This is a genomic window from Kocuria arenosa, assembly GCF_042879215.1.
Classification (GTDB): domain Bacteria; phylum Actinomycetota; class Actinomycetes; order Actinomycetales; family Micrococcaceae; genus Kocuria; species Kocuria arenosa.
The window spans coordinates 1-54531 of the sequence record NZ_JBHZTA010000007.1 but is presented as its reverse complement, the minus strand read 5'-3'; the positions used below and the strand labels follow the sequence as shown (position 1 = coordinate 54531).

Below are 54531 nucleotides of genomic sequence, written 5' to 3'. Positions count from 1 at the left end.
CGTGCCGCAGAACTACTACGAGGACCTCGACGCCCGCTTCGACCTCGACGCCGGGTTCGTGGCCTCCCTGCAGGAGCTGCACCTGCTCTACGACCGGGACGCCGAGGGCGAGTTCCTGCACTTCTACACGGAGACCCTGGGCACGGTGTTCTTCGAGGTGGTCGAGCGCCGCCACGGGTACTCCGGCTTCGGCGCGCCCAACGCCCCGGTCCGGCTCGCGGCGCAGTACCGGCGCTCGCAGGCGGGCCACCGGGCGCGCACGGAGGCCTGAGCGGCGCGGCTCCGGGGCAGTCCGGGTCAGCGGAAGACGCGCGGGCCCGCGTGCGGGGCGAGGAGCTCCTGCTGCTCCGCGGAGATGCGCAGCACCGTCCCGGTGGCGGGCACGAAGAACGCGAGCTGGGTCTCGGCCCGCACGCACGCCCGGCGCGAGACCACGTCGGTGATCTCGAAGCCCAGCGTCAGCGCCCCGCCGCGGGCAGAGACGACCCACACCCGGACCTCCACCGGCGTGTTGCGGTACTCGAGGGGGCGGAGGTACCTGATCCGGTTCTCGGTGATCAGCGCCTGCGTGCCCTCCGGCAGCGCGGAGAAGAACGGGATCAGCGGGGGCTCCACCTGGTCGCCGGTGCCCACGGGCACGCCCAGGGCCGCGATCCGCGACTCCTCGAGCAGCCGCACGACCTCCACGTTGTTCACGTGCCCGTACGGGTCCATGTCGCCCCAGCGCATGGGCACCCGGCACAGCACGCCGGACTGGTCCTCCACCGTCATGCGGTCCGTCCTCCTCGGTCGTCGAACTGCCGTGCGCACGGCACGCCCGCGCGCACCGCACCGGCGTCCTACATCGTAGGCCCGCGCCACCCCGCCCGATCGGTCCCGTCGCGTCACACGGTGACCGTGCCCCGTGGCGGGTGGGACAATGTCGGCTGACCCGGACTCCGTCCCCACGACCGCCGAGGAGCGGCCCCGATGCCCCGCAGCGCCCGCACCACCCGCCGCTCCGCGTGGCCGGCCTGGGTGCTCGTCGCGGTGCTCGCCCTGGGCCTGGTCTGGCTGCTCGCCGGCTGGGCGGTGTTCCAGCACCCCCGGACCGACGACCCGGCGCGCTCGGACGCCCTCCTCGTCCTGGGCCCGCCGGACCGGACCCGGATGGCCGAGGCGCTGCGGCTCATGGACGCCGGGGTGGCGCCCGTGCTGGTCGTGGCCAACCCCGGCACCAACGACCTCGGCGACGCCTCGGGCGAGGTGTACTACGCGCGTGCCGCGCAGACCTGCGCCGAGGACGGCGAGCAGGACTACGAGGTGATCTGCTTCCGCCCCGACCCCTCGACCACCCAGGGCGAGGCCATGGAGCTGCGCGCGCTCAGCGAGCAGCGGGGGTGGGAGCACGTCAGCGTGCTCACCTACCGTCAGCACGTCGCCCGGGCCCGCCTGCTGCTGGGTCGCTGCTACGCCGGGGAGCTGGACGTGCTCTCCTTCGACTACCCGGCCGTGCCGCGGGGCCACCTGCGGGAGTTCGCCTACCAGTCCGGCGGCTTCGTGAAGGCCTGGCTCACCCCCGGCTGCGAGCAGCAGCTGCCGGGGCAGCCGAAGTCCGTGGACTGAGCGGACGGGACCGCCTCAGCCGCCCCGGTCGGCGAGGTCGCGGATCCACTCGGCGGACCGGCGGCCGCCCTCGGAGGAGACCGTGTGGGCGTCGTCGCGCCCGGAGAGGACGTCCCCCGCGGAGGGCCGGGGCGCCCCCGGCCGGTGGGGGCCGCCGGAGGCGGCGATGCCGGCGACCCACGCGTCGGTCTCCACGCCGCGGTGCGCGTCCGCGGCCGTGCGGGCCCGTGCGGCGGCGACGGTGATGGGGTCCACGGGGTCGGTCATGGGCCCAGTCTTCCCCCGCCGCGGCCCGAGGGGAAGACTGGGGCCATGACCGACCTGCAGTGCCCGGCCACCGCCGTCCTCCTCGACGACGCCGCCTCTCCCCCGCCGTGGACCGCGCGCCTGCGCGTGGCCGAGCGGTTCACGGCCCGCGGCGCCGAGGAGCTGGTCTGTCTCGTCGAGGACTCCGCCGACCTGTTCCGCGGGGAGACCTTCGTGGTCGCCGCCGCCGCGGGTGACATCGAGGCGGCGCTGCGGCGGCGGGGCGTGGGCGGCCGGGCGCCCGTCGTCGTCGAGGTGGACTCCGCGGGGTGGCGGTCCGTGCCGGCCCCCTGACGTACCGCTGCCCGACGGGGGCCGGTCAGGCAGGGCGCTCGAGCTCGTCGGCCACCCAGCCGTGCACGATGCCCGCGAAGGTGTGCGGGTCGGTGAGCACACCCATGTGCGCGGTGTCCGTGACGATCCGCGTGACGTGGCGCTCCTCCGGGTCGAGGGCGTCGATCGCGGGGTCGTCGTCCCCCTGGACGAGCAGCACCGGCAGCTCGGTGTGCTCGAGCAGCAGCGGCGTGCGGTCGGGCCGGTCCCGCATGGCCTCCAGGGCGCGGACCACGGCGGCCTCCGGCCAGTCCCGGGCCTGCCGGAGCGCGGCCTCGACGTCCTCCTCGCGGGCGTCCTCCCGGAACGTCCGGGGCATCTGCCGGTCCGCGTAGGCGGCGACGCCGTGCTCCCGCACGGCGTCGATCCCCCGGTCCCGGCCGGCGCGGGCCGACGCGTCGTCGGCCTCGGTGGTGCTGTAGGCCAGGACGGCGTGGCTGATCCGGTCGGCGTGGCGCTCCAGGGCCGCCGCCAGCACGTAGCCGCCCAGCGAGTGCCCCACCCACACGCAGCGCTCGATCCCCTCGGCGTCGAGCACCTCGCACACCCGGTCCGCGTACGCCTCCAGGTCGGCGGCGCCATCCGGGAGGTCGCCGCCGCCGACGCCCGGCAGGTCCACCGTGAGCACGTCGTGGAAGGCCTCGAGCAGCGGCCGCGCCCGGTCCCACAGCCGCTGGGTGCACAGCAGCCCGGGGAGCAGCAGCAGGGTGGGCGCCCCCGCACCGGAGCGGGTGGATCGGAGCACGGCGCTGTCCTTCCGTCGGCGGAGTCCTGGCCGCCAGCCTACGGACCCGGGGGATCCGGTGTCACCGGGCGCCCGTCGTGCAGTCCCCGGCGCTGTGCTGTCCGGCCGGGACTCTAGTGTTTCCGCTGGTGAGGTCGTCCGGACCCCACCGCACCGGAGATCCGAGGAGGACATCACTTCCATGATGGGACCGAGCCATGCGGCCTGCGGGGCGGCCGCATGGGTGGCGCTGACCGCCGACTACCACCTGCACCTGCAGGACCTCAGCGTGCCGATCGGGTGGGGGCTGCTGGACGTCGGCGACTCCGGGGTCCTCACCGGTGCCCTGGTCACGGCCGGCGCGGCGCTGCTGCCGGACCTGGACCACCCGGGCGGGACCGTGGCCCGTTCCCTGCGGCCGCTGTCCACCTGGCTGGCCCGCGGGATCTGCCGGCTCTCGGGCGGGCACCGGCGCGGCACCCACTCGGTGCTGGGGGTGGTGGCGTTCACCGGGCTGGCGGCGGCCGCGCAGAAGATCGGCATCCCTGCCGGGGACCTCGGCCGGGTGTGGCCGCTGGCGGCGGTCATGTCCGTGCTGCTCATCGCGTTCGCCGTGCAGGTGCTCGCCTTCGTGCCGGAGCGGGTGGCGAAGCTCAACTGGGTCGTGGGGATCGGGCTGGGCGTCGTCGTGGGCCTGTATCCACCCGCGCACGAGTGGTGGTTCGCCGCCGCGGTGGGCACGGGCGTGGTGGTCCATCTGGCCGGGGACCTGGTGACCACACGCGGGATCCACCTGCTCTACCCGCTGCGGGTGCCCCTGCCCCTGCCCCGCGCCCTGTACAAGAACCGGTCCTTCCTGACCGTGCCGCTGATCGGCAACGCCGGGTCGGTCGCGGAGCTCGCGCTGCTCGCCCCGATCACCCTCTTCGCGCTGACGGGGCTGTGGGGCGCCTTCGCCCTGGCGACCGGGCTGGTGGTCGCCTGAACCGTCAGTCCTCCAGGCCCTGTGCCACGAGCTTCCTGCTCTGCTCGGCGCGCTCCTTCTTGATCAGCTCGAGCGTCCGGATCAGTCGCGGCAGGGTGATGATGACCAGCCCTCCGGCCATGTTCAGCGGAATGACCCACAGGAACCACACGAACCAGTCCGAGTAGGAGATCGCCGCGCCCAGGTGCATGGCGCCGAAGATGACGATGGAGTTGAGGGCGCCGTGGAGCATGCCCAGTCCCACGACCAGCAGACCGCTGATCAGCGAGATCAGCGCGGTGACGACGTCGTTGGAGGTGCCCTGGCTCATCCGGGTGCTCAGCGTGATCGTGCTGCCGGCGAGGATCGCCAGCGCGGCCGTCTCCAGCGTGAGACCGCTCTCCATGTACTTCACCGAGGTCTCGAGCAGGAGTTGCTCGAACTGCGGGAAGGCCGCTCCCACCACCCACATGAACAGCCAGCCGCCGGCGAGGTTGGCCACGAGGGTCACCGTCCACAGCCGGCACAGCTGCAGCCACGTGCCGTGCTTGGCGACCACCGCGTTGATGGGGATCAGGAAGTCCTCGGTGAACAGCTCCGAGTGCGCCAGCCGCAGGGCGAACAGCCCGATGCCGAAGGCCATGCCCGCGAGCAGGTCGGAGCCGGTGGCGTCCTTGACGGCGAGCATCGCCATGATGCCCAGTCCGACGTCGATGCCGCCGAACAGCCCGGTGATGACGAGGGCCCGCCACGTGCGGTTGAGCCGGTCCGCCCCCTCCGCGACGGTGTTCTCGAACTCCTCGACGAGCTCGTCCTCGACCGGCTCGTCGCTGCGCCCCAGCTCCTTGCGCTTGTCCTCGGTCTGCTGGTGATCGGGCTGCATGTGCACTCCCCTGGTCGGCGCCGGCCACCCTCCGTGCGGAGGATGGGACCAGCGTACTGACCGCGCGCCGTCCTCACGATTGGCCATCGGGGGCGATCGTGGGTAGGATTGCCGTCGTTGCTCACAGCGGTCAGCCGCTGTGGGAGACGAGCGCGAGTGGCGGAATAGGCAGACGCGCACGGTTCAGGTCCGTGTGCCCGAAAGGGCGTGGGGGTTCAACTCCCCCCTCGCGCACCACGCAGGCGAAGCGGGACATCCGACGGATGTCCCGCTTCGCCTTTTTCGTGCCCCGAGCCGCCGGTGCCCCGAGGAGGGCACCGGCGGCCGGGTTCAGCCGCCGACCGGGAGGGTCCCCGCCCAGTCGGTGCTGTAGCCGGTGACCGGCGCGTGCGGGATCTCCTCCCAGCGCTCCGGGTCCTGCTGCTGGACCTCTCCGGTGGCCAGGCCCAGCAGGAGCTCCTTCACGGCGAGCACGTTCTGCTGCACGCTCCTGCCGCGGGCCTTCTGGCCGAGGCTGCCGTCGGAGGAGTTGCCCGAGGTCTCGAAGAACACGACCGGGTGGGAGTGGCGCTCCGGGTTGAGCCCGTCGTGGTCGAGGCCGAGCATCATCGCCGACACGACGCCGCCCCTGATGTCGATCTCGTAGCTGCCGCCCACCTGGTAGCGGTCGATGTTGATGGAGCCGTACTTCGACAGCTCGTCGTAGACGTGCACGTTCATCTGGCGCGTCAGCCGGTCGTAGGCCCCGTCGTGGATCCCGGGCAGGGTGGGGCCGCCGGGAGCGAGCGAGATGCCGAGGGAGAGGGTGACGTCCTCGCCGGTCCCGTACTGCTGCTTCAGGCCCTGGTGGTGGATGTCGACGCCCCACGCCGGGTCCACGGTGGTCCAGTACTCGTGGAACGCCCGGGACTCGTCCGCGGCGAAGCCCTCCGCCGTCCAGTCGCGGTTGAGGTCGATCCGCTGCGGCGTCCCGCCCTCCGGGGCGTCCGTCACCCGGTCCCACAGCACGGTGTGCCGGATGTTGGCCTCGGCGCCGTCCGGGTTGTACATCGGGATGACGTGGAAGGTGAACTTGTCCCGGAGCAGCCCGTACTCGGCCGAGCCGTTGGTGCCGAGGTCCTTGAGCAGGGTCAGCAGGGCGTCGGTGCCGTAGGGCTCGTTGCCGTGGATCCGGCCCTGGAGCCACACGTGCTCCGGTCCGGAGCCGACGGTCGCGACCCACAGGTCCCGGCCCTGCTCGGAGGTGCTCACCTCCATGCCGGCCTCGTCGAGGGTGAAGGCGTTCACGCCGTGGCGGCTGGTCCGCTCCAGCTTCTGCAGCTCCTGCACCACGTCGTCGTAGGTCAGCAGGCTGGAGGTGCTGGTCCTTCCCTCGGTCGAGGGGAAGTCGGCGTCGGCGGCCGCGGGGGCCGCGGCGCCGAGGGGAAGGGCGACGGCGAGCGCGACCGCCGCCGCCGTCCGGCGGCGCGGTCGGTCCGAGGGGCGTGCGGTCGCGGGGGCGTGGTGCTGAGGGATCACGTGGGTCCTCCGGGGGTGAGGGCTGCTGCCGGCACGGCCCTGCGGAGGGGCGGCACCGGAACGGGGGTGATCGTGATGCTCATCACGATCGCACATGTCCGTCACCGGCCGGGCGGCAACAGTGGAAGTACTGCTCGGTAGCACGGCGTCGGCGGACGGATCGTCCACGGGCCTCGCGCCGGGCGGCCGGGCGGCGCCCCGGTCCCGCCGCCGCCCGGCTCCGGCTCGGGTGCCGGGCCCGGGGAGACGCCGCAGCCCGCCGGGGCACGGTGATCCGGACCACATCCGCCGCACGGTGACGCCCGACGTCGTCGTCCCGCGCCCCGGAGCCATAGACTGGGCCACTGTGAAAGCACTGCTCCTGGAGAACGTCCACCCCGAGGCCGAACGCATCCTGACCGAGAAGGGCATCGAGGTCGAGACCCGCAAGGGCGCCCTCGACACCGGAGAGCTCGTCGAGGCCCTCGCGGGCGTCGAGCTGCTCGGCATCCGGTCGAAGACCCACGTGACCCGGGAGGTGTTCGAGGCCCACCCGCAGCTGCTGTCCGTGGGCGCCTTCTGCATCGGCACGAACCAGATCGACCTCACGGCCGCCACCGAGCACGCCGTGACGTGCTTCAACGCCCCCTACTCCAACACCCGCTCCGTGGTGGAGCTCGCGGTCGCCGAGATCATCTCGATGGCCCGGCACCTCACCGACAAGAACAAGGGCATGCACGAGGGCGTGTGGGACAAGTCCGCCACGGGCGCCCACGAGGTCCGCGGCCGCACCCTCGGCATCGTGGGCTACGGCAACATCGGGTCCCAGCTGTCCGTGCTCGCCGAGACCCTCGGCATGCGGGTCTACTACTACGACGTCGTGGACCGCCTCCCCCTCGGCAACGCAAAGCGCTGCGACACGCTGGAGGAGCTGCTGGAGCGGGTCGAGACCGTCTCGCTGCACGTGGACGGTCGCACCAGCAACAACAACCTGTTCGGGCGCGAGCAGTTCGAACGGATGCGCCCCCGGTCCCTGTTCCTGAACCTGTGCCGCGGCATGGTGGTCGACTACAACGCGCTGCGGGACGCCCTGGTCAGCGGGCACATCGCCGGCGCCTCGGTGGACGTCTTCCCCAACGAGCCCAAGGTGTCCGGGGACCCGTTCACCTCGGTGCTGCAGGGCCTGCCCAACGTGATCCTCACCCCGCACATCGGCGGTTCCACGCAGGAGGCGCAGGTGGACATCGGGCGGTTCGTGGCCGCGAAGCTCTCGTCCTTCGTGACCTCGGGCTCCACGACCCTGTCGGTGAACATGCCGCAGGTCCAGCTGGACACCGCCGTCAACGGGACCCGCATCCTGCACCTGCACCGCAACGTCCCCGGGGTCCTGGCGACCGTCAACAGCGTCCTCGGCGACCACGGCATCAACATCGACCGCCAGCAGCTGTCGACCCGCGGGGACACCGGCTACCTCGTCACGGACGCCGGCAACGGCGTGACGCGGGAGGTCATCGAGCAGATCCTGGGGCTGCCCGAGACCATCCGCCTCAGCACCATCAACTGACGCCCGCCCCGCCCGCCTCCAGCACCTGACGGAGGCAGGTGGCACAATGACCGCATGAGCGGCGTCGAGGCGGAACCGGTCGTCCCCGGCAAGACCACCTACGGGGCCGTCCTGCTGGCCCTCGACCCCTCTGTCGAGGAGATGCACTCCGTGCTCGTGGAGATGGACGAGCGGCACGTGCCCGACGCCGGTGCGCAGGGCCTCTTCGCGCGCCTGCGGGCCGAAGGCGTCCTCACAGCGGTCGTCACCGCCCGTCAGGAGCTGCCCTCGGAGTTCCTGGCCGACGTCGTCGTTGCCGCGGACCCGCCGGACGGCGACCCGGAGGGTCCCCTCTCCGGACGCCCCCACCGGCATCCTCCGTCCGCCTCCCTCCGGCTCGCCTCCCACCAGCTGGGCGTCGATCCGGAGCATGTCGTCGTCGTCACCGACAGCCACCGCCTGGTGCGGACGGCCGTGACCGAGGGATTCGGCCTCGTCGTCGGCCTCGGTGACGCGGATCGCCGCGGACCGCTGCTCGCCGCGGGCGCCCACTTCGTCGTCGACGACCTCGAGGCCCTCGACCTGCCGCTGGCCCCCGTGTCCGGGACCGCCGCGTGGGGCGGCGGATCGGGCGGGGACAGCCCCTGGAACCTGACCTACACGTCCTTCGACGCCCGGCAGGAGGGGCTGCGCGAGTCCCTCTGCACACTCGGGAACGGGTACATGGCGACCCGCGGTGCCGCCAGCGAGGCACGGGCCGGAGGTCCGCACTACCCGGGGACCTACCTGGCGGGTGTCTACAACCGCCTGCGCACGGACGTCGACGGGCTCACCGTCGAGGACGAGCACCTGGTCAACGCCCCCGACTGGACGATGCTGCAGTACCGCGTCGGCAACGGCTACTGGTACCTGCCGACCGAGGAGAACGTCCTCGACTACGCGCAGGACCTCGACGTGCGCACCGGCGTGCTGACCCGCAGCCTCCGTTTCCGGGACGACGTCGGCCGGACCACCCGGGTGACCACGCGGCGCTTCGTCTCCCAGGACCAGCGTCATCTCACGGGCCAGGAGACGGTGTTCGAGGCCGAGGACTGGTCCGGGACGCTCACCGTCCGGAGCATGGTGGACGCGGACGTCGCGAACCGCAACGTCCGCGAGTACTCGTCGCTGGCCGACCGCCACCTGGGCACGGTCACGGTGGAGGACCTGGGACCCGGGTCGGTCCTGGTGGACACCGTGACGAGCCAGTCCCAGATCCACATCGCGGTGGCGATGCGCACCCGGGTGCTGGAGGAGAACCGCGCGCGGCGCTCCGGATCGATGGTCCCCGTCACGCCGGCCCCCCGGGTGACGGGCCACGAGATGCGCATCGGGATGGCGGCCGGCGAGGCCGTGCGGGTCGAGAAGATCGTCGCCCTCACCACCTCCCGGGACCGGGCGATCTCGACGCCAGCGCTCGCGGCGGCCGGCGCCCTGGCCCAGGCCGGGACCTTCGAGGAGCTGCTGAGCCGGCACGTGGCGGCGTGGCAGGCCCTGTGGTCCGCGTTCGCCGTCGCGACGGGCACGGGAGGACAGGAGGGGCTCGCCGTGAACCTCAACACCTTCCACGTCCTCCAGTCGGTGGCCGCCGCGGGACCGGACCTCGACGCGGGCGTGCCCGCCCGCGGACTGCACGGCGAGGGCTACCGGGGCCACATCTTCTGGGACGAGATGTTCGTCTACCCCATGCTCACGCTGCGGCGGCCCGAATGGACGCGGTCGATGCTCGCCTACCGCTACCGGCGCCTCGAGGAGGCCCGGGCCGCCGCGCGAGGGGCCGGCCACGCCGGGGCGATGTTCCCGTGGCAGAGCGGCAGCGACGGCCGTGAGGAGACGCCCACGGTGCTGTTCAACCCCCGGACCGGGCGGTGGATCCCCGACAACTCCCGGTTGCAGCACCACGTCGGCCTGGCGATCGCCCACTCGGTGTGGCAGTACTTCCAGTCCACGGCGGACACCCGTTTCCTCGTGGAGGAGGGGGCGGAACTCATGGTGGAGGTCGCCCGGTTCTTCGCGGGCCTGGCCGTCCACGACCCACGGGACGACCGCTACGACATCACGGGGGTCATGGGACCGGACGAGTTCCACGACGGTTATCCCGGCGCCCCGGGGTCCGGCCTGCGCAACAACGCCTACACCAACGTCATGACCGCGTGGCTGCTCACCCGCACCCTGGAGATGATCGACCGCCTCGGCCAGGACTACGGGGGTCCCCTGTGGCAGCGACTGGACCTGCGCGACGACGAGCTGGTGAGCTGGAAGCGGATCCGCACCCGGTTGCGGGTCCCGTTCCTCGCCGGCGGCGTGCTCGCACAGTTCGAGGGCTACGGGGACCTCCCGGAGTTCTCCTGGGAGGAGTACCAGGAGCGCTACGGCCGCATCGGCCGCCTGGACCTCATCCTCGACGCCGAGGGTCTGTCCACCAACGACTACCGGCTCTCCAAGCAGGCCGACGTCCTGATGCTGCTCTACCTGTTCTCCGACCAGGAGCTGCGCGAGCTGCTGGAGCAGATGGGCTACGCCTTCCCTCCGGAGGCGGTGCAGGCCACCGTGGCCTTCTACCGCACCCGTTCCGCCCACGGGTCCACGCTGTCCAACGTGGTCCACTCGTGGGTCGAGTCGCGCCTCGACCGCCGCGGCTCCTGGTCGTTCCTCACCCGCGCCCTGAGCAGCGACCTCGTCGACGCCCAGGGGGACACCACCCGCGAGGGCATCCACCTCGGGGCCATGGCCGGCTCCGTGGACATCCTCACCCGCTGCTACACGGGCCTGGAGATCCGGGAGGACATGCTGTGGTTCCGCCCGGCGATCCCGCCGCAGGTGCCCGAGGTGACCTTCTCGATCCACTACCGGGACCAGCCGATCCAGGTCGAGCTCACCCCGGCGGCGCTGCGTCTCTACCTCGGCCCCGGCCCCGCCCTTCCCGTGCGCGTGTGGGTGGACGGCGAGGTCCACGAACTCCGCGCCGGGGAGATCCGGCACTTCCCCGTGGCGGTGCCCGATGCCTGAACCGTGCACCGCCGGCCACGGGGCCGCGGTCCCCGTGGAGGACCCCACGAGTTCACCGGATGATCACCGGGGGTTCCCCCTCGGTGGCACCGTGGTCGGGCCGCCCGGTCCACCATGGGACGACGACGCCCCCACCCTCCCCCACCCTGGAGCAGTGATGTCACCAGACACCGTCCTTCTCGACCGTTCTGCGACCGCCGGCGTGGCCGACCCCGCGGTGCCGCTCATCGGACCCGCCACGGGCCGCGCCCTGCACGTGATGAGCTACAACATCCGCTTCCACCACAGCGGCACGCACGCCGGGAACCCGGACCACTGGCCCGACCGCGCGCCCCGGCTGGCGCGGCTGCTGCAGCTCGAGCAGCCCACGCTCCTCGGGGTGCAGGAGGCCCTCTACCACCAGCTGCCGGTGGTGGAGCAGGCGCTGCCCGCCGGCTACCGGATGGTCGGCTACGGACGCGCCGGGGGCAGCAAGGGCGAGTACTCCGCGATCTTCTACGACGCCCGGCGCCTGGATCTGCTGGAGTGGGACCAGCTCTGGCTCTCCGGCACCCCGGAGCTCATCGGCTCCACCACGTGGGGCAACGACATCCCGCGCATCGTCACCTGGGGCCGTTTCCTGGACCGCGGCACCGGCACCGAGCTCGTGCTCGTCAACACCCACTTCGACCACGACTCCGAGGACGCCCGGGACCGCAGCGCGGAGGCCCTGGTCGACCTCGTGCACAGCTTCCACCCGCACACCCCCACGGTGGTCACCGGGGACTTCAACGCGGAGGCCGGCGGCTCCGGGGCCTACGCGACGCTCGTGGGCTCCGGGCTGCTCGCCGACACCTGGACGGCCGCCGAGGAACGTCTCACCCCCGAGTGGGGCACGTTCCCGGACTACGGGGAGGCCGTCGAGGGCGAGGAGCGCATCGACTGGGTGCTGGCCGGCCCCGACGTCCAGGTGCGCCGCGCCGCGATCAACACCGCCCGCTTCGCCGGGGGCCACCCCAGCGACCACGCCCCGGTGCAGGCGCTCGTCACCCTGGAACAGGACTGAGCGCTACGGTCCTGCAGGGTCCTGCAGGCCTGCGGGGCCCTGCGGCCCTGCGGGGCCGAGGGTGAGCGGGCGCCACGGGCGGGCGCCGTCGGCCTCCGCGCCCATCGACCCCACGGTCCGCGCGGTGCGCGCCAGGGACGCGGCGTCCTCCTCCGGGGAGCGGCAGACGTCCTCGGCCGGCAGCGCGCACCACCGGATCGGGTCCAGGGTGAGGATGTGCGGGGTCCACACCGGGTCGCCCGCGACCCACTGCCCGTCCTCGCGCGCGAAGGACATGCTGACCGTCAGGCCCTCGTTGTTGACCGGCACCCGGGTGGCGTGCTCCGAGAGGCTGTTGCCCAGCCCGTGCACGATCCAGGTGTCCCCGTGCTTCTCGATCGGCAGCACCGAGTGCGTGTGGTGGCCGTAGACGAAGTCGAACTCCCCGCTGTCGGCGAGCGCGTGCGTGACCTCGAGCTGCTGCCGGTCGGGCGCCGAGGAGTACTCCTCCCCGGCGTGCACCGCGGCCAGCACGATCTCCGCCCCCGCCTCCCGGGCCCGGCGCGCCTTGTCGATCATCTCGGGCACGTCCAGCAGGTCGACGCGCCACGGGGCGTCCGGGACGTTGCCGTTGAGCCCGTAGGTGCCGGCCACCAGCCCCACGCGCACGCCGTCCGCGTCGAGGACCAGCGGCTCCCGCGCGTCCTGCGCGGTGCGGTACGTGCCGGTGGTGGCGATCCCGGCGTCCGCCAGGGCGTCGAGGGTCCGCTCGAGGCCCTCCGGGCCGGCGTCGACGGCGTGGTTCGTGGCCGTGGTGCACGCGTCGTAGCCGATGTCCGCCAGCGCCGGGACGATCTGCGGCGGCACCTCGAACGAGGGGTACCCGGAGAAGGGGCCCTCGGGCGCGGCGAGCGGGGTCTCCATGTCGCAGACGGCGAGGCCGGCGCTCTCCGTGAACGGGCGCAGCCCCTCCACGAGCGGGCCGAAGTCCAGCTCCCCGTCACCGTCCGCCTCGGCCTGCGCCCACAGCCCCGGGTGGAGCAGGACGTCGCCGGTGACCACCACCTCCAGCCGGTCCGGAGCCGGGTCCGACGCCGACGGGTCCGACGACGACGCCCCGGCCCCGTCCGGGGCGGTCCCCGGCGGATCGGACGGCGCCGGGGAGCAGCCGGCGAGGACCGTCGCTCCCGCCAGGAGGACCGCGGCCAGGCCCGCTGCGGGGCCGCGGCGCACCGGCGGGGAGACACGACGAGAGGTCATGGACCGAGGGTAGGCCACCACGGCAGGGACGGCCCACCCGCGGCCGGTCAGGACAGGACCGTCGACCAGAGCCCCTCGTCCTCGGGACGGTGCGGGACCTCCGTGCTGGGCACCACCTCGGCCGGCGCCGGGTGGGACCTGCCCTTCAGCCCGAGCATCTCCTCCAGGTCGTCCAGCGGGGTGGGCGAGTTGTCGGCGCGCAGGTCGACGTCGAGCAGCACGGGGTACTGGAAGCCGGCGAGCGTGTCGGACACGAGCACCGCGGCGCTCTGCTGCCCCCGGCTGTCCCCGCCCGCGTCCTGGCCCGCCCGCAGGCAGGCCAGGAGTGCACCGGCCATCCCGGTGCTGGTCGGACCGGGCCCCGCGAGCGCCTCGTCCATCGCGGCGCGCATCGCCTCGACGACCTCCGGGCCGGCCAGGTAGTTGCCGATCACCACGAAGTCGGCCCCGGACACGCCCCCCGCCCAGGGCGTGCACAGGCTGCCGGTGAGGTGCGCGCCGGGCCCCGCCACGGGCAGCACCGCCACCTGGCGCAGCGCCAGGTCGGGGTCGGCGTCGGTCAGGGCGGCGATCGCCTCCTCGGCCGTGCCCCCGTGGTGCAGGGTGCGGAGCATCTCGAAGCGCAGCCGCCGGTTGGTCCACGCCTGCGAGGCCACCACCCCGGCGGTGGGCACGAGGGCCGGCACGGCGTTGCCCACGGCGAGCGAGCAGCTCGCCGTGGCGGCGCCGAGCAGGCGGGAGTCCGCACTCCGGGCGATCACGGTGTAGGTCACGGGCACCTCCTGGCCGTCACGTCCGTGACGACCCGTTCGTTGTCGATGGCTGTCCCGCGCGAACCGGGGTGGACGTCCCCGCCCCGGCAGGACGGCCGAGCGGCGCACCTGCCGGGGTCCTCCCGGGCGGACGGCTCATTACTACCACCGGGAGGCGGCGGATGGCACGCGGAGCACGGATCGTCGCCGTGGGGAGCGCCGTGCGCCGAGCCCCCTGCACCGGCTGGGCGGGCGAGGGCGTGGACCCGTGGGCGCGCGAGACGTCGACACCGACAACCACCTCGAGATGCAGCCCGTCCCCGCCGAGTCCTGGGAGGTCAGCGAGGACCACCTCTCCCGGACCGTCCGCCTGCGGCTGGGTGTCACGCTTCACGACGGCTCCGGGTCCACGGCCGAGGACGTCGAGGCGGTCGACGAGTGCACGCGGACGGCGCCCCGTCCTGTGCAGGCGATCCGCTCGAGGGGCGTCAGCGGGGTGGGGCCCATGACGGACGAGCTGACCGGTCAGCTCGTGACGGCGAGGTGGAGCACGAGGGCGGGCAGCGTGGCCCCCAGGAGGAGCTTGTTGCCCGGGAAGGGGATCCCGCGCACCGACCGGCGCAGGACCCGGGTGCGAAGCCGATCACCGCGTTGAGGACCACTGCGGCGGGGATGGCCACGGTGTCCACCCCGTGCCGCTGCACGGCCGTGACGACGGCGCACACGAGCAGGAACACGACCAGGGACCGGCGAACTGGTGCAGGAGGACCTTCCGGCCCGGAGCGGGCTCCGAGAAGGTCAGCCCGTTGGTGCCCCACACCTCCCGCCGGGCCTCCGCCGCCGTCTCCGGGAGACCCTCCCGGCCCGTCGCCAGCTCCTCGAGGGCCACCGGGACGGGCAGGTGGTGCCAGGGGCGGGGTGCGGGCGGTCCTGCGGTCCGGTCGACCGAGATCACAGCGGGTCACCCCTCGGATCAGCGGGAGGTACCGGATGCCCGTCGTGTCGAGGCGCGCCGTCCTCCCGGAGGGGTGCCCCGGCGGCCGCCGCGATCCTGCGCTGCAGCGCGTCCCAGTTCTCGGCGACCCGGATCCGGGAGTCCAGGACGTGGATCAGCGCGGTGTCCTCCTCCATGGACACCATGAGCGTTCCGGGCATCAGGCTCACCATGGCCAGGGCGATCTGCCGCTGGTGCCCCGGTTCCAGGAGAAGGGGGTGGCGCTGCACCTCGGGGACCACGTCCACGCGCCGGGCCAGGATGCGGCGGCTGACGTCGATGCCGCCCAGCACGGAGTGGACGAGGAACCAGAGCACCAGCCGGACCGTGTGCCCGGCCCGGGAGACGTAGCGACCTCCCGGTGCCGCCGGCGGGGAGAGCCGCAGGCTGAGCACGAGCGCCGCCCCGCCGGCCACCACCCCGTAGTACCAGCCGGGCGGATCGCCCTCGGTGAGCACCCACCACAGCAGGCCGAGCAGCGCCCCGCGGAACACCAGCGCCCCGGCCCACCTCACGGGACCACCGCCAGGGCCACGGCCGTGCCGGTCACCAGCAGGAGCAGCGCCACTCCGCTGCCGGACCACGAGTGCACCGCGCGCACCGCCGACCCGACGGCGGCGACCCTCCGGGGCCCCGGCCGGATCCGGCGGGCGGCAGCCCGCACCACGGCCCCGGTCCGGGCGGCGGCCTGCTCGGCGCGGGCGGCCGACCGGCCGATCCGCCGCAGCACGCGCTCCTCCGGGACGAGCAGGTCCCCGGGGGGCACTGCGCGTCCGTCGGGGTGCGCCGCCCACCCGGGGACGGCGTCCCGGGCCGACAGCCGCCACCACGCACCCCCGATCGCCAGGCCGAGCAGGATCGGCCACGAGGCGTCCCAGAGGGTGACGGGCTCGATCCCCGGGAAGGCCGCGACCGGCACCCACTGCCGGGTGAGGGTCCACGGCACCGTGATCCCGGTCAGCACGACGAGCAGCCACGCCCACAGCTCGGCGTCCGGCCGGTGCTGCGGCCCGCGCTCGGCCCGCGCCAGGAGCAGCCCGAAGCGCAGCAGCAGCAGGGTGGAGCCCGTGGCCACGAGCGGCAGGAGCTGCGTGAGGTCCAGGCCCGCGACGGTGACGCCCTCGACGGCGTTCTTGGCGGCGTACTTGCCCACCGCCCCCGAGCTGAACGGCGCCCCGGCGACGGCCAGGCCGGCCCCGCACAGCCCCAGCGCGGCCAGCGGGGCGGTGCGGGCGGCCCCGAAGTGCTTCCACACCGGCACCCCCAGGAACAGGGCGCCCTTGGCGAAGCCGTGGTGCACGCTGTACACCACCGCGGCCCCGATGCACGCCTCGGCCAGCTCCGGGACCGCCAGTGCCACCCCGACCACGGCGGCGAGGAACCCCATCTGGCTGATCGTGGAGTACGCGAGCACGACCTTCGGGTTCTCCTGCAGGTCCCCCGCGGGCACGGCGAGGAACGCGCCGAGCAGGGCGAGCACCACCAGGGCCGTGCCCCAGCGCTCGAGGGCGACCTCGCCGAGGGGCAGGAACCGGAGCCAGCCCACCAGACCGGCCTTGACCATGGCGCCCGAGAGCACGGCGCTGGCCGCCGGCGGGGCGGCCGGGTGGGCGAGGGGCAGCCACACGTGCAGCGGGAGGGTGCCGGCCTTCACGCCGAAGCCCGCGAGCAGCAGACCCACGATCCAGTGCAGGTGCTCGGACCCGGCCACCGCCGCGGGGGCCTCTGCGAGGCGCGTCCCGCCCGCGGAGACGACGAGCAGCAGGGCACCGAGGATCGCGGACTCGCTCAGCACGGTCAGCACCAGGTAGACGCGTCCCGCGCGCCGCGCCTCCCGGGTGCCGTGGTGCACGACCAGCCCGTAGGCAGCGAAGCTCATGAGCGCGAAGCACAGGTAGAAGGACACGGCGTCCGCGGCCGCGTAGACGCCCATGTTCCCGACCAGGCTCACGAGCAGGAATCCCGTCAGCCCGGCGGAGCCGATCCCGTCCGCCGGTGAGGGCCGCGGCCACGTGGTCGCGGCGAGCGCCGCCCCGTAGAGCAGCGCACCCGTGAGCACCAAGGGCCGTGCCACCGGGTCCAGCTCCCAGGACACCCCGAACAGCATCCAGGGCGCCTCGAGCGACGGGCGCCCGGCGGGCCCGTCCGGCGGCAGCAGCGTCAGGAGCACGAACGGGACCACCGCCGGCGGGGCGCAGCGGATCAGGCGCCGGCGGGTCCGGTCGGCACGCTCCGGGGCGGCGAGCCCGCTCACGGCCAGGGCCGCGACGAGCCCGAGCGGATAGAGCAGGGCGAGGGACCACAGCGCGGCGGTCATCCCGGGTACGCTCCTTCCGCGATGAGCAGGGACATCCACAGGGGCGAGTACGGGACGCCCGCGAGCACGCCCGCGGCGAGCGACAGGGCCGCCGTCGTCAGGACGGGCACGAGCAGAGCGCCCGGTGCCTCCCGCAGGGGACCGCCGCGGCCGCGCGCCGGAGGCGCGGCCCCGTCGCTTCCCCCGCCCTCCGGCTCCTGGAACCAGAGGGCGTAGACGGCCGGCAGGAAGTAGGCGGCGTTGAGCAGGGCACTGAGCAGCAGGACCCCGACGATCTCGGGGTGACCCGCGTCCAGGGCGCCCCGGCCGAGCTGCCACTTGGAGACGAAGCCCGCGACCGGCGGGAGCCCGATCATCCCGAACGCGCCCACCGTGAAGGCGGCCGCGGTCAGCGGCATCCGGCGCCCCACCCCGGCCAGCCCGGACACGGTCTTCACGCCGAGGACCTCCGCGAAGATCCCGGCGCAGAAGAAGAGGGTGATCTTCATCAGCCCCTGGTGGACCAGGTGGACCAGCCCTCCCGCGGTCGCGGCCTCGCTGAACACGGCGATGCCCATGGTCACGTAGGACACCTGGCTCACGGTCGAGTAGGCCAGGCGTCGTTTGAGGTCCTGCTGCCGCAGGGCGAGGACCGAGCCGAAGAGCACCGTGAAGGCGGCCAGGGCCAGCAGCGGGCCGAGGACCCCCAGAGCATGGGCCAGGTCCACGCCGTAGACGTCGTCGACCACCCGGACGATCCCGAAGACCCCCGCCTTGACCACGGCCACGGCGTGCAGCAGGGCGCTGACCGGGGCCGGCGCCACCATGGCCCGTGGCAGCCAGCCGTGCAGCGGGAACAGGGCGGCCTTGACCCCGAGCCCGGCCACCATGAGCACGAACGCGAGCGCGGCGCCGGCCGGGTCCTGCTCGGCGAACTCCCGGACCGCGGCGGCGCCTCCCTCCGCGAAGTCCACCGCCCCGGCGTGGACGGTCAGCAGCGCCACCCCGGCCAGCAGGCTGAGCCCACCGGACAGCGTGTAGAAGAGGTACAGCCGCGCGGCCCGGACCGCCTCCGCGGTCCCCCAGTGGGCCACGAGCGGATAGGTGGTGATGGTGAGCAGCTCGAAGAAGACCAGGAAGGTCACGAGGTTGCCCGAGAAGGAGATCCCCACCGTCGCGGCCACGCACAGGCTGAAGAACCCGAAGAACCGGCTCCGGTGGGAGTACTGCTCGAGGTAGCCGATGGCGTAGACGGTGGTGAGCAGCCACAGGACCGCGGAGAGGCCGGCGAACAGCAGGGACAGCGGTTCCGCCCGGAGGACGAGGTCGATCCCGGGGAACAGGGGCGTGCGCCACTCCGGCCGGGCTCCGGCGACCACGACCGGCACGAGCGCGGCCACCAGCCCCAGCTTGGCCACGGCGGCGGCCAGGTTCAGCGCCGAGCGCGACCGGACCTGGTCCTCGCGGAGGAGGAAGATGACGGTCCCGGGGACCAGGGAGATGAGCACCATGACCAGCGGGACCACGCTGGGCCCGGTGGAGGCGAAGCCGCCGGCGGTCATCGGCCACCCCCCGGTGGCGCCCCCGAGCTCACGAGCTCGGTGAGGACCGGGCCGCCGAGACCGGCCAGCAGCGGGACCAGCGCCAGCACGAGCGGAACCCAGCGGACCGGCAGGGACGCCGGGCGGGACGCGGGCAGCGGGAGCGTCCCGCCCCGCGGCTCGCGCAGCATCACCGTCAGGGGCTTGAGCAGGTACGCGGCGGAGAGCAGCCCTCCGCCGACCACCACCCCGGCCCAGCCCCACTGGCCGCTGCCCACGGACACCAGGACGAGCTGCCACTTGCCGGCGAAGCCGAGGCTCGGCGGCAGGCCGGCCAGTGTCACCGAGGCGACGCCCATCGCCATGACCACGGAGGGCAGCGGCCGCACGACGCGCGCCAGGGCCGGCAGCGAGTCGGTGCCGTAGACGCTCTTGAGCGTTCCGGCCGAGAGGAACAGCGAGGCCTTCGCGAAGCCGTGGCCCACGGCCAGCGCCGCGACCCCGCCCCACAGCGCCCGCAGGGCCTCCGGATCGTGCGTGGAGGCCGCGGAGAGCGGGAAGATCAGGAAGAGGTAGCCCATCTGCACCACGGTGGAGTAGGCCACGACCTGCTTGAGCCGCTGCTGGGCCAGGGCCATCGTCCCGCCCCAGAGCACGGCGAGGGAGCCGAGCAGGCCGAGCAGCACCGCCACCGTGGGCTCGGGACCCAGGACCCAGAACCACATGCGCAGCAGCACGAAGAACGCCGCCTTGACCACCAGCCCGGAGAGGATCGCGCTCACGGCGGTCGGGGCGGACCCGTGCGCGGGCGGCAGCCACGCGTGCATCGGCACGAGGGCTGCTTTGAGGCCCAGCCCGGCGACGAGGAGCACCGCGGCCCAGCGGTTGTCCCACTCGGCCTCCGCCAGCCGGTCGCCGGTCGCGAGGAGGTCCAGGGTCCCGGCCTGCGCGTACACGAGGGCGACCACCACCAGGAGCAGCGTGGAGCCCAGCACCGTGACCAGCAGGTAGCGCAGGGCCGGGCCCCACGCCTGCCGCCCGCCCAGGGCCACGAGCCCCACGGCGGCGATCCCCACGACCTCGAGGGCCACGTACGTGTTGAAGAGGTCCCCCGCGACGTAGACCGCGTCGAGGCCCGCCCAGGTGGCGAACCACAGGGGCCAGAAGCGGGCGTCGTCCCCGGTGGCCGCGCGGTCGGAGGCCGCGTACACGGTCACCCCCGCGCCCACGAGCGCGGTCATCAGGAGGAAGACGGCGCTGAGCCCGTCGGCGTGCAGGACGATGCCCAGGGGGGAGCCCCACCCGGCGAGGTCGTGACCCGCCGTGCCCGAGCCGGCCACGCGCACCACGAGCGCCAGGGTCGCCGCGGCCACGGCGGCGGCGCCCATGAGGCCCACCGGGGGCAGCCACCGGTCCGGCAGGACGGTGGTGAGCACGGCCAGGGCCAGCGGGGCGAGGACCACCAGGCCGAGCAGCGCGGAGGAGTCGTTCATCGACCGCTCTCCTCCCCGGCCGGCTCCCCGGGGTCCGGCGGGATCTCCTCGGTGCGCCGCAGCAGGACCAGTCCCACCCCCGTGAACGCCACGGTGATCACGATGCCCGTGAGGACCAGGGCGTGCGGCACGGGGTCGGGTGGGTCCGAGCGCGCGGCCAGGGCCACCAGGGACAGCAGGGCCCCGCTGCCGGCCACGTTGAGGCAGATGAGGCGCACGAGCGGATCGCGTGCCAGCAGCAGGCGCACGGACCCCAGGACGGTCAGGGCCGCGGCGACGCACAGGTACCACTCGAGGACGCTCACGGGGTGTCCGTCCGTTCCCGGCCCAGCGCGAGGAAGACCACGGTCAGCGCCGTCCCGATGCTCAGGGCGAGCGTCGTCTCCACGGCCACGATCACCCGCCCGGCCCACGCCGGGTCCAGGGTGAGCCACGCGCTGCCCGTCGCCGGCCCCCAGGCCGCCGCGGCGAGGAAGGCCAGGGGTCCGACCACCAGGGCCGCGCGCAGCAGCCCACCGTGCCGCGGCGACGGCCCCAGTCCGGCCGTGTTCATGAGGATCAGGGCACCGGCCAGCACGGCGCCCGCCTGGAACGCGCCGCCCGGCCGGTCCGACCCGGCGAAGAGCACCCACGCCGCGATCAGCAGCAGCACCGGGGAGATCACCCGGCAGAACCAGACGAGGGTGTCCGGCCGCCCGGCCGCGGCGACGGGGCGGGGCGGGACGGCCGCTGCGACGGGGCCCCCGGGTCCGGTCCGCAGGGTCACGGCGACGGCCAGGACCGCGACGAACAGCACGGCGATCTCCAGGAGCGTGTCGTAGGAGCGGAAGTTCAGCAGCACCGCCGTCACGGGGTGGTCGACCCCCGACTCGCCCGTCCGCCCGAGCACCTGCTCGGTGAGACCCGTGCGCCCGCTCCGGGCGGCCCGCACGAGCGCCACCGCCAGACCGGCCCCGAGGAGCACACCGGCGAGCACCCCGAGCACGGCGGTCGCCGCGGACCCCCGGGAGACCGTGTGCTCCTCCTCCGGGGCGTCGCGCCCGCGCGTCACCGTGTCCACGAACAGCGCCCCGGTCACCCCCGTGCCGATCGCGGCCTCGGCCAGGGCGACGTCCGGGGCGCCGAGCCGGGTCCACAGCACGACCAGGAGCACCCCGAGGACCAGGAAGGACACGGTGCCGCCCATCCGGTGCCGCGGCGTCACCGCGGCGACCGCCCCGGTGAGCACGGCGAGACCCAGCAGGACGTCCAGGGCTCGGAGCGGCTCGTCACCCATCGACGGCCTCCTCGGCCGGCCCGCCCGCGGTCTCCCCCGCGGCGCGCAGCCCTTCGCGCCGGGCCAGCAGGGAGGCGACCACCGGAGAGGCGAGCATGGCCAGCGACCAGATCACGAGCAGCTTCGCGGCGGCGCCCACCGAGCCCGCCTGGACGGCCAGTCCGGCGATCAGCAGTCCCAGGCCGAGGTTGTCGGCCTTCGTGAGCGCGTGCAGCCGGGTGCGCAGGTCCGGCAGCCGCAGCAGACCGACGGTGCCGATGGTGAAGAAGGCCGTGCCGGCCACGACGAGGACGGTCGAGAGCAGCTCCAGGGCCAGGTCCGCGGTCACGGCTCCTCCGCCTCCGCCCGCAGTCGGGACACCGCCACCACCGCGGCCAGCGACATCATGACCAGGGCGGCGTCGCGCAGGGCCGGCACGCCCGTGCGCACGGACAGGACGGCGAGGAGCCCGGCCCCCGTGGTGCCCGTGAGGAGGACGCCCAGGAGGCGGTCGCGGCCGGTCGGTCCGCGCAGGACCCGGACCAGGCAGAGCAGGAGGTTGGCGCCGAGCACCACGGCGACTCCGTCGAGGACCGGCCCGATCACGGGGAGCCTCCGCGCGGACGGGCGCGGCGGACGGTCGGTGACCCGACGGCCGTCCGGTCGTGGACGGCTCCGTTCCCGGATCGGCGACGGGCGTCGTGGCGCATCGTGCTCCTCGGGCCGGAGGGTCGATTCCGACCTTATCAGCCGGCTCCGGGCACCTGTCCGGCCCGGCCGGACGGCCCGGCCGGACGGCCCGGCCGGGCGGCTCGGCAGGGTGTCAGGGGTCACCGTGTGGACGGCTCCGCGCCTAGACTGTGGGCACCCGGACCCGCCGCCGCGAATGGAGTTGGAGCAGACATGGCCAGCAGACCGTCCGTCCCCGGAGCCCCCTCGGAGCAGCGCAGCCCCCGGTCGAGCGGTGCGGGGGACGCCGACCACCGCTCCCCCGGGGAGCAGGCACCCCCGGAGCACGCCAAGACGCACCGGATCAAGTGGGCCGGGCTCGTCGTGGGTCTGGTCCTGGCCCTGCTGGTCTACGTCGCCATGCCCGCGGACCTGGCCCACCCCGCCAAGCTCACCGCCGCCACCGCCGTCCTGATGGGCGTGTGGTGGATGACGGAGGCCATCCCGATCCCGGCCACCGCCCTGCTCCCGCTGATCATCTTCCCCGTGCTCGGGGAGGACGTGACCGTGGACGACGTCGGCGCCTCCTACGGCAGCAACATCATCTTCCTGTTCATGGGCGGGTTCCTCCTGGCCCTGGCGATGCAGCGCTGGAACCTGCACCGCCGGATCGCCCTGCGCACCGTGCGCGTGATGGGCACCAAGCCGGCCCAGATGGTGGCCGGGTTCATGCTGGCCACCGCGTTCCTCAGCATGTGGGTCTCCAACACGGCCACCGCCGTGATGATGCTGCCCATCGGCGTGTCCGTGCTGCTGCTGCTGCCCAGGCTGCTCGAGGACTCCGGTGCGGCCTCCGGGGGCGCGGACGGCGGAGGCCTGGAGGACGCCGACCTGGAGGGGGCCGACCCGCAGAGCGCGGAGGTGAAGGAGGCCGTCATCGCCTCCAACTTCGGCACCGCGCTCATGCTCGGCATCGCCTACGCCGCCTCGATCGGTTCCCTCAGCACCATCATCGGCACCCCGCCCAACACCCTGATGGTCGGCTACCTCCAGGAGGCGCACGGCATCGAGGTCGGCTTCGGCCAGTGGATGCTCGTGGGCGTGCCGCTGTCCGCCGTGATGCTGGTCATCGCCTGGTTCCTGCTCACCAAGGTCCTGTTCAGGCCCGAGATCGACGAGATCCCCGGCGGCAGGAGACTCATCAACCAGGAACTGGAGAAGCTCGGCCCCATGTCCACCGGTGAGAAGCTGGTGCTCGCGATCTTCGCCCTGGCCGCGCTCAGCTGGGTGTTCGTCCCCATCGTCTTCGACTCCCCGCCCATCAGCGACGCCGGCATCGCCATGGTCGTGGGGCTGCTGCTGTTCCTGCTCCCCGCCGGGGCCCGGCGGGGGGTGCGGCTGCTGGACTGGGAGTCCGCGGTGAAGCTGCCGTGGGGCGTCCTGCTGCTCTTCGGCGGCGGGCTGGCCCTGTCCGCGCAGTTCACCTCCTCGGGTCTGACGGACTGGATCGGGCAGGGCGCCGCGGCGCTGGGCGCGGTGCCGGTCGTCCTGGTCGTGGCGATCTTCGCCGCCGGGATCCTCTTCCTCACGGAACTGACCAGCAACACCGCCACGGCCGCCACGTTCCTGCCGGTCTCCGGGGGCGTCGCCCTCGGCCTGGGACTGGACCCCATGCTGCTGGCCATCCCGGTGGCCCTCGCCGCCACGTGCGCGTTCATGCTGCCGGTGGCCACCCCGCCCAACGCCATCGCCTTCGGTTCCGGCTACGTGACCATCGGGCAGATGATCAAGGGCGGTCTGTGGCTGAACCTCGTCGGGATCGTCCTGATCACCCTTCTGACCATGACCCTGGGCGTCTGGGTGTTCTCCATCGTGTACTGACCGGTCCGCGCCCCCGGTCGGTCCGCGGCGGCCCCGCCCTCAGGAGGCGGGGCCGTCGTCGTGCTCGAGCTCGGCCAGCACCGGGAAGTGGTCCGAGGCCCACACGCCGCGCGGACGCTCGGCCAGGACGCGGGAGTCGAGCACGCGGACCCGGCCACCGTAGAGGATCCAGTCCAGGCGCGGCGTCCTGGCACCGGGCTCCCGGTAGTTGGGGAAGGTCCCCGCGGCGTCCGCGGGGAGGGTGTCCCGCAGCCCACCGGCGAGCGCGGCGTCCCAGGTGCGGGACCGGCCGGCGGCCGCGTTCATGTCCCCGAGCAGCAGCAGGGGCCCGTCCCAGCCGAGGAGCAGGCCCTGCAGCGCGGCCAGCTGGCGCAGCCGGCCGCGCTCCGGCCACGGGTCGAGGTGGGTGGCGACCGCCCGCCAGGCCACTCCTGTGCGCCGGTCCGTGAGGTCCGCCAGCACCAGGGTGCGGGGGAAGAGGTCCCCCGGCCACTTCGATCCCGGGACCTCCGGCTGCGGGGACAGCCACCGCTGCTGCCACCGCTCGATCCCGAAGCGGGCGGTGTCCACGGCCAGCAGGCACCGCTCGCCGCGGCCGCCGGCGTCCCGCCCCTCACCCAGGAGGACGTGCTGCGGCCCCAGGGCGTGCTGCAGGAGGTGCAGCTGCTGCGGGAGGACCTCCTGGAGGGCGGCCAGCTCCGGCCGGTGCGCCCGGAGCACGGCCTGCACCGCGGGAGCCCGGGTGAACCACGCGTCCGGTGCCGTCCGGCGGTACTTCTCCAGGGGACGCCGGATGTTGAAGGTCATGGCCGTGAACGTGCCCCGGCCCCGCGAACCACGGGGGTCGGCGGGGCCGGGGCGGGCGTGGGCTGCCACGGGGCGGAGCGGACTACTGGGCGGCGGACTCCGCCGCGCCCTGCTCCGTGCGGGCGCCACCATGCTGGAGGTCGCCGCCGCTGTTCTCGAGGTGGGCGCGCATGAACCACTGGAAGAGCTCGAGCTCCTTGACCTGGCCGATCAGCACGTCCTCCGTGACGGGGTCGAGCTCGCCGACCTTCTGGATCGCGTCGCGGTGGTCCTCGATCACGCCGTTGTAGACGATGTCGAGGGCGGCGAGGTGCTCCACGCCGGTGGCGCGGTGGACCGAGTAGTCGTCCCAGGTGCGGGCCTGGACGAGGTCGCCGGGCAGCCCGGACGGGCCCACCCCCATGGTCGCCATGCGCTCGGCGAGCTCGTCGACGAAGCCGCGCACGAGCTCGATCTGCGGGTCCAGCATCTCGTGGACCGAGATGAAGTTGGGGCCCACCACGTTCCAGTGGGCGTGCTTGAGCGTGAGCTGCAGGTCGTTGAGGGCGTGCAGGCGCTGCTGGAGCGTCTGGGCGACCTCGTGCCCGTTCTCGGTGGACAGACCGGGCACGGTGTAGGGGGCGGTGCGCTGGTTCGGAGTGGCCATGGGTTCGTCTCCAGGTTTCCGGCCGCCGCCGGGCGGCGGCCTAGCTCGACAACTGTGGGCGGCCCGCAGCGGCAGGCCTCTTCCGACCACTATGGCACGGCCCCCACCCACTGTCAGCACCCTGTCCATTCGCTGTGCGCGATATCGCCACGACGCGTTCCCGCCCGTCAGGACGGTCCTTGCCAGGTGCCCGGAGCACTGGTTGTCTGGACCCATGGACACCACTCCCGCCTCCGGCGGCCAGCTCCCCGACGACCCGCACCTGGCCGAGGACATCGGCACGGCCGCCGACACGCCAGCCGAGGACATGGCCCGCGAGCCGATGCCCACCGGGCAGACGAACGCCGGGCAGCAGGTCTCCGGCGTGCGCGAGGCCGGCACGCCCGCCCACGAGATCACCGGGGACGGACAGGACCCGGCCGAGGGCGGTTACCAGCCGCCCACCTCGGACTGAGGACATGAGCACCCGCGGCACCAGCACGGCCGCGATCGCCCGGGCCACCGGCGTCCCGTGGGAGACCTGGACGGCACGGCTCGACGCGCTCGGGGCCCGGTCGATGAGCCACCCCGAGATCGCCCGCCGCGCGGCGGAGCAGCTCGAAGGCGTCGTCGAGAACCACGAGTGGTGGGCGCAGTCCGTCGCGGTGGCCTACGAGCAGCACACGGGAGCCCGCCGGCCCGGGCAGGCCGGGGACGGCAGCTTCGGGGCGAACGCGAGCCGCACGGTGGCCGGCACCCCGGACGAGGCGCTCGCCCGGTGGACCGCGCTCATGGCGGAGCGCACGGAGGTCGGCGGCGTCCCGTTCCAGCAGCCGCCCACGACCGCCGCCACCGAGAAGTGGCGCTACTGGCGCGTGCGTCTCGCCGACGGGACCAGGGTCTCCGCGACCATCGGCGACAGGGGGAGCGATCGCGCCACGGTGGCCCTCGTGCACACCGGGCTGGCCGCCGCCGAGGACGTCGCGCAGTGGCGCTCGGCCTGGAAGGACCTGCTGGCCGCGCTCTGAGCCCGCGCCGCGCTTGTGAGGCGGCTCACTCCTCGCCTACGGTGACCCAAGTACCTGAGACGAGGAGTATCACATGACCGTGCCCTATCCGCGCCTGCTCGCGCCCCTGGACCTGGGCTCCACCACCCTGCCCAACCGGGTGCTCATGGGATCGATGCACACCGGTCTCGAGGAGCTGCCCGGCGGGTTCGAGCGCCTCGCGGAGTTCTACGCGGAGCGGGTGCGCGGCGGCGTCGGGCTCATCGTCACGGGCGGCATCGGGCCGAGCCCCGAGGGCGCCACGCACGCCGGCGGCGCCGTGCTCCGCACCCCCGAGGAGGTGGCCCGGCACCGCACGGTCACGGACGCCGTGCACGCCGAGGGCGGGAGGATCGCCCTGCAGATCCTGCACGCCGGCCGCTACGCCAGGACGCCCGGCGCCGTGGCCCCGAGCCCGTTGCGCGCCCCCATCAGCCCGGTGGTCCCGCACGAGCTCACCGGCGAGGAGATCGAGCGGACCATCGAGGACTTCGCCCACACCGCGGCCCTGGCACTGGAGGCCGGCTACGACGGGGTGGAGATCATGGGCTCCGAGGGCTACCTCATCAACGAGTTCGTCGCCGCCGAGACCAACCACCGCACCGACGAGTGGGGCGGGTGCTACGCGCACCGGATGCGCCTGCCCGTCGAGATCGTCCGCCGCGTCCGCGAGCGCACCGGCCCGGACTTCATCCTGATCTACCGGCTCTCGATGCTGGACCTGGTCCCGGGCGGCTCCACGGTCGAGGAGGTCGTGGCGCTGGCCCGGGCCGTCGAGGCCGCCGGCGCGACCCTGCTCAACACCGGCATCGGCTGGCACGAGGCGCGCATTCCCACCATCGCCACGGTCGTCCCCCGCGGCGGCTTCTCCTGGGTGACCCGCCGGCTCAAGGGCGAGGTCGGGATCCCGCTGGTCGCCGTGAACCGGATCAGCACCCCGGAGACCGCGGAGCGGATCCTGGCGGACGGGGACGCCGACATGGTGTCCCTCGCCCGGCCCCTGCTCGCGGACCCGGACTTCGTGGCCAAGGCCGCGCGCGGCCGGGCGGACACGATCAACACGTGCATCGCGTGCAACCAGGCGTGCCTGGACCACACCTTCGCGGGCCGGACCGCGTCCTGCCTGGTCAATCCGCGGGCCGGCCACGAGACCCTGCTGCGCCTGGGCCCCACCCGCCGGGCCGAGCGGATCGGTGTGGTGGGCGCGGGCCCCGCCGGGCTGGCCTTCGCCGTCCGTGCCGCGGAGACCGGGCACGCCGTCACCCTCTTCGAGACGGAGGACCGGATCGGCGGACAGTTCCTGATGGCCCTGCGCGTGCCCGGCAAGGAGGAGTACGCGGAGACGCTGCGCTACTACGGCGTGCGGCTCGCCGAGCTGGGCGTGGACGTCCGGCTCGGGACGGCGGCCGGGCCCGAGCACCTGTGCGGCTTCGACCGGCTCGTGCTCGCCACGGGCGTGGAGCCGCGCGTGCCCGCGATCGAGGGGGTGGACCATCCGTCGGTCGTGGGCTACCGGGACGTCCTGCAGCACGGGGCGCCCGTGGGCCGCCGGGTCGCGGTCCTCGGCGCCGGGGGCATCGGCTTCGACGTCGCCGAGTTCCTCCTGCACTCCCCCGGCACCGGGGCCGACTTCTACCGGTCCTGGGGCGTGGACACCACGCTCGCCGCCCGCGGCGGCCTGGCCGCGCCCGCGCCGCCGCGCCCGGTGCGCGACGTGACGCTGCTGCAGCGCTCCCCCGGCAAGCTCGGGGCGGGCCTGGGCCGCACGACCGGCTGGATCCACCGGGTCTCGCTCCGGGCCGGTGGCGTCCGCACCCTCAGCGGGGTGACGTACCGGCGGATCGACGACGACGGACTGCACCTCACCGTGCCGGGGCCCGACGGCACGGAACCGGTCGAGCAGGTGCTGCCGGTCGACACCGTGGTGCTGTGCACGGGCCAGGAGCCGCTGCGGAGGCTGCACGACGCGCTGCTCGAGCACGGGCACGACACCGGCGCCGTCCCGGTGCACCTCATCGGAGGGGCCGACGTGGCGGCCGAGCTGGACGCCAAGCGGGCGATCCGGCAGGCCACGGAGCTCGTCGCCGCCCTGGGCTGACGGGGCGGCGCTGTGCGGACCCGGGCGCCGGGTGCCACGATGGGGGCAGCCCCGCGGAAAGGATGCCCATGCAGCTCGACCTCCTGCTCGTCAACGCCACGTTCCTGACCATGGAGCCGGACCGCCCCGCGGCGTCGAGCCTCGGCGTGCACGGCGGGCGGATCGTGGTCCTCGACGACCCCGACGTGCCGGCGGCCGAGACCGTGGACCTCGGCGGGGCCACCGTGCTGCCCGGGTTCGTGGACGCGCACTGCCACACCGCGTGGTTCGGGCTGGGCCTGGCGGAGGTGGACCTCTCCGGCTGCACGTCCCTGGACGAGCTCTACGCGGCCCTGGAGCGCGGGATGGCCGCGAAGCCGCGGGACGAGGAGTGGCTCATGGCCACCGGCTTCCTCCCGTCCACCGTGGGCGGGTCGTTGCCCGACATCGACGTCCTCGACCGGCTCACCGGCCGCACGCCGCTGTTCGTCCGGCACACCTCGGGCCACGCGGCGGTGGTGAACTCCGAGGCGCTGCGCCGGGCGGAGATCTTCACCCCGGGAACCCCGGACCCGGTGGGGGGGCGGGTCGTGCGGGACGACACGGGCCGCGCCACGGGCCTGGTCGAGGAGACCGCCCAGGCCGTGGTGCAGGAGCTGTTCCGCCCCTACCCGCTGCACAGGATCGTGGCGGCGCTCGACCGCGCCACCGCCCGCTACGCCGCCGAGGGCATCACCACGTTCGCGGAGGCCGGGGTGGGCGCCGGGTGGATCGGGCACAACCCCTCCGAGCTGCAGGCCTACCAGCAGGCCAGGGACGCCGGCGCTCTGCACGCCCGGGCCCAGGTGATGCCCGTGCTGGACGTCCTGCACGGGATCGGCGGACTCGGGGACGGCTCCGAGCGCGGGCTCGACCTCGGGCTGCGCACCGGCTTCGGCGACGACGAGCTGAGGCTCGGACCGGTCAAGGTGTTCGTGGACGGCTCGCTGCTCGGGGAGACCGCCGCGGTGACCGAGGCCTTCTGCGGCGGCCACTCCACGGGCTACTTCCAGGAGAACCCCGAGCAGATGGCCGAGGCGATCCACGCCGCGTACCGTGCGGGCTGGTCGGTGGCCGCCCACGCGATCGGGGACCGGGCCATCGACTTCGCGATCGACGTGATCACCCGGTGCCAGGACGAGCACGGGCGCCACCGGGTGCCCAACCGGATCGAGCACGCGAGCATCACCCGCCCGGACCAGCTGCCGCGGCTCGCGGCCGCGGGGATCGTCGTGACCCCCCAGATCGGCTTCCTGCGCCCCATGGCCGCCCAGTTCCGCCGGCTCCTGGGACCCGAGCGCACGGACTGGACCTACCGTGGCCGCAGCTTCCTGGAGGCCGGGGTGCGGATCGCGGGCAGCTCCGACCGCCCGGTCGCCGACGGCGACGTCCTGCGCTCGGTCCAGGCCTGGACCGACCGCCTCGACGGTGACGGGCTGCGGTTCGGCCCCGCCGGGGAGCGGCTCGACGTGCTGGACGCCCTCGCCGCCTACACGTCCGGGGCCGCGAAGGCGCTGGGGATGTCCGACCGGATCGGCTCGCTCGCCCCCGGCAAGCTCGCGGACCTGGTGGTGCTGGAGGAGAACCCCCTCGAGGTGCACCGGCGCGGCGGCTCGGTGGAGCACATCGGCGTCCGCGCGACCTACCGCGGCGGCAGCCTCACCCACCACGCCCGCTGACCGGACGGCTGGACCGGGCCGGCCGAGCGGACGCCGCTCAGCCCTCCACGAGGATCCCGTCCTCGTCGGCCCACACCGTCCGGCCCGGGCGGAAGGTCACGCCCTCGATGACGACCGGCACGTCCTGCTCCCCGACGCCGTCCTTGGCGGACTTGCGCGGATTGGAGCCCAGGGCCTTGACCCCGAGGGGCAGCCCGGCCAGGGCGACCCGGTCCCGCACGGGACCGTTGATGATGACCCCTGCCCACCCGTTGCGCACGGCGGACTCCGCGATCATGTCCCCCATGAGCGCGGTGCCCATGGAGCCGTGGCCGTCCACGACGAGGACCGCGCCCTCCCCCGGGGAATTCAGCACGGCCTTCACCAGGCCGTTGTCCTGGAAGCAGCGGACCGTGCGCACCGGCCCGGTGAACGCGGCCACCCCGCCCAGGTCGAGGAACTGGCGCGGACAGGACATCAGCTGCTCCCCGCGCTCGTCGTAGAGGTCGGCGGTGGTGAACGGGCGCGGGTCGGTCATGTGCTGCTCCTGAAGCATCCGGTGGCGGTTCCGGCACCAGCCTAGCCACCGGCACCGCCGCGACCGGTCCCGGCGGGCTCCGTGGACGGGCCCGGCGTCTCCTCCTGCGCGGCGGACACGGTGGTGCCCAGCGGGATCTCCTCGATGAGCAGGGACAGCACGAGGCACCCCGCCGCCACGGGCAGGCCCCACAGGAAGATCGGCGGCAGCGACTGGGCGAAGGCCTGCGCGACGGCCTCCTGGACCGGGGCGGGCAGGCCCGCGAGCACCTGGGGGCTCAGGGCGTCGACGTCGAGGGAGGGCACGGCGCGGCCCGCGAGCGCGTCGTCGAGCCGGGCGACGAGGACGGAGCCGAACACGGCGATGCCGAAGGACGCCCCGATCTGGCGGAAGAAGTTCGACGACGACGTCGCGGCCCCCACCTCCGCGGGCGGCACCGCGTTCTGCACGATCAGGACGAGGTTCTGCATGAGGCAGCCGATGCCGAGACCGGTGACGGCCATCCCCGCGGCCGTCAGGGCGTACGGGGTGGTCTCGTCGATCAGCGCGAGCAGCGCGAGACCGGCGGCCATCACGACGGAGCCCAGCACGGGCCAGTGCTTGTAGCGACCCGTCCGCGCGATGCGGCGGCCGGTGCCGATCGTGCCGACGAGCATCCCGACCGTCACGGGGATCATCATCAGGCCGGCGCCGGTGGCCGACGCGCCGTCGACCATCTGCAGGTAGGTGGGCAGGTAGGTGATCGTCGCGAACATGATCACGCCCATGCCGACGGCCGCCGCGGTGGGCACCACGAAGTTGCGCACGCGGAACAGGTGCAGCGGGACGATCGGCTCCGGGGCGCGGCGCTCGACCAGCACGAACAGGACACCGAGCACCAGGGCCGCCCCGGCGAGGCCGAGGATCCGCGGGCTCGACCACGCGTACGCCGTGCCGGCCCACGTGGTGAGGAGCACGAAGGCCACGCTGCCCAGCGCCAGCAGCGCCGTGCCCAGCACGTCGAGCCGCACCCGCCCCCGGGGGACGTGCGGCAGGTGCAGGAAGCGGGGGATGAACAGGAGCGTCACGAGCCCCAGGGGCAGATTGATGTAGAACACCCACCGCCAGCTCACGAGGTCCGTGAGGAACCCGCCGATCAGCGGCCCGCTCACCGAGGCGAGGCCGAAGGCCGCCCCGATCACGCCCATGTACCTGCCGCGCTCACGAGCGGGCACGAGGTCCGCGATGATCGCCTGCGCCCCGATCAGGAGGCCGCCGCCGCCCGTGCCCTGCAGGGCACGGAAGACGATGAGCTGGGTCATGTCCTGGGCGGCGCCCGAGAGCACGGAGCCGAGCAGGAAGACCACGACGGCCACCAGGAAGATCCGCTTGCGCCCGTAGAGGTCGCCCAGCTTCCCGTAGACCGGCAGGCCCACGGTGGCGGCGAGCACGTACGCCGTGACCACCCAGGAGATCCGGTCGAGCCCGTCGAGGTCCCCGACGATCGAGGGCAGCGCCGTGGCCACGACCGTCTGGTCGAGGGCGGCCAGCAGCACGGCCATGAGCAGCCCCAGGAACGTGAGCCGCAGCTGCCGCTGCTCGGAGCGCCCCGGGCTCCCGGTCACCGGGTCAGCGATCGACCTTGACGACGGAGCCGTTGGCCACGTTGACGTACACGTCCACCGAGGTGCCCTCGGGGTCGTCGATGTCGACCTCCCAGACGGTGGTGCCGTCCTCCGTGTCGAGCTGGGCGCCGTCGAGCGTGCCGTCGACCTCGTCCAGCGCGGTCCGGACGGCGTCCTCCATGGGGACCTGCACCTGGGCGATCCGCTCGCGGTCCTCCTGGTCCAGCTGGTCGTCGCCCTCCTGCGGGGTGACCTCGGAGCCGTCCTGGGCGACGTCGACCTCCTTCTCCCGGTCACCGACGGCGAGCTTGACCTCCCAGCCGCCCTCGTCGTCCTTGCGGTCGATCTCGAACACCTGGCCGCCCGTCACCGCCTCCTCGGCGGCCACGACCGCGCCCGCCACGGCGGCGGCCTCGCCCCCCGCGCCCGGCGAGGAGGTGGCGGTGCCCGAGGGGCTCGCGGAGGCGCTCCCGTCGCCGGTGGCCGAAATGGAGGGGGTCGCGGAGGCGCTCTCGTCGCCGGTCGCCGTGCCCGAGGGCGTGGCGCTCTCGTCGCCGGCGGTCGGACCCTCGGTGCCCGTGGGCTCCGCGGGGGCGCTGGTCCCGGCTCCGTCCGTGGTCTCCTCGCCGCCACCGCCACCGCCGTCACCGCATCCGGTCAGCAGGAGCGCCGAGAGCGCGAGAGCGGCCAGGGAGAGGGTCTTTTGATCAGTGTGCTTCATACCAGAATTGTTCCCCCGGCACAGCGTCCTGGCAAGGGGCCTCCCGCCGCGCCTGCCTCCGCCCACGCGGCTCTCAGGCGTCGCGTCTACTATCCTGGAGAACGCCTGACCCGGGACCGGGTGCATGCGCACCGTGATCGACGCCAGGAAGGAGGCGGCATGGGATTTCTCGAGAGCCTCGAGAAGAACATCGAGAAGGCCGTCCGCGCCACCTTCGCCACGGGCTCCCGCAAGCGGGTGGAGGCGGTCGAGATCGCCAGCGCCCTGCGGCGGGAGCTCGACCAGGAGGCGTTCACGATCTCCGCCGGCCGCACCATGGCCCCCAACGTCTTCGTCGTGGAGTTCTCGGACGAGGACTTCCCCCGCGCCCAGGACTGGGGCACGCCGCTCGCGGAGGAGCTGTGCGACGTCGTCATCAAGCACGCCCGCAGCCAGGCCTACACCCTCCAGGGGGCGGTGAAGGTGTCCTTCACCCGCAACCCGGAGGTGGAGGCCGGTGAGTTCCGCGTCCACTCCTCGGCGCAGCGCACCGCGGAGTCGCCCAACACCCCCGCCACCCCGAGCGGGCAGCGGATCGCCCGCGGCCACCGCCGGGAGGAGGACGAGCCGACGCGGTCCGTGCCCGTGCAGCACTGGATCCCGGTGCTCGACGTCGAGGGCGCACGGTTCTCCATCAACGCGGACTCGATCGTGCTGGGCCGCTCCGCCGAGGCGGACATCACCGTGGAGGACACCGGCGTGTCCCGCAGGCACCTCGAGATCCGGCGGCAGGGCGAGCACTTCGTGGCCGTGGACCTCGGTTCGACCAACGGTTCCTACGTGGACGGGGAACGGGTGATCGGCCGCACCGAGCTGGTCAACGGTTCCGTGATCACCATGGGTCGGACCAGGATCACGTTCCGCCTCCTGACCCCGAAGGGGAACCGCTGAATGTCCGAACTCACCGTCACCCTCCTCCGCTTCGGGTTCCTGGCCCTGCTCTGGATCTTCATCTTCAGCATCGTCGCCAGCCAGGGACGTGACCTGGCGGTCGGCGGGAAGCTCCCGGCGGTGCTTTCGAGGTCCCGCGCCGAGCGCCGGGGCCCCGCGGAGGACCCGGTGCCGCCGGCCGCGGGTCCCACCACCGGGCAGCGCTCCCGTCCCCAGACCCTGGTCGTCCTCGACGGCCCGCTCCGCGGCCGCAGCTACCCCCTGGGCAACGCCCCCGTGCTGCTGGGCCGCTCCCCCGAGGCCACCGTGCCCCTCGGCGACGACTACGCCTCGGGTCGCCACGCCCGGCTGTTCCCGCAGGGCTCCCGCTGGTTCCTCGAGGACCTCGGCTCCACCAACGGCACCTACGTCGGCCAGCAGCGCCTCTCCCGGGCCGTGCCGCTCGAGCCCGGGACCTCGTTCCGGGTGGGCAAGACCGTCCTGGAACTGAGGTCCTGACGCATGGCGATCGCCTTCCGCTACGCCGCGCGGTCCGACGTGGGCCGGGTCCGCTCGAAGAACGACGACTCCGCCTACGCGGGCCGCCACCTCGCCGTGGTCGCCGACGGCATGGGCGGGCACGTGGGCGGGGACGTCGCGTCGGCCTCCGCGGTCATGGACCTCACGAGCCTCGACCGGCCCGACCACCACGGCGACGGTGCCACCGTGCTCACGGACGAGATCCAGAACGCCAACCAGAACCTCGCCAAGCTGGTCCTGGGCAACACCCGTCTGGGCGGCATGGGCACCACCGTCACGGCCCTGCTGGCCGACCGGGACGAGCTCGTCGTGGCCCACATCGGGGACTCCCGCGCGTACCGGCTCCGGGGGGACGAGTTCCGCCAGGTCACCAAGGACCACACCTTCGTCCAGCGGCTCATCGACGAGGGCCGCCTGCGCCCGGACGAGGCCGAGTCCCACCCGCACAAGAACGTCCTGATGCGCGTGCTCGGGGACGTCGACGCCTCCCCCGAGATCGATGTGGAGACCCTCCGCCCGGAGAGCGGCGAGCGCTGGCTGCTGTGCTCGGACGGGCTCAACGCCGTGGTCCGCCCGGAGACCATCGAGTCCGTGCTGGGCTCCACCGACGACCTCAACCAGATCGTGGACACGCTCGTGGAACTGACCCTGGACCGCGGGGCCCCCGACAACGTGACCGTGGTGGTCGTCCAGGTCTTCGAGACCGACGACACCGCCCCCGTGCCGCAGGCCGGCGAGGCGCGCGGCGCGGTCCCGGACCCGGAGTCCGCACGCACCTCGGACGAGATCACCGGGGACGCCGGGACGCAGGGCGCCGCCGAGTCCTCGGCCGCCGCGCTGCGCCGCGACCTCGCCGCGCGCCCCCACCTGCTCGTGGGGGCCGCCGCCAACGCCACCCAGACCGGGCGCATCCCCACCGTGAGCGACAGCGTCCTCGAGCGCCGCGCGACCCTCCTGCAGACCTCCGCTCCCGACACCCTGGCCGACCCGCGGGACGTCGAGTCGGCGCTGCACCGGGCGGACGCCACCGTCCCGTCCCCGCGCCGGCGCCGCCACCGGCGCGCCGTCGCCGTGCTCGCGCTGGCCACGGCCGGGCTGCTGCTCGTGGCCGGGGGCTGGCTGACGAGCAGCTGGATCAGCTCCCAGTACTACGTCGGCGAGCAGCAGGGCAACGTGGCGATCTACAACGGCGTCTCCCAGTCGCTCGGGCCCGTGAGCCTCAGCGACCTCGAGCGCGCCACGGACCTGCGGGTCGACGACCTCCCCGGCTTCGCCCAGGAACGGGTGCGCAACGCCATCCCCGCGGGCAGCCTCGAGGAGGCGGAGCGGATCGTGCGCGAGCTGCGCGAGTCCATGCCCGAGGAGACCAGCGGTCCCGAGCCGCGCCCGACCGGCACCGTGCAGCGGGCCACCGCCTCGCCCGCGGCCTCCCCCACCGCCTCGCCCGCCGCCTCGCCGGGCGGTGACGGATGAGCGCCCCCGCCGGGACCGTCCCCCAGGAGGAGCAGGTCGAGGCCCAGCAGAAGCCGCGGCGGCTCACCGAGCTGCTCCTGCTCGTCCTCGCCGTGGGCATCGGCGTGGGCGCCAACGTCCTCGTGGACCCCGACCAGCTGGGCTCGGGAGACCCGCACATCCTCGTCTCCGGGCTGGTGCTGGGCATCGGCGCGCTGGTCCTGCACGTGGTGCTGCGGCTGCGGGCCAAGTACGCGGACCCCTACGTGCTGCCGATCGTGGTGGCCCTCAACGGGCTGGGCATCGCCATGATCCACCGGATCGACCTCACCACGGACCAGACGGCCGCGGGCTCGCAGGTGGTGTGGACGGCCTTCGCCATGACCGCCGCCTGCCTGGTGCTCTGGTTCCTCAAGGACCACCGGGTGCTGCGGCGGATCACCTACATCTGCCTGGTGCTCAGCGGGCTGCTGCTGCTCCTGCCCCTCCTGCCCGGTCTCGGCCTGGAGCTCAACGGCGCCCGGATCTGGATCTCGGTGGGCGGGCGCACCTTCCAGCCCGGCGAGGTCGCCAAGATCACCCTGGCCGTCTTCTTCGCGGGCTACCTCTCGACCAACCGGGACCTCATCCTGCTGGCCGGCAAGAAGATCGGCCCGGTGCGCCTGCCGCGGTTCCGGGACATGGCACCGATGTTCGCGGCGTGGATCATCGCGATCGGCGTGCTGGTGTTCCAGCGGGACCTCGGTTCCGCGATCCTGTTCTTCGGCCTGTTCGTGGCCATGATCTACCTCGCCACGAGCCGGCTGAGCTGGATCGTCATCGGGCTGCTGCTCGTGGCCGTCGGAGGGTTCTTCGCGAGCCAGGTCTTCGGCCACGTCGCGGCGCGCCTCGACTCCTGGCTCAACGCGTTCGACCCGGAGGTGTACAACCGGGCCCCGGGCGGTTCCGGGCAGATCGTCCAGGGCCTGTTCGGGCTCTCCTCGGGCGGGCTCTTCGGGCAGGGGCTCGGCCAGGGCCGGCCGGACCTCGTCTCCTACGCCAACTCGGACATGATCATGACCGCGTTCGGCGAGGAGCTGGGGCTGATCGGCCTGAGCGCCGTGCTCGTGCTGTTCTTCCTGTTCGTCACGCGGGGCTTCCGGGCCGCCCTGGGCACCCGCGACTCCTTCGGCAAGCTGCTGGCGGCGGGACTGTCCGCGGTCATCATCCTGCAGCTGTTCGTGGTGGTGGGCGGGGTCACCCGCCTCATCCCCCTGACCGGGCTGACCACCCCGTTCATGTCCGCCGGCGGCTCCTCGCTGCTGTCCAACTGGATCATCGCGGCGATCATCCTGGCGATCTCCCACACCGCCCGCCGGCCCGTGGTCACCGGTCCGGCCACCGAGGCCGACCTCGCCGAGGTCGCCGCCCACGAGGCCGCGCTGCGGGAGGCGGCGCGGCGCGACGAGCAGGAGCGCGCCGAGCGCCTGGAGCGCCGCCGGGACCGCCGCGGGAAGGAGCCGGACGGGCCCGAGCAGGACGGAGCGCCGGCGGACGGGGAGGACCGTGCCGTCGGGCGGCGGGGCGCCCAGCCCGACACCGCCCGTGGTCCGGCGGTGCCCGCCGACACCGCCGCCACCGAGCCGATCACGGCCGCGGGCCCGGGCGGGCACCGGGACGCCGAGGACGCGGACCACGACGGCGGCACCCCCACCGAGGCGATGTCCCGCCTCACCGACAAGGACCGCCGGAGCCCCGGCGGGTCCCGGAGCACCGAGAACGGAGGAGCATCGTGAACCGGGCGATCCGACACACCTGGGTGGCCGGCGTGGCCATCTTCACGGTGCTGCTCCTCGCGCTGACCTACGTGCAGTTCGTCGCGGCGCGCACCCTCGAGGCGCACCCGTGGAACAACCGCAGCCTCTACGACCAGTTCGGCGCGGACCGCGGGGCGATCCTCGTGGACGGCGACCCGAAGGCGTCCTCCGTGCCCTCGGAGGACGACTTCGAGTACCAGCGCGTCTACGCGGACCCGCTGACGTACGGGCACCTGACGGGCTACTTCTCCCTCGTCTACGGCGCCACGGGACTCGAGGCGGCCCTCGGCGAGGAGCTCTCCGGCGCCTCCGACGAGCAGTTCTACGACCGCGTGGTGTCGATGTTCTCCGGGAACCAGCCCACGGGCGCGTCGGTCGAGCTCACCATCGACCCGGTGCTGCAGCAGACCGCCGCCGAGGTGCTCGAGGGCCGGAAGGGCTCGGTCGTGGCGCTGGACCCGGAGACGGGCGCGATCCTCGCCATGGTCTCGAGCCCCGGCTACGATCCCAACGAGCTGGCCTCGCACGACTCGGGCTCCGTGATCGCCGCCGCGGAACGGCTCAACGCGGACCCCGAGGAGCCCCTCGTCAACCGGGCCGTCGCCGGCGACCTCTACGCCCCCGCCTCGACGTTCAAGATCATCGACACCGTGGCCGCCCTCGAGTCCGGGGACTACACCACGGAGACCCTGATCCCGAACCCCCAGGAGCTGCCCCTGCCCGCCACCGACGTGACCCTGCCCAACTACGTGGGCGGCGGGTGCACCGCCCGCACGGAGGCGGACCTGGAGTTCGCGCTCGAGCAGTCCTGCAACACGCCGTTCGCCTCGATCGCCCTGGACCTCGGGGAGGACGCGATCCGGGAGACCGCCCGGAACTTCGGCTACGGGGAGCCCCTCTCGGTGCCGCTCCAGGTGACCCCGTCGGTCTTCCCCGAGGAGCTCAACGAGGCCCAGCTCGCGCTGTCCTCGATCGGCCAGTACGACGTGCGCACCACGCCCCTGCAGGTGGCCATGATGAGCGCCACGATCGCCAACAACGGCGTGCAGATGAAGCCCCAGCTCGTGCGCACCGTGCGCTCCGCCGACCTGTCCGTGATCGAGGAGCTCAACCCCGAGCAGCTGCGCCGTTCCACGAGCGCGGACGTCGCCGGGACCGTCTCGGACCTCATGGTCGAGGTCGTCGACGACGGCATCGCCCGGGGCGCGGCCGTCCCGGGGGTCGAGGTGGCCGGGAAGACGGGCACCGCCGAGATCGGCTCGGACGAGGGCCTCAACGACTCCTGGTTCACGGGCTTCGCCCCGGCCGACGACCCCCAGGTGGCCCTCGCCGTCGTCTTCGAGGACGTGGACGTGGCGACGGGCGCCTCGCTGACCAGTCCGGGTGCCAAGCGACTCTTCGAGGCGGTGTTGAACAAGTGAGACCATCGTCGAGCACCGTCCTGGGCGGGCGCTACGCACTGACCGATCGGATCGCGATCGGCGGCATGGGTGAGGTGTGGAAGGCCAAGGACCAGGTCCTGGGCCGGATCGTGGCCGTGAAGATCCTCAAGGAGGAGTACAACGGGGACCCGAACTTCCTGCAGCGCTTCCGGGCGGAGGCTCGGCACACCGCGCTCCTGAACCACCCCGGTGTCGCCAACGTCTTCGACTACGGCGAGGAGGAGGGCTCCGCCTTCCTCGTGATGGAGCTGGTCCCGGGCGAGCCGCTGTCCAACATCATCGAGCGGCAGAAGACGCTCGCGCCGGACACCGTGCTCAACTACATCGGGCAGACGGCCCGGGCGCTGGCGGCCGCGCACGCCCAGGGGCTGGTGCACCGCGACGTGAAGCCCGGCAACCTCATCATCACCCCGGACAACCGGGTGAAGGTCACGGACTTCGGGATCGCGCGCCTGGCGGACCAGGTGCCGCTCACGGCCACCGGGCAGGTCATGGGCACCGCCCAGTACCTCGCGCCGGAGCAGGCCACGGGCCAGACCGCCACGGGGTCCTCGGACATCTACTCCCTGGGCATCATCGGCTACGAGTGCCTGGCCGGGCGCCGTCCCTTCACCGGGGAGTCGCAGATCGCGATCGCCCTCGCACAGGTCAACGACCCGCCGCCGCCGCTGAAGGACAGCGTGCCCGAGACCGTGCGGGCGCTCCTGATGTCGATGCTGGCGAAGGACCCCACGGACCGCCCGGCCACGGCCGGCGCGCTGGCCACCGCCGTGGACGCGATCCGCCGCGGGGACGAGGACGCGGCGGTCGCGGCCGTCCCCGGGATGCGCCCGTTCCTCGACCTGCCCGACGACGACGCCACCCAGGCGTTCGAACCGGTGCGCGACGAGCCGACGCAGGTGCTGGACCGCGAGAGCACCGCGGTCGCCGCGGCCACCGGTGCCGCCGCGGCCGGAGCGCCGCGGCCCATCACCGCCGAGCTGGACGTCGTCGACGGTCCGCGGGGGCCCGAGGACGACGCCCGGGGCCCCGGCACCGATCCGGTCCGCCCCGAGGAGCGCCGCGGGCGCCGCTCGGTGTGGTCGTGGCTGCTGCCGGTGCTCCTGGTGCTGCTCGTGGTGGCGGGACTGCTGTGGTTCTTCCTGCTGCGCGACCCGGCGCCCGTGAGCCAGGAGCCGTCCCCCACGGGCACCGTCTCCACCTCGGCGGTGCCCGGCGCCCCGACGACTCCGGCGGCGGAGCCGCCCGGCGCGGCGGACACCGTGGAGGTCCTCGCCGCCCGGTACGAGGGCCGGCCGGTGGACGAGGTGGTGCAGGAGCTCTCGGACCTGGGCTTCCCCGTGGAGCGGGAGGGCCGCACCGCGGACGAGGAGGAGAACACCGTCCTGTCGCTGAACCCCGTGGGCCAGGTGGCACGGAGCACCACCATCACGGTGGTCTACTCGACGGGCCCGGACACCGTGGAGCTCCCCTCCGGGATGGTCGGCCGGGCCGCCGACCCGCTGATCGACGAGATCCGGTTCCTGGGCGTGAACATCATCCGCTACGACGAGACCACCGAGGACGCCGAGCCCGGGACCGTGCTGCGCACCCAGCCCCTGGGCGGGTCCACCGTCCGCCCCGGCGACACCATCGAGATGTGGGTCGCCGCGGCGCCCGAGACCTCCCCCGACCCCACCACCGGATCGCCCTCGCCCACCGCGACACCGACCGGACCCGGCCAGGAGGGCTGAGCCGTGCCGGGCCGGAACCCCGTCCCCTCCCTGATCAACGACCGCTACGAGGTGGGCGAGACCATCGGCCGCGGCGGGATGGCCACCGTCCACCTCGGGCGGGACCTGCGGCTGGGCCGGCGGGTGGCCATCAAGGTGCTGCGCCCGGAGCTGGCCCGGGACGGCACCTTCCACGAGCGGTTCAAGCGCGAGGCGCAGTCCGTGGCCGCCCTGAACCACCACTCGATCGTCTCGGTCTACGACACGGGGGAGATCCTCGCGGCGACCGACGAGGGCGTGGACCGGCCGTACATCGTGATGGAGTACGTGCCCGGCCGGACCCTGCGGGAGCTGATCCACGAGAACGCCGTGACGCCCCAGGAGGCCGTGGACATCACGCTGGGCATCCTCGACGCCCTGGAGTACAGCCACCGGGCGGGCATCGTCCACCGGGACATCAAGCCCGCCAACGTGATCGTGACCCCGGAGCGGCAGGTCAAGGTCATGGACTTCGGCATCGCCCGGGCCGTGGAGGACACCTCGCCGGCGCTGACGCAGGCCCAGGCGGTCCTCGGCACCGCGCAGTACCTGTCCCCGGAGCAGGCCCGGGGCGAGTCCGTGGACGCCCGCTCCGACCTCTACTCCGCCGCGTGCGTGCTCTTCGAGATGCTCACGGGGCGGGCGCCGTTCGTGGGCGGGTCCTCGGTGGACATCGCCGCCCAGCACGTCCGGGACCGTCCCCCCGCGCCCTCCGACCTGGACCCCCGGCTCGGCGGACGCGTCGACGACTTCCTGGCGAAGGCCCTCGCCAAGGACCGTTCCGCCCGTTTCCAGGACGCCGGGCAGATGCGCCGGGCGCTGCGCGAGCTGCGCCCGGCGGTGCCGGGGGACCTGGACGCCACTCAGCCCCTGCACGCGGTGCGGCAGCGGGACGAGGACACGAAGACCCTCCCGCCCGTTCCCGTTCCCGTGCCAGCCGCGGCGGCGGAACCGCCGACGGCGGCGGGCGCGGCGGTCGTCGCGTCGCCGGTGGCCGCGAGCGGCCCGGCGGGCGGCTCGACCCCCGCCCGGCGCCCCCGGCGGGGTCCCCTGCGCACGGCGCTGATCGCCCTGCTCGCCCTCGCGGTCCTCGCCGTCCTCGGGGTCGTGGCCCTCCAGTGGGTCCAGGACCAGCGCGGCGGACCCGCGCTCGTCGCCGTCCCCCACGTGGCGGGGATGGACGCGTCGGTGGCCGAGACGGTGCTGCGCAACGCGGAGCTGGTGCCGCAGCGCGAGGAGGTCTTCGACGACGAGGTGCCCGAGGGCGACGTCGTCGGCACCGACCCCGTCGCCGACACGCAGGTCGAGGAGGGTTCCACCGTGGTCCTCGGCGTCTCGAGGGGGCCCTCCCGGGTGGAGGTCCCCGACGACCTCGTGGGCCGGTCCGAGGAGGACGTGCGGGACGCCCTGGAGTCCGCCGGGCTCGAGCCCGGCGCCACCCGCTCCGCGAACAGTTCGTGGGTGCCCCAGGGGATGCTGGTCGCCACCGACCCGGCCGGCGGGACCACCGTCCCGAGCGGCTCGGAGGTGCAGCTCGTGCTGTCCACGGGACGGGTGACCGTGCCGCAGCTCGTGGGCCTGAGCCGGGAGGAGGCGGTCGCCGCCCTCGGCGAGGACGCGGTCCGCCTGTCGTCCGAGGTCGTCGCGACCCCCCGGGCCGGGGTGCCGGCGGGGCAGGTCGTGGACCAGAGCGTCGACGCCGGCCAGTCCGCACCGCAGGGATCGACGATCACGCTCACCGTGGCGGTGACCCCGGAGCCCGAGCCGATCCCGGAGCCGACCCCCTCGCCCACCCCGTCGCCCTCCCCGGAGGCGACCGAGGACGAGGAGGATCCGGAGGAGACCGTCGCACCGGACGACGAGGACGCGTCCGAGCCCGGCGCCTCCCCGGACGAATCCGCCGACACGCCCCCAAACGACTCTCCCGACGCCGAGGCGCTCGACGACGGCGAGCAGGACAGCATCCCGGAGCGCGCGGCCGAGCGGGCGCGCGAGGCGCTCGACCGGGCGGCGGAGCGCGAGTCCCGGCGCGACTAGCGGCCGGGCCGAGGAGGCGCCGGGGCGAGGACCCGCGCGGGCGGGCGGCGCGCGGTCAGACGGTGATCAGCGGGGACAGCGACGCGGCGGCCCGCGCCGCGCCCTTGAGTCCCACGAGCTCGAGCCAGTTGCCGAGCATGAGGTAGCCGCCCTCGGTGAGGACGGACTCGGGGTGGAACTGCAGCCCGTGCAGCGGGGCGCTCTTGTGCCGCAGCCCCATGATCACCCCGTTCGGGGTGCGTGCGGTGACCTCGAGGACGTCGGGCACGGACTGGTCCACCACGGCGAGCGAGTGGTAGCGGGTCGCCGTGAAGGGGCTGGGCACCGCGCCGAAGACGCTCGTGCCGTTGTGCTCCACCCGGGAGGTCTTGCCGTGCATGAGCTCCTCGGCGTGGGTGACGGTCCCCCCGTACGCCTCCGCGAGGGCCTGGTGGCCGAGGCAGACGCCGAGCAGCGGCTGCTGCGTCTGCTCGGCGTGGCGGATCAGGGCGGTGCACACGCCGGCGTCGGCGGGAGCCCCCGGCCCGGGCGAGAGGAGGACGCCCTGGTGCTCGTCGGCAAGCGCGCACGCGGCGGCCTCGTCGAGGTCGTCGTTGCGGATCACCGTGGTCTCGGCGCCGAGCTGCTCGAGGTAGCCGACGAGGGTGTAGACGAAGCTGTCGTAGTTGTCCACGACGAGGATCTTGACGGTCACAGGATCTCCTGGGAGTGGGGTGCCTCTCGGCGCGTGCGCCCGTCCAGCTTACGCGCCCGCGGGAAGGCACGCACCGGGCGGCTAGACTGGTGCACCGGACCCCCCCCGCCGTGCAGACGGCCCGCTTGGTGACCAGGAGGATCAGTGCCCGAGTCCAAGAACCGCCGCAAGAAGCCGACCCGCCGTCCGGGCGGCTCCGGACGGACCGCCCCGGCCGCCGCCCCGCCCGTCGACGCGGAGCTGGTGCGGCTCGCGGCGGAGGGGCTGCCCGGCGGCTCCACCGCCTTCGACCCGGAGGCCACGGCGAACGCGGTGGCGCAGGAGCTCACCGAGCGCTCCCGGCACGGCTCCCCGGAGGCCCATGCCCCGACGCCCACCTGGTACAAGGCCATCATGCTCGGCCTGCTGGTGGTCGGGCTGCTGTGGCTCATCGTCTACTACCTCTTCCAGGGCACCTACCCGGTGCCCGGGATCGGCACGTGGAACATCGGGGTCGGTCTGGCCCTGATGATGGTGGGACTGATCATGACGACGAAGTGGCGGTGACCTCGGTGTCCCGCCCCGGCACCGGTTCCGAGGACCCGCACGAGTCCTCCCCCAAGCCCCTCAAGGACGAGATCGCCGAGTCCCGGCCGGGGGACGGCCGGAGGCTCGATCCCGCGACGTTCGAGGTGCGGCTGCGCCGGTGGGCGCTGCTGCTGCTGATCGCGGGCCCCGCGCTCTGGTTCCTGGCGCAGCAGTTCCGCTAGCCCCGGTCACGGCACCGACGACGGTGGCCCGCCCCCCTCCCGGGGTGCGGGCCACTGTCGTGCGCGGAGCGCTCGTCGGGGACTCAGGCGCGGGCCGAGACGGCCTCCTGGCCCTCGACGGTCTCCTCGGGGTCGTTCTGCGGCGCGGTGAACGCGACGTCGAGGCTGATGACGACCTTGTCGGAGACGAGGACCCCGCCGGCCTCCATCGCGGCGTTCCAGGTGATGCCGAAGTCCTTGCGGGAGATGGTGGTCTCGGCGGAGAAGCCGGCACGGGTCACCCCGAAGGCGTCGACGACCACGCCGCTGAACTCGGTGGCGAGCTCGACGGTGCGGGTCACGTCCTTGATGGTCAGCTCACCGGTGATCGTGCCCTCCTCGCCGTCGAACGCCACGGCGGTCGAGGTGAAGGTCATCGTGGGGTGCTCCTCGACCGCGAAGAAGTCGGCGCTGCGCACGTGGGCGTCGCGGTCGGCGTTCTTGGTGTCGATGGTCGCCATCTGGATCGTGGCGCTCAGGGTCGAGCTCTCGACCGGGTCGGTGACCTCGAGCTGCGCGTCGACCTCACCGAAGGTGCCGCGCACCTTGGAGATGCCGGCGTGGCGGACGGTGAAGCCGACCTCGGAGTGGGCGGGGTCGAAGGTCCAGGAACCGGGGACGAGACCGTTGAGCTGGGACATGGTGTTCTCCTTGGGGTGAGCGACGAGCAGGTGGTTGCTTCGTCAACTACTCTAGGAGCATCTTGGTGATGTGTCAACAACAAGGTCGGACGAATCTCCGGACGTCGGCTCGGACCCCGCCGCCGGACGCTCAGGCCTCGGGGTCCAGGGCGGAGCGGTCGTTGAGCTCGTGGAACCGGCGGCGGTGGTAGACGAGCGGGACGCCGGTGCCCTCGTGGCCGAGGACGTCGACCACGGCGGCGTTGAACACGAGGGCGGGCCCCGCCTTGATCCGGGCCAGCGGGATCGCGCGCAGGACCCGGGCGACGCTCAGCAGCCGGGGCTCCCCCGTCTCCAGGTACTCCCAGGGCATGTCCGCGCCGAAGCGCGGCGCCCCGGAGACGGCGAAGGACCGGGCGAGGTCCAGGTTCTCGGCGTCCAGCAGGTGCACCAGGAAGGAGTCGGCCTCGGCCAGCAGCGCGGCCGAGCCCTGGCGGGCCTGCAACGAGAAGCCGAGGATCGGCGGGACGGCCGACACGGAGGACACCGAGGACGCCGTCAGGCCCACCGGCCCCTCGGGGCCCCGTGCGGTGATGATCGCGACCCCCGCCGGGTGGTGGGCGAAGGCCGCCTTGAACGCCTCGCCCACGTGCTCGAGGTCCTGGAGGTGGTCGGCCGGGATCTCGAGGTCGGCGACCTCCGCGGCCGCGCGCTCGGCCGGCGGACCGGGCGGTGGGACCGCGCTCAGCCGGGACTCCTCCGCCGTCCGCGCAGGCGTCTGCTCCGGCGTGCCGCCGAGGGACGCGCCGTCGTCGTGCCCTCGACGAGGCCGGCGTTCGTGGTGCTGGGCCGCCATGGGAGTCCTTCCGTGGAGAGCTGTGGGTGGATGCCGCCGGGCGGCCCCACCCGTCCACGCTACGACCGGAACCGGAGCGGGAGTCAATCGATTCCGCCGCTGACGGGACGGGGTTCACCCGACGTCACAGTCTTGCACGGGCGCCGTTGCCGTGTCCGGCGCCCCCGGGTCACCGGGCCAGGCTTCGGTAACCGCGGGCGTAGTGCACCAGCGGGTCGTCGGCCTGTGCCTCGGCGACCCCGCGGCCCATCGCGGTCACCTCGCCCACGACGATCCGGTGCGTCGCGGCGGTGTGCACGGCCACGGTGGAGAGCTCGAACCACGCGAGCGCCCCCTCCAGCACGGGGGCCCCCGAGCGCGGCGCGCGCCGGAAGTCCACCCCGTCCAGCAGGCCCTCCACGGGATTGCCCGGGCTGGCGAGCCAGTTGGCGACGCCCTCCTGGTCCCGGCGCAGCACGGAGAGCGTCCACGCGCCGGAGGACTCCACGGCGTCGCAGATCCGCCCCTCCTCGAAGAGGCTCACGAGCATGGTGGGCGGGTCGTAGGAGACGTCGAGGAACCCGGTCACGGTCGCGGCGACGTCCCGCCGCCGGTGCCGGGCGGCCACGACGGCCACGCCGGACGCGATGTCCGCGGCGAGCAGGCGGTAGGCGCCGACGTCCTCGGCGTCCGGGGCCGCAGGGTCGACGAGGTGGGCCGGTGCGGGGTCGGGGAGCTCCATGACGCCAGTCTGGCACGGGGCTCAGCGGTCCGGCCGGGCCCGGCCCGTCATCCGGAGGGTCAGGTTCAGCCGCCCGCCCTTCATGCCCAGCGCGGCCGCCCCCGTGCCGGGGCGGACCCGCGGCACTCCGTGGAACGCGTAGCGGGAGGGGCCGCCGAAGACGAAGAGGTCGCCGCTGCGCAGCTCCACGTCCCGGTACGGCGCCGAGCGGGTCTGCGTGTTCCCGAAGCGGAAGACGCAGGCGTCCCCGAGGGAGAGGGAGACGACGGGCGCGGCAGAGGCCTCGTCCTTGTCCTGGTGCATGCCCATCCGGGCGGCGGCGTCGTAGTAGTTCACCAGAGCGGTGTCCGGCCGGTAGTCCTGCGCGTCCGGGCTGCCGGGCCCGTAGGCCTCCAGCACGGCCCGGCGGCCCAGCGCGGTCAGCCACGGGGGCATGTCCGGTGCGCGCTTGCGCTCCCCGGTGCGCAGGTACCGGTAGGGCGCCCAGTCCCAGCCCAGCGTCGTGGAGCGCACCGACATCCGGCCGCCTCCCGGGAGCACCGCGTGCCGCATGGGCACCGGGCCCACGGCCCACTCCCGGCAGTGCTGCACGAGCTCCTGCTGCTCTCCGGGCCCGAGCCAGTCCGGGACGTGGACGGCACCGGGGGCGATCTCGGCGCGCTCCCGCGGCAGCTCGAACAGCTCGGGCGCCGAGAACGGGATCGAGGGGTCGGTCATGCCGCCGAGCGTAGCCGCGACCGCCGACACCGCGCGCGGCGCTCCCCCGGGCGGCGCCGGTGTGCGCCCGGCCACGGCGGCCCCGGGCGGAGAGGAGTAGCGTGGAGGGTCTCCTGATCCCCGTGAAAGGTCCGCCGTGCCGCTGCCCCTGTCCGTCATCGACTTCGCCACCGTCCGCAAGGGCGCGTCCGTGGGCGAGAGCTTCGCCGACTCCGTGCGGCTCGCCCAGCACGCCGAGCGCCTGGGATACTCGAGGGTCTGGTACTCGGAGCACCACAACATGCCCACGATCGCCTCCTCGGCCCCGGCCGTGCTGATCGCCCACGTCGCGGCGCACACCTCCACCATCCGCCTGGGGGCGGGCGGCGTCATGCTGCCCAACCACTCCCCCCTGGTGATCGCGGAGCAGTTCGGCACGCTCGCCGAGCTGCACCCCGGGCGCATCGACCTGGGCCTGGGCCGGGCCCCCGGCACGGACCTGCGGACGGTGCGGGCCATGCGCCGCGACCCCTCCGCCGCCGAGCAGTTCCCCCAGGACCTCCGCGAGCTGCAGGGCTATCTCAGCGGGCACTCGATCGTCCCGGGGGTCAGCGCCGTGCCGGGCGCGGGGACGGACGTGCCTCTCACCGTCCTGGGGTCCTCGCTGTTCGGCGCCCAGCTCGCCGCCGCCTACGGGCTGCCCTACGCTTTCGCGTCCCACTTCGCCCCCGACGCCCTCGTGGACGCCGTGGCCGTCTACCGTGCCGCGTTCCGGCCCTCCGAGCAGCTCGCGGAGCCGTACGTCATCGCCGCCGTCAACGTCATCGCCGCGGACACCGCCGAGGACGCCGCCGAGCAGCTCGGGACCGCCCGGCGCGAACGGGTGCGCGCCATGGTGGGCCGCGGCCGCGAGCTGAGCGAGGCCGAGCTGGACATGGTGATGGACAGCCCCGCCGGACAGCAGATCCTGCACATGCTGCACTGGTCGACCGCGGGCACGGGCGCCGAGGTGCGGTCCTACCTGGAGGACTTCGCGACGACGGCGGACGCTGACGAGCTCATGATCGCCCCCGCCTCGCCCTCCGCCGACCAAGTGTTCCGCTCCATGGCGACCCTCGCGGAGGCCTGGGCGCAGGACACCGAGGCACATCTTCCGTCCGGGTCGTCGCGACTGTAAATTCGGGGAACTGCCGGCGTCCGCCGCCACGGCGCCGCCCCCGGGAGGCGCCGCCCCTCCCGAAAGGTCCTCACCATGCGCTCCGCCCCCCTCCGCCGCACCGTCACCGCCCTGGCCTCGGCGCTTGCCCTCGCGGGCACGGCCGCCTCCCCGGCCGCCGCGGCACCGCGCACCATCGAGCTCGTCAACCTCGGCGACTCCTACTCCGCGGCCTTCGGCACGGGCGGTTACCAGCAGGTCGAGGACCTTCCCGGCTGCGCCCAGGGGACGGGACGGGACCACGTCGACAAGCTGGAGTCCCACCCCCGCATCGAGGTGACCCTGGACGCGGCCTGCGCCGGCGCCACCACGGAGGACGTGCGGGGCCTCGTCTCCGTGCCGTTCGTGGGCGACGCCCTCGCGGAGGCCGACGTGGTGACGCTGACCATGGGGGGCAACGACATCAGGTGGGGCCGGTTCATCCAGGCGTGCAGTGCTCCGGCGGAGGCCCAGTACGGCCCGGGGCCGTGCGAAGCCATGCTCGCGCAGGCGCCCTCGCTCATCGCCGGCGCCGCCGCCTCCGCGGCCGAGACCGTCACGGCCATCGACGCTGTGGCGGACGCGCGGATCGTGGTGCTGGGCTATCCGTGGCTTTTCGACGACCGGCAGGACACCCCGCTGCTCTCCGCCGAGCGGGCCGCCCAGCTCAACGACTGGACCGACGAGCTCAATGCCGCCCTCGCGGCGGCCGTGGAGGAGGAGGGCGCCGTCTTCGTGGACGTCACCGACCGCTTCCGCGGCCACGGCGTCGGCTCGGCGGACCCGTGGATCCTCTTCGGGCCCGGAGCGGGGGACCACAACCTGCACCCGACCGAGCGCGGTTACCTCTCCGGCTACTTCCCGGGGCTGCTCGGGCAGGTCGCCCGGGCCCGCTGACCGCTCCCCGGCCACGACGAAGGCCCCGGATCGTCGATCCGGGGCCTTCGTCGTGCCGGTGCGTCACCGGGTCCCGGCCGCGGGGCGGCCGGGCGATGCTCAGGCGTTCTTCGTCTCGTCCTTGACGGACTGCGCGGAACCCTGGGCGGAGGACTTCAGCTGCTGGGCCTCGTCCTGGCCCTGCGACTTGACCTCCTGGGCGCCCGACTGCGCGGTCTCCTTGACGGACTGCGCGGCCTCCTGGGCCGGCTCCTTCAGGTCCTGGGCGACCTCCTGCGCCATGCCCTTCGCGGACTCGACCACGTGCTGGGCGTGGGGCTGGACCCGGTCCGCCGCGTCGGCGACGAGCTCCTGCTCCTTCTGGGTGGAGGGCAGCAGCGAGCCGACGAGCCATCCGGCGCCGAGGGCGATCAGACCGGCGGCCAGCGGGTTGCCGCGCGTCTTCGCCTTGGCCGCGGCCGGGGCGTTCTGCACGGCGTCGCGGGCCTGGTCGGCACGGTGGGCCGCCTCGCCCTTGACGTCACCGGTGGAGTAGCCGCCCACGGTGAACTCGTCGCCGGAAGAACCCATGACTCGCTCCCTCACTCCCTGCACGGTGTCCTGGACCTTGCCGCGGACCTTGTCCTTCTGCCGCTCGACGACGCGATCGGGCGTCACCTTCTCGGCGACGGCATCGACGTCGGAGTTGAGGCGAGCACGAGTGGCCTCGATGTCGGCACGGATCTGTTCGGGGTTCTGCTGGCTCATCGGTTCTCCTTCTTGGAGGGCTTCACGGTCTCCGGGATCTCGGTGACCGTCTCGCGGGTCAGGGGCAGCGGGTCCTGGGTGGCCTCGGCCATCTCCCGCTTGCCCTCGTTGAGGTTCTTCTTGCCCATCGCGGCGAGGATGCCGGCGATGATGGCCCAGAGGACCGCCACGATGACGGACGCCCAGACGAGGCTGTCCACGAGGTTGCTCAGTCCCCACATGAGGGCGAGGGAGAGGAAGAGGAGGACGAAGTGACCGGCCACGCCTGCCCCGGCGAGCATGCCGGCGCCCTTGCCCGTGCTCTTGGCGGACTCCTTGGCCTCCTGCACCGTCTGGGTCGCCTCAGCCTTGGCGAGAGCGATCTCCTGCTGGATGAGGGTGGAGAGGTTCGTGCTCAGCGACTTGAACATCTCGCCGAGCGACTCGTGCTCAGCCCTGTTCTCAGCGTCCGAGGGAGGAATGGGGTGACTCATCGACGGTCGCCCTCCTGGTCCGGGTAGACGGTGCCGGGCACGCGGTCGGTGTAGGTCCGGGCTGCCTCGCCCTGCTCGTCGGAGCGGTAGGCGTAGGGGTCGGCGGGGGTGTAGCCCGAGGTCTCGGTCGCCGTGAGGTTGCGATCGTAGCCCTGGTCGTAGACGGCGCCCGTGGCGACGCCCGCCCCGGCCGGCGTGCCCTGGCCCTGCTGGCCGGAGACGCCGAAGAACTCCTTGGCGCCCTGGCGGTCGGTCGCGATCTCGTCGCTGTCCTTGACGCCGCGGGTGGCGCGGCCGGCGAGGAGCCCGACGCCGGCGGCCACGGCCAGGAAGGTGCCGGGACGACGCGCCGCGAACCGGCGGACATCCGCCAGGAGGTCCTTGGCGTCCTTGTTCTCCAAGGAGGAGGCGAAGGAGTCGACCCGGCCGGAGACGTTGCCCAGCAGGCCCGACACGAAGTCGGTCTCGGGCTTCTCACCACGGGACAGGGCGCTGATCTCGTCGCTCACGGAGCGGACGCTCGAGGCGATGCGCTCCTGCTGGGGCGCCACCTGGTCCTTGAGGTCGCTCCGGAGCTGGCCGAGGAGGTTCTGCGCCTGAGCGGTGACCTCCTGCTTCACGGCTCCGGCCTGCTCCTTGGCCGTCTCCTTGACGCGCTGGCCGGAGTCGGCGGCCTCGTGCTTCAGCTGGCTCGCCTCGGCCTTGGTCTGCTCTGCCGCGACGTCCTTCTTGGAGCTGGTGCCGGTCTGCGCGGCGTGGCTCGAGCCGGCGTCGTAGGGGGTCGGGTCATAGGGATTGGTGGTCATGATTCCGCCTTTCTGGAACACTTCATAAGTCCACTGATGGTGCGGGCTGGTCCTAGCCTAGGTCGAAGGCTCCACTGAACCAAGTCCCTCCGCCGGATCGGCGCGTCTTCCGCGCGGTGGCCGCACGGAAGGCGGGTCTCACGGCGACGGGCTGCCGCCATTGACGTTCAGCGTCTCCCCGATGACGTAGCTGGACTCGGACGAGGCGAGGAAGACGTAGGCCGGGGCGAGCTCGGTGGGCTGGCCGGCCCTGCCGAGGGGCGTCGACTGCCCGAACTCGGGCAGCGCGTCCTTCGGCTGCCCGTCCGAGACCTGGAGGGGGGTCCAGAACGGTCCGGGCGCCACCGCGTTGACACGGATGCCCTTGGGTGCCAGCTGCTGGCCGAGGCCCTTGGTGAAGTTGTTGATCGCCGCCTTGGTCGACGCGTAGTCGAGGAGCTCCGGCGACGGCTGGTAGGCCTGGATCGACGTCGTGTTGATGATGGAGGACCCCTCGGGCAGGTGCCGCAGCGCCGCCTTGGTGATCCGGAACATCGCCAGGATGTTGACCGTGAAGGTGTCGACCAGCTGCTCGTCGCTCAGGTCCTCGAGGCTCTCGACCGCGACCTGCTTGCCGGCGTTGTTGACGAGGATGTCGAGCCCGCCCAGGCCGGACACGGCGTTCTCGACCAGGGTCGCGCAGAAGTCCTTGTCGGACAGGTCACCGGGGAGGAGGACGGCCGTGCGACCGGCCTTCTCGATGACGGCCTTGACGACCTGGGCGTCGGGCTCCTCGTCCGGGAGGTAGTTCAGGGCGATGTCGGCGCCCTCCTTGGCGAACGCGATCGCGACGGCCGCGCCGATGCCCGAGTCCGCCCCGGTGATCAGGGCCTTGCGCCCCTCCAGGCGGCCGGTCCCCCGGTAGGAGAACTCCCCGCGGTCGGTCCTCGGCTCGAGCTCGACGTCCAGGCCCGGCTCGGGCTGGTCCTGCGTCGGGGGCGACAGGACGGGGTATCGCGTCACGGGGTTCTGGAACGCGAGCTGGTCCACCGTCTCGCGGTCGGCGTCCTCGGGGTTTCCGTCGTTCGTCTCGGTCATGCCCACTCCTCTCGTCGTGCGGTGTGTGAACAGCATACTGACTACTCCGCCGAGATGACACCGGTTCTCTCTGAGAGAACAGGCCACCCCGTGCCCCCGCGGCGGTGGGACCGCTCGGGGAGCACGGGGGACGAGGACACGACGCCGCGGGGCGGCCCGCTCTCAGGCGTCGAGACGGCGCAGGAAGGCGTCCAGGGCGTCGTCGAAGGCGGCGGGCTGCTCGATGTTGGGGGTGTGCCCGGCGCCGTCGACGACGACGAGCTCCGCCCCGGGTGCCAGCTCCGCCATCCGCCGGCCGGCGCCGCCGTCGAAGGCGTCGTCCGCGCCCACCACGACCAGCACGGGGATCCGGGCGCCGCGGAGCAGCTCGGTGAAGTCCCGGCGCTCGGCGCGCCCCCGCATCGCCGCGGCGGCCCCCTTCGCGGGAGCGCCCTGGAGCATGGCCAGCACCTCCGCCGCCACCTCGGGCCGGGACTCCACCGTGGACTCGGCGACCATCTTGGCCAGGACGTTGCGGCCGTACACCTCCATGCCGCCGGTCAGGATGGCGTCCGCCGTGACGTGGCGGCGTCGCCGGCCAGCGGTGTCCTCCGCCTCGGGGACGGTGTCGTTGACGACCAGTGCTCGCACCCGGCCGGGGTGCCGGTGGAGGAGCTCCATGGCGACCTGCCCGGACATGGAGAACCCGACCACCACCGCCCGGTCGACCGCCAGGTGCTCGAGCAGTCCGTCGACGTCGTCGGCGAACTCCTCGGTGTAGACGATCCCCTCGGTGACCTCCGACTCGCCGAAGCCGCGCAGGTCGGGGGCGACCACCCGCCAGCCGCGGCCGGCGAACACCTCGATCTGCCGGGCCCACATGCTCCGGTCGTAGGCGTGGCCGTGCAGCAGGAGCAGCACCGGCCCCTCCCCCCGGTCCGTGTAGGCGATGGTGACCCCGTTGATCCGGGCGGTGGCGGGACTGACGTCGGGCATGGTGGGAGACCCCTCTCGAGGGCGTACGGCAGGAACCCTCCCAGGGTAGCGAAGGACGCCGCCGCGGGAGCGGGGCCTCACCCGCCGCCGGTACGGACCGCGGTCACTCCACGACGCCACAGGCCAGCCGCGCCCCGGCGTCGCCCGTGCCGAGGGTCGCCTCGTCGGGTCCGTCGGGGGCGTACCGCTCCGGGACGTTGGCGTAGTTGTCGGGGCCCGAGTGGATCATCACGGCGCTGCCGTCCTCGTCGGCCACGAGGTCCTGGACGCCGAAGCGGTCGGTGACGACCGTGAGGAAGCCCAGCCCGTCCTCGGTCACGAGGAGAGCAGGGAGGTCTCCGGTGTGCTCGGGGTGCTCGGCGTCCGCACCCCCGAGGTGGCCGCCGGCGGAGAGGAAGGCACCCGTGGTACCGGGGTCGCCCGGTGCGGTGCTGTCCGGCTCGCAGAGACCGGTCGCGTGCACGTGCAGGCCGTAGAAGCCCGGCTCGAGCCCCTGCACCTCGGCCACGACCTCCGTGCCGGCGGAGACCTCCGAGAAGCTGACGCTGCCGACCTCGGCGCCCTCCGCGTCCCGGAGCACGGCACGGGAGCCGGCACCGGCCTCCGCGGCGGCCGACGTCTCTGCAGTGGCCGGCGTCTCCTCGACCCCGGCGCCCTCGCCCCCGCCGCAGCCGGCGAGCATCAGGGCGGTCGTTCCGATCACTGCTGCCATCAGTCTGCTCCGCCGCACGGCTCCTCCTCGTTCCACCGGACCCTGGTCCTCGACCATAGGCCGTGGTGGGAGGGGATTCAACGGCAAGGGTGGGTTAAATGCGGGGAGCCCCCGCACGGTGTGCGGGGGCTCGACCCTTGGTGGTGTGGTCCGGCGGTGTCCTA

General features: G+C 73.6%; 56 protein-coding genes and 1 tRNA gene (1 of these 57 only partly in view). 25 read left to right on the top strand and 32 right to left on the bottom strand.

Translation table 11 applies throughout. The features are described 5' to 3' along the window. Window positions 1-271: the end of a bifunctional sugar phosphate isomerase/epimerase/4-hydroxyphenylpyruvate dioxygenase family protein gene (locus ACFYE3_RS12715; RefSeq protein ID WP_387609704.1), read on the top strand. Its footprint begins 1595 nt before the window's first position; the window shows 271 of its 1866 coding nt (coding positions 1596-1866); the start codon falls outside the window, past its left edge; its stop codon occupies window positions 269-271. A gap of 26 nt (window positions 272-297) precedes the next feature. On the opposite strand, the gene ACFYE3_RS12710 is transcribed toward ACFYE3_RS12715, so the two are convergent. Then, window positions 298-771, bottom strand: coding sequence for an acyl-CoA thioesterase (locus tag ACFYE3_RS12710; RefSeq protein WP_387609701.1), 474 nt, complete (start codon window positions 769-771; stop codon window positions 298-300). 198 nt (window positions 772-969) lie between these two features. Here ACFYE3_RS12710 and ACFYE3_RS12705 point away from each other — a divergent pair, with 198 nt between their 5' ends. Next, on the top strand, window positions 970-1605 hold the full coding sequence (locus ACFYE3_RS12705; RefSeq protein WP_387609698.1) for a YdcF family protein: 636 nt from the start codon (window positions 970-972) through the stop codon (window positions 1603-1605). Between the two features lie 15 nt (window positions 1606-1620). On the opposite strand, the gene ACFYE3_RS12700 is transcribed toward ACFYE3_RS12705, so the two are convergent. Then, window positions 1621-1872: a hypothetical protein gene (locus ACFYE3_RS12700; RefSeq protein WP_387609696.1), complete on the bottom strand. Its 252-nt coding sequence runs from the start codon at window positions 1870-1872 to the stop codon at window positions 1621-1623. A gap of 45 nt (window positions 1873-1917) precedes the next feature. On the opposite strand from ACFYE3_RS12700, the gene ACFYE3_RS12695 reads away from it, so the two are divergent. Continuing rightward, window positions 1918-2205 carry a hypothetical protein gene (locus tag ACFYE3_RS12695; RefSeq protein WP_387609693.1) on the top strand — a complete coding sequence of 96 codons (288 nt, stop codon included), beginning with the start codon at window positions 1918-1920 and terminating at the stop codon, window positions 2203-2205. 25 nt (window positions 2206-2230) lie between these two features. Here ACFYE3_RS12695 and ACFYE3_RS12690 read toward each other — a convergent pair whose 3' ends face one another. Then, window positions 2231-2989 carry an alpha/beta fold hydrolase gene (locus ACFYE3_RS12690; protein WP_387609691.1) on the bottom strand — a complete coding sequence of 253 codons (759 nt, stop codon included), beginning with the start codon at window positions 2987-2989 and terminating at the stop codon, window positions 2231-2233. 181 nt (window positions 2990-3170) lie between these two features. Here ACFYE3_RS12690 and ACFYE3_RS12685 point away from each other — a divergent pair, with 181 nt between their 5' ends. Further along, complete coding sequence (locus ACFYE3_RS12685) at window positions 3171-3953, top strand: metal-dependent hydrolase (RefSeq protein ID WP_387609688.1); 783 nt, start codon at window positions 3171-3173, stop codon at window positions 3951-3953. Between the two features lie 4 nt (window positions 3954-3957). Here the strand turns inward: ACFYE3_RS12685 and ACFYE3_RS12680 are convergent, their stop codons facing one another. Continuing rightward, window positions 3958-4815, bottom strand: coding sequence for a formate/nitrite transporter family protein (locus tag ACFYE3_RS12680; protein WP_387609686.1), 858 nt, complete (start codon window positions 4813-4815; stop codon window positions 3958-3960). A 150-nt stretch (window positions 4816-4965) separates the two neighbouring features. On the opposite strand from ACFYE3_RS12680, the gene ACFYE3_RS12675 reads away from it, so the two are divergent. Continuing rightward, window positions 4966-5052: transfer RNA gene (locus tag ACFYE3_RS12675), tRNA-Leu, on the top strand. Between the two features lie 93 nt (window positions 5053-5145). Here the strand turns inward: ACFYE3_RS12675 and ACFYE3_RS12670 are convergent. Next, a complete protein-coding gene (locus tag ACFYE3_RS12670) occupies window positions 5146-6333 on the bottom strand; it encodes a M14 family zinc carboxypeptidase (protein ID WP_387609683.1) in 1188 nt (395 codons plus the stop codon). A gap of 346 nt (window positions 6334-6679) precedes the next feature. On the opposite strand from ACFYE3_RS12670, the gene serA reads away from it, so the two are divergent. The 3 genes from serA (at window position 6680) to ACFYE3_RS12655 (ending at window position 11948) form a co-directional block, all read left to right on the top strand. After that, window positions 6680-7876, top strand: coding sequence for a phosphoglycerate dehydrogenase (gene serA / locus ACFYE3_RS12665; protein WP_387609680.1), 1197 nt, complete (start codon window positions 6680-6682; stop codon window positions 7874-7876). Window positions 7877-7930: 54 nt separating this feature from the next. After that, window positions 7931-10903, top strand: a complete 2973-nt coding sequence (locus tag ACFYE3_RS12660) for a glycosyl hydrolase family 65 protein (RefSeq protein ID WP_387609677.1) — start codon at window positions 7931-7933, stop codon at window positions 10901-10903. A 157-nt stretch (window positions 10904-11060) separates the two neighbouring features. Beyond that, the gene (locus tag ACFYE3_RS12655) at window positions 11061-11948 is read left to right on the top strand and encodes an endonuclease/exonuclease/phosphatase family protein (RefSeq protein ID WP_387609674.1); all 888 of its coding nucleotides are present in this window, start codon (window positions 11061-11063) and stop codon (window positions 11946-11948) included. Window positions 11949-11951: 3 nt separating this feature from the next. Here the strand turns inward: ACFYE3_RS12655 and ACFYE3_RS12650 are convergent, their stop codons facing one another. Together ACFYE3_RS12650 and ACFYE3_RS12645 are read right to left on the bottom strand one after the other, a co-directional pair. Then, window positions 11952-13187 (bottom strand): CapA family protein, encoded by a 1236-nt coding sequence (locus tag ACFYE3_RS12650; RefSeq protein WP_387609672.1) that lies wholly within the window; start codon window positions 13185-13187, stop codon window positions 11952-11954. Window positions 13188-13234: 47 nt separating this feature from the next. Continuing rightward, window positions 13235-13960, bottom strand: coding sequence for a DUF1028 domain-containing protein (locus tag ACFYE3_RS12645; RefSeq protein ID WP_387609669.1), 726 nt, complete (start codon window positions 13958-13960; stop codon window positions 13235-13237). A 247-nt stretch (window positions 13961-14207) separates the two neighbouring features. Between ACFYE3_RS12645 and ACFYE3_RS12640 the strand changes: the two genes are divergently transcribed. After that, window positions 14208-14594, top strand: coding sequence for an ABC transporter substrate-binding protein (locus ACFYE3_RS12640; protein ID WP_387609666.1), 387 nt, complete (start codon window positions 14208-14210; stop codon window positions 14592-14594). On the opposite strand, the gene ACFYE3_RS12635 is transcribed toward ACFYE3_RS12640, so the two are convergent. From ACFYE3_RS12635 to ACFYE3_RS12595, 9 genes are read right to left on the bottom strand one after another with little or no spacing between them, the layout of a single operon-like run. Further along, entirely contained in the window at window positions 14583-14894 is a 312-nt protein-coding gene (locus ACFYE3_RS12635; protein ID WP_387609663.1) for a cation-transporting P-type ATPase, read from the bottom strand. The genes ACFYE3_RS12640 and ACFYE3_RS12635 overlap by 12 nt on opposite strands. Continuing rightward, the gene (locus ACFYE3_RS12630; protein WP_387609661.1) at window positions 14891-15448 is read right to left on the bottom strand and encodes a Na+/H+ antiporter subunit E; all 558 of its coding nucleotides are present in this window, start codon (window positions 15446-15448) and stop codon (window positions 14891-14893) included. Before ACFYE3_RS12630 ends, ACFYE3_RS12635 begins: the two co-directional genes overlap by 4 nt. Then, on the bottom strand, window positions 15445-17250 hold the full coding sequence (locus tag ACFYE3_RS12625; protein WP_387609658.1) for a proton-conducting transporter transmembrane domain-containing protein: 1806 nt from the start codon (window positions 17248-17250) through the stop codon (window positions 15445-15447). The genes ACFYE3_RS12630 and ACFYE3_RS12625 overlap by 4 nt, the downstream gene beginning before the upstream one ends. After that, window positions 17247-18791 (bottom strand): complex I subunit 5 family protein, encoded by a 1545-nt coding sequence (locus ACFYE3_RS12620; RefSeq protein ID WP_387609656.1) that lies wholly within the window; start codon window positions 18789-18791, stop codon window positions 17247-17249. The genes ACFYE3_RS12625 and ACFYE3_RS12620 overlap by 4 nt, the downstream gene beginning before the upstream one ends. Then, on the bottom strand, window positions 18788-20263 hold the full coding sequence (locus tag ACFYE3_RS12615; RefSeq protein ID WP_387609653.1) for a complex I subunit 5 family protein: 1476 nt from the start codon (window positions 20261-20263) through the stop codon (window positions 18788-18790). Before ACFYE3_RS12615 ends, ACFYE3_RS12620 begins: the two co-directional genes overlap by 4 nt. Further along, window positions 20260-20568: an NADH-quinone oxidoreductase subunit K gene (locus ACFYE3_RS12610; protein WP_387609650.1), complete on the bottom strand. Its 309-nt coding sequence runs from the start codon at window positions 20566-20568 to the stop codon at window positions 20260-20262. Before ACFYE3_RS12610 ends, ACFYE3_RS12615 begins: the two co-directional genes overlap by 4 nt. Beyond that, a complete protein-coding gene (locus ACFYE3_RS12605) occupies window positions 20565-21539 on the bottom strand; it encodes a hydrogenase subunit MbhD domain-containing protein (RefSeq protein ID WP_387609647.1) in 975 nt (324 codons plus the stop codon). The genes ACFYE3_RS12610 and ACFYE3_RS12605 overlap by 4 nt, the downstream gene beginning before the upstream one ends. Beyond that, window positions 21532-21867, bottom strand: coding sequence for a cation:proton antiporter (locus ACFYE3_RS12600; RefSeq protein WP_387609644.1), 336 nt, complete (start codon window positions 21865-21867; stop codon window positions 21532-21534). Before ACFYE3_RS12600 ends, ACFYE3_RS12605 begins: the two co-directional genes overlap by 8 nt. Next, window positions 21864-22124 carry a monovalent cation/H+ antiporter complex subunit F gene (locus ACFYE3_RS12595; protein WP_387609642.1) on the bottom strand — a complete coding sequence of 87 codons (261 nt, stop codon included), beginning with the start codon at window positions 22122-22124 and terminating at the stop codon, window positions 21864-21866. Before ACFYE3_RS12595 ends, ACFYE3_RS12600 begins: the two co-directional genes overlap by 4 nt. Before the next feature lie 297 nt (window positions 22125-22421). On the opposite strand from ACFYE3_RS12595, the gene ACFYE3_RS12590 reads away from it, so the two are divergent. Further along, entirely contained in the window at window positions 22422-24068 is a 1647-nt protein-coding gene (locus ACFYE3_RS12590) for an SLC13 family permease (protein ID WP_387609639.1), read from the top strand. 39 nt (window positions 24069-24107) lie between these two features. Here ACFYE3_RS12590 and ACFYE3_RS12585 read toward each other — a convergent pair whose 3' ends face one another. Both ACFYE3_RS12585 and ACFYE3_RS12580 read right to left on the bottom strand, forming a co-directional pair. Continuing rightward, window positions 24108-24944 carry an endonuclease/exonuclease/phosphatase family protein gene (locus ACFYE3_RS12585; RefSeq protein ID WP_387609636.1) on the bottom strand — a complete coding sequence of 279 codons (837 nt, stop codon included), beginning with the start codon at window positions 24942-24944 and terminating at the stop codon, window positions 24108-24110. Window positions 24945-24957: 13 nt separating this feature from the next. Continuing rightward, window positions 24958-25521, bottom strand: a complete 564-nt coding sequence (locus ACFYE3_RS12580; protein ID WP_368822861.1) for a Dps family protein — start codon at window positions 25519-25521, stop codon at window positions 24958-24960. A 214-nt stretch (window positions 25522-25735) separates the two neighbouring features. On the opposite strand from ACFYE3_RS12580, the gene ACFYE3_RS12575 reads away from it, so the two are divergent. From ACFYE3_RS12575 to ACFYE3_RS12560, 4 genes are all read left to right on the top strand, one after another. Beyond that, complete coding sequence (locus ACFYE3_RS12575; RefSeq protein WP_387609633.1) at window positions 25736-25975, top strand: hypothetical protein; 240 nt, start codon at window positions 25736-25738, stop codon at window positions 25973-25975. A gap of 4 nt (window positions 25976-25979) precedes the next feature. Then, window positions 25980-26528 carry a hypothetical protein gene (locus ACFYE3_RS12570; RefSeq protein WP_387609630.1) on the top strand — a complete coding sequence of 183 codons (549 nt, stop codon included), beginning with the start codon at window positions 25980-25982 and terminating at the stop codon, window positions 26526-26528. A gap of 73 nt (window positions 26529-26601) precedes the next feature. Further along, window positions 26602-28644 carry an oxidoreductase gene (locus tag ACFYE3_RS12565; RefSeq protein WP_387609627.1) on the top strand — a complete coding sequence of 681 codons (2043 nt, stop codon included), beginning with the start codon at window positions 26602-26604 and terminating at the stop codon, window positions 28642-28644. Between the two features lie 68 nt (window positions 28645-28712). After that, window positions 28713-30341: an amidohydrolase gene (locus ACFYE3_RS12560; RefSeq protein WP_387609625.1), complete on the top strand. Its 1629-nt coding sequence runs from the start codon at window positions 28713-28715 to the stop codon at window positions 30339-30341. A gap of 37 nt (window positions 30342-30378) precedes the next feature. Here ACFYE3_RS12560 and rraA read toward each other — a convergent pair whose 3' ends face one another. Genes rraA through ACFYE3_RS12545 form a run of 3 tightly spaced genes read right to left on the bottom strand, consistent with a single transcriptional unit; the run spans window position 30379 to window position 33183 of the window. Continuing rightward, complete coding sequence (gene rraA, locus ACFYE3_RS12555; RefSeq protein ID WP_387609622.1) at window positions 30379-30858, bottom strand: ribonuclease E activity regulator RraA; 480 nt, start codon at window positions 30856-30858, stop codon at window positions 30379-30381. A 41-nt stretch (window positions 30859-30899) separates the two neighbouring features. After that, window positions 30900-32462, bottom strand: coding sequence for an MDR family MFS transporter (locus tag ACFYE3_RS12550; protein ID WP_387609619.1), 1563 nt, complete (start codon window positions 32460-32462; stop codon window positions 30900-30902). Window positions 32463-32466: 4 nt separating this feature from the next. Beyond that, a complete protein-coding gene (locus ACFYE3_RS12545) occupies window positions 32467-33183 on the bottom strand; it encodes a PepSY domain-containing protein (protein WP_387609617.1) in 717 nt (238 codons plus the stop codon). A 159-nt stretch (window positions 33184-33342) separates the two neighbouring features. Here ACFYE3_RS12545 and ACFYE3_RS12540 point away from each other — a divergent pair, with 159 nt between their 5' ends. The 7 genes from ACFYE3_RS12540 to pknB are packed head-to-tail and all read left to right on the top strand — an operon-like array spanning window position 33343 to window position 43110. Then, entirely contained in the window at window positions 33343-34113 is a 771-nt protein-coding gene (locus ACFYE3_RS12540) for an FhaA domain-containing protein (RefSeq protein ID WP_387609614.1), read from the top strand. Continuing rightward, window positions 34114-34611, top strand: a complete 498-nt coding sequence (locus ACFYE3_RS12535; protein ID WP_387609611.1) for an FHA domain-containing protein FhaB/FipA — start codon at window positions 34114-34116, stop codon at window positions 34609-34611. A gap of 3 nt (window positions 34612-34614) precedes the next feature. Continuing rightward, window positions 34615-36105, top strand: coding sequence for a PP2C family protein-serine/threonine phosphatase (locus ACFYE3_RS12530; RefSeq protein ID WP_387609609.1), 1491 nt, complete (start codon window positions 34615-34617; stop codon window positions 36103-36105). After that, a complete protein-coding gene (locus ACFYE3_RS12525) occupies window positions 36102-37859 on the top strand; it encodes an FtsW/RodA/SpoVE family cell cycle protein (protein WP_387609607.1) in 1758 nt (585 codons plus the stop codon). The genes ACFYE3_RS12530 and ACFYE3_RS12525 overlap by 4 nt, the downstream gene beginning before the upstream one ends. After that, entirely contained in the window at window positions 37856-39301 is a 1446-nt protein-coding gene (locus tag ACFYE3_RS12520) for a peptidoglycan D,D-transpeptidase FtsI family protein (RefSeq protein ID WP_387609604.1), read from the top strand. The genes ACFYE3_RS12525 and ACFYE3_RS12520 overlap by 4 nt, the downstream gene beginning before the upstream one ends. Beyond that, window positions 39298-41055: a protein kinase domain-containing protein gene (locus tag ACFYE3_RS12515; RefSeq protein ID WP_387609601.1), complete on the top strand. Its 1758-nt coding sequence runs from the start codon at window positions 39298-39300 to the stop codon at window positions 41053-41055. Before ACFYE3_RS12520 ends, ACFYE3_RS12515 begins: the two co-directional genes overlap by 4 nt. Before the next feature lie 3 nt (window positions 41056-41058). Further along, on the top strand, window positions 41059-43110 hold the full coding sequence (gene pknB, locus ACFYE3_RS12510) for a Stk1 family PASTA domain-containing Ser/Thr kinase (protein ID WP_387609598.1): 2052 nt from the start codon (window positions 41059-41061) through the stop codon (window positions 43108-43110). A gap of 55 nt (window positions 43111-43165) precedes the next feature. Here the strand turns inward: pknB and ACFYE3_RS12505 are convergent, their stop codons facing one another. Beyond that, window positions 43166-43804 (bottom strand): anthranilate synthase component II, encoded by a 639-nt coding sequence (locus tag ACFYE3_RS12505; RefSeq protein WP_368822876.1) that lies wholly within the window; start codon window positions 43802-43804, stop codon window positions 43166-43168. 144 nt (window positions 43805-43948) lie between these two features. Between ACFYE3_RS12505 and ACFYE3_RS12500 the strand changes: the two genes are divergently transcribed. Then, entirely contained in the window at window positions 43949-44350 is a 402-nt protein-coding gene (locus tag ACFYE3_RS12500; RefSeq protein WP_387609596.1) for a cell division protein CrgA, read from the top strand. Continuing rightward, entirely contained in the window at window positions 44347-44553 is a 207-nt protein-coding gene (locus tag ACFYE3_RS12495) for a hypothetical protein (RefSeq protein WP_387609593.1), read from the top strand. Before ACFYE3_RS12500 ends, ACFYE3_RS12495 begins: the two co-directional genes overlap by 4 nt. An 83-nt stretch (window positions 44554-44636) precedes the next feature. Here ACFYE3_RS12495 and ACFYE3_RS12490 read toward each other — a convergent pair whose 3' ends face one another. The 4 genes from ACFYE3_RS12490 to ACFYE3_RS12475 all read right to left on the bottom strand — a co-directional run bounded on the left by ACFYE3_RS12490 (window position 44637) and on the right by ACFYE3_RS12475 (window position 47506). After that, window positions 44637-45233 carry a YceI family protein gene (locus ACFYE3_RS12490; RefSeq protein ID WP_387609591.1) on the bottom strand — a complete coding sequence of 199 codons (597 nt, stop codon included), beginning with the start codon at window positions 45231-45233 and terminating at the stop codon, window positions 44637-44639. Between the two features lie 130 nt (window positions 45234-45363). After that, entirely contained in the window at window positions 45364-46068 is a 705-nt protein-coding gene (locus tag ACFYE3_RS12485; RefSeq protein WP_387609588.1) for a flavin reductase family protein, read from the bottom strand. Window positions 46069-46237: 169 nt separating this feature from the next. Continuing rightward, a complete protein-coding gene (locus ACFYE3_RS12480; RefSeq protein ID WP_387609586.1) occupies window positions 46238-46789 on the bottom strand; it encodes a flavin reductase family protein in 552 nt (183 codons plus the stop codon). 21 nt (window positions 46790-46810) lie between these two features. Continuing rightward, the gene (locus tag ACFYE3_RS12475) at window positions 46811-47506 is read right to left on the bottom strand and encodes an alpha-ketoglutarate-dependent dioxygenase AlkB family protein (RefSeq protein WP_387609584.1); all 696 of its coding nucleotides are present in this window, start codon (window positions 47504-47506) and stop codon (window positions 46811-46813) included. Window positions 47507-47642: 136 nt separating this feature from the next. On the opposite strand from ACFYE3_RS12475, the gene ACFYE3_RS12470 reads away from it, so the two are divergent. Together ACFYE3_RS12470 and ACFYE3_RS12465 are read left to right on the top strand one after the other, a co-directional pair. Further along, the gene (locus tag ACFYE3_RS12470; RefSeq protein ID WP_387609581.1) at window positions 47643-48662 is read left to right on the top strand and encodes an LLM class flavin-dependent oxidoreductase; all 1020 of its coding nucleotides are present in this window, start codon (window positions 47643-47645) and stop codon (window positions 48660-48662) included. 75 nt (window positions 48663-48737) lie between these two features. Beyond that, window positions 48738-49577, top strand: a complete 840-nt coding sequence (locus ACFYE3_RS12465; protein WP_387609579.1) for a GDSL-type esterase/lipase family protein — start codon at window positions 48738-48740, stop codon at window positions 49575-49577. A gap of 99 nt (window positions 49578-49676) precedes the next feature. Here ACFYE3_RS12465 and ACFYE3_RS12460 read toward each other — a convergent pair whose 3' ends face one another. The 6 genes from ACFYE3_RS12460 to ACFYE3_RS12435 form a co-directional block, all read right to left on the bottom strand. Continuing rightward, window positions 49677-50324, bottom strand: a complete 648-nt coding sequence (locus tag ACFYE3_RS12460; RefSeq protein ID WP_387609576.1) for a DUF3618 domain-containing protein — start codon at window positions 50322-50324, stop codon at window positions 49677-49679. Beyond that, the gene (locus tag ACFYE3_RS12455; RefSeq protein WP_387609575.1) at window positions 50321-50797 is read right to left on the bottom strand and encodes a phage holin family protein; all 477 of its coding nucleotides are present in this window, start codon (window positions 50795-50797) and stop codon (window positions 50321-50323) included. Before ACFYE3_RS12455 ends, ACFYE3_RS12460 begins: the two co-directional genes overlap by 4 nt. Beyond that, window positions 50794-51603 carry a hypothetical protein gene (locus tag ACFYE3_RS12450; protein ID WP_387609573.1) on the bottom strand — a complete coding sequence of 270 codons (810 nt, stop codon included), beginning with the start codon at window positions 51601-51603 and terminating at the stop codon, window positions 50794-50796. Before ACFYE3_RS12450 ends, ACFYE3_RS12455 begins: the two co-directional genes overlap by 4 nt. Before the next feature lie 138 nt (window positions 51604-51741). Beyond that, window positions 51742-52680: an SDR family oxidoreductase gene (locus ACFYE3_RS12445; protein WP_387609571.1), complete on the bottom strand. Its 939-nt coding sequence runs from the start codon at window positions 52678-52680 to the stop codon at window positions 51742-51744. A gap of 162 nt (window positions 52681-52842) precedes the next feature. Then, on the bottom strand, window positions 52843-53655 hold the full coding sequence (locus tag ACFYE3_RS12440; protein WP_387609569.1) for an alpha/beta fold hydrolase: 813 nt from the start codon (window positions 53653-53655) through the stop codon (window positions 52843-52845). A 103-nt stretch (window positions 53656-53758) separates the two neighbouring features. Further along, window positions 53759-54367 (bottom strand): superoxide dismutase family protein, encoded by a 609-nt coding sequence (locus tag ACFYE3_RS12435; protein ID WP_387609567.1) that lies wholly within the window; start codon window positions 54365-54367, stop codon window positions 53759-53761. Window positions 54368-54531: the final 164 nt, after the last annotated feature.

Coding starts and splice junctions, on each gene's coding strand:
- ACFYE3_RS12605 (WP_387609647.1), bottom strand. CDS start 21,539: ATGGGTGACGAGCCGCTCCGAGCCCTGGACGTCCTGCTGGGTCTCGCC.
- ACFYE3_RS12590 (WP_387609639.1), top strand. CDS start 22,422: ATGGCCAGCAGACCGTCCGTCCCCGGAGCCCCCTCGGAGCAGCGCAGC.
- ACFYE3_RS12680 (WP_387609686.1), bottom strand. CDS start 4,815: ATGCAGCCCGATCACCAGCAGACCGAGGACAAGCGCAAGGAGCTGGGG.
- ACFYE3_RS12615 (WP_387609653.1), bottom strand. CDS start 20,263: ATGAACGACTCCTCCGCGCTGCTCGGCCTGGTGGTCCTCGCCCCGCTG.
- ACFYE3_RS12525 (WP_387609607.1), top strand. CDS start 36,102: ATGAGCGCCCCCGCCGGGACCGTCCCCCAGGAGGAGCAGGTCGAGGCC.
- ACFYE3_RS12530 (WP_387609609.1), top strand. CDS start 34,615: ATGGCGATCGCCTTCCGCTACGCCGCGCGGTCCGACGTGGGCCGGGTC.
- ACFYE3_RS12575 (WP_387609633.1), top strand. CDS start 25,736: ATGGACACCACTCCCGCCTCCGGCGGCCAGCTCCCCGACGACCCGCAC.
- ACFYE3_RS12485 (WP_387609588.1), bottom strand. CDS start 46,068: ATGGCGGCCCAGCACCACGAACGCCGGCCTCGTCGAGGGCACGACGAC.
- ACFYE3_RS12560 (WP_387609625.1), top strand. CDS start 28,713: ATGCAGCTCGACCTCCTGCTCGTCAACGCCACGTTCCTGACCATGGAG.
- ACFYE3_RS12450 (WP_387609573.1), bottom strand. CDS start 51,603: ATGACCACCAATCCCTATGACCCGACCCCCTACGACGCCGGCTCGAGC.
- ACFYE3_RS12460 (WP_387609576.1), bottom strand. CDS start 50,324: ATGAGCCAGCAGAACCCCGAACAGATCCGTGCCGACATCGAGGCCACT.
- ACFYE3_RS12540 (WP_387609614.1), top strand. CDS start 33,343: ATGGGATTTCTCGAGAGCCTCGAGAAGAACATCGAGAAGGCCGTCCGC.
- ACFYE3_RS12650 (WP_387609672.1), bottom strand. CDS start 13,187: ATGACCTCTCGTCGTGTCTCCCCGCCGGTGCGCCGCGGCCCCGCAGCG.
- ACFYE3_RS12700 (WP_387609696.1), bottom strand. CDS start 1,872: ATGACCGACCCCGTGGACCCCATCACCGTCGCCGCCGCACGGGCCCGC.
- ACFYE3_RS12685 (WP_387609688.1), top strand. CDS start 3,171: ATGATGGGACCGAGCCATGCGGCCTGCGGGGCGGCCGCATGGGTGGCG.
- ACFYE3_RS12620 (WP_387609656.1), bottom strand. CDS start 18,791: ATGACCGCCGGCGGCTTCGCCTCCACCGGGCCCAGCGTGGTCCCGCTG.
- ACFYE3_RS12435 (WP_387609567.1), bottom strand. CDS start 54,367: ATGGCAGCAGTGATCGGAACGACCGCCCTGATGCTCGCCGGCTGCGGC.
- ACFYE3_RS12625 (WP_387609658.1), bottom strand. CDS start 17,250: ATGACCGCCGCGCTGTGGTCCCTCGCCCTGCTCTATCCGCTCGGGCTC.
- ACFYE3_RS12655 (WP_387609674.1), top strand. CDS start 11,061: ATGTCACCAGACACCGTCCTTCTCGACCGTTCTGCGACCGCCGGCGTG.
- ACFYE3_RS12475 (WP_387609584.1), bottom strand. CDS start 47,506: ATGACCGACCCCTCGATCCCGTTCTCGGCGCCCGAGCTGTTCGAGCTG.
- ACFYE3_RS12695 (WP_387609693.1), top strand. CDS start 1,918: ATGACCGACCTGCAGTGCCCGGCCACCGCCGTCCTCCTCGACGACGCC.
- ACFYE3_RS12445 (WP_387609571.1), bottom strand. CDS start 52,680: ATGACCGAGACGAACGACGGAAACCCCGAGGACGCCGACCGCGAGACG.
- ACFYE3_RS12565 (WP_387609627.1), top strand. CDS start 26,602: ATGACCGTGCCCTATCCGCGCCTGCTCGCGCCCCTGGACCTGGGCTCC.
- ACFYE3_RS12465 (WP_387609579.1), top strand. CDS start 48,738: ATGCGCTCCGCCCCCCTCCGCCGCACCGTCACCGCCCTGGCCTCGGCG.
- ACFYE3_RS12535 (WP_387609611.1), top strand. CDS start 34,114: ATGTCCGAACTCACCGTCACCCTCCTCCGCTTCGGGTTCCTGGCCCTG.
- ACFYE3_RS12480 (WP_387609586.1), bottom strand. CDS start 46,789: ATGGAGCTCCCCGACCCCGCACCGGCCCACCTCGTCGACCCTGCGGCC.
- ACFYE3_RS12660 (WP_387609677.1), top strand. CDS start 7,931: ATGAGCGGCGTCGAGGCGGAACCGGTCGTCCCCGGCAAGACCACCTAC.
- ACFYE3_RS12570 (WP_387609630.1), top strand. CDS start 25,980: ATGAGCACCCGCGGCACCAGCACGGCCGCGATCGCCCGGGCCACCGGC.
- ACFYE3_RS12580 (WP_368822861.1), bottom strand. CDS start 25,521: ATGGCCACTCCGAACCAGCGCACCGCCCCCTACACCGTGCCCGGTCTG.
- rraA (WP_387609622.1), bottom strand. CDS start 30,858: ATGACCGACCCGCGCCCGTTCACCACCGCCGACCTCTACGACGAGCGC.
- ACFYE3_RS12705 (WP_387609698.1), top strand. CDS start 970: ATGCCCCGCAGCGCCCGCACCACCCGCCGCTCCGCGTGGCCGGCCTGG.
- ACFYE3_RS12545 (WP_387609617.1), bottom strand. CDS start 33,183: ATGAAGCACACTGATCAAAAGACCCTCTCCCTGGCCGCTCTCGCGCTC.
- ACFYE3_RS12710 (WP_387609701.1), bottom strand. CDS start 771: ATGACGGTGGAGGACCAGTCCGGCGTGCTGTGCCGGGTGCCCATGCGC.
- ACFYE3_RS12490 (WP_387609591.1), bottom strand. CDS start 45,233: ATGTCCCAGCTCAACGGTCTCGTCCCCGGTTCCTGGACCTTCGACCCC.
- ACFYE3_RS12455 (WP_387609575.1), bottom strand. CDS start 50,797: ATGAGTCACCCCATTCCTCCCTCGGACGCTGAGAACAGGGCTGAGCAC.
- ACFYE3_RS12440 (WP_387609569.1), bottom strand. CDS start 53,655: ATGCCCGACGTCAGTCCCGCCACCGCCCGGATCAACGGGGTCACCATC.